Below are 49194 nucleotides of genomic sequence, written 5' to 3'. Positions count from 1 at the left end.
GATGTAGCGACTCACCTTGCTGCCATCGGTCCCATATCAGGGTCCGATCCGCGTCTGTGAAATGCTTCCGGGGCATAGCCATGGGCAACACTCCTCACGCTTGGGCGTCTATAGTGTGTTGCGTTGACCGGCTGAAGCCGCAGTCGAAAGCAGACGTCCCGGTTCAGCCTACCAATTCCACAACCTGCCCGACCGTCAGCCGGGATAGATCTGCGCGCGAAAGTAGTTGGAAGGCAAAGACGAACGGGTCGGGCGTGCCATCGGGCTTTAAGGACCGAGGCTGGCTAATGCGTCGAGCAACCGGTATCCCATCGAGGGCCGGTTTCGGACCAAGCTCAAAACTGCCAATCCCTACCTGCCGGACTATCACGCAAGGCGACGGTTCTGACCTGGATATGTATTCCACTTTGAACTGCATCTCCCCTCCCATGAGCTCTGCCCAATCCGTCCGCTATGGGTCGGAAGCAGACCTTGTGCGCCCCAACAGCTTGCCCACTGTCTACTCGCGGCCCGGCCAACATCCACTTGAGCGCCACTGACTTAAATATGCGTTCGCTTGCTCTTCAGTGATCTCGTCATCAACTAGATCAAAGTCGCCTCTCATGAAGTCGTTCAACAGCGGCTCAACATCAGCATCACTATCTGACCAAGAGCCATCCTTCTTGGCTCGCCACAAACCATGCAGCCCAAAGTCGGAAGGCGAAGTGCTCACGCTTCTATAGATTGCTCGCACGGTCCCCATTGGGTAGCTGACTGCGTAGTATTTGTACTCACTCATGCTGGATTTCCGGCGCCGGGATTGCTATCGCTCGTTCGAGAGTAGCCATGTCCCTTCTCCTTTTTTGAGCCAACCGCTCGCCAAAACTCATGGATCATCCGTTAAAAGGAATGTCCGCTTCGGGTCGGAAGCGGACCTTAGCCGCATACGCCTAATCGATACCTAGAACCGCCTCAAGCTGGGCCGCGAGATTGTTGAACTGGCTTCCCCAACCACAGTCTATCGAGAGCTCCTGCAAACTGGCCGTTGGCAAGAGCAACAGTTTCACTTGGTTCGCCGAGGTATTCGCGAGCAGCGCGTCGATGTCATGGAGCGCCTTGGTCCGGTCCCCGTAGATTCCCCCTTCGTCCCCGCTCTCTACCTTCGCCCTCAGTTCCAAAAGGATCGCGCGAGCTGAGGAATCGATATCCATAGAATTTTTACCCCGATCGATGGTCAGCCAAATTGCTTGAAGGTCCCGTAGCGCGGCAGATAATCCAACACTTGCGGCCGAACGGGCTGCCCACAGCATAGGCAGGTCAAGCCGATACTCTTGAAATCACTTTCAACCCTGTTGGCGATGCCTAACTTCTCGGCAGCCGAGCGCATTGTGTGCCCAACGATCTGTACCTACTTATATCTCCGCCATGGGTCGCAAGCAGTCGCCCAACGAGCCACTAAAGCTCAAGGTTTGGCAGCGACCTTCGGCAAAGAAAAATTGACCGGCACACGGGCCCAGGAAGCCACCGGCGCACCATCTCTGTATGCGGGGCTGAACTTCCAGCCGCTCACGGTGGCCGCGGCGCTCTCGTCCAGCTCGGGGAAGCCGCTGCTTCCAGCGATCTTTGTCTGAGTTACCCGGCCATCCACGCCGATCTGCGCCATGACCAGGACAGTGCCTTCATGATGGGCACGTATGGCCGCCAGTGGATATTTCGGCTGGTGTTGCGAGGCGTAGGTGATATCCATGCCCGAGGGATGAGTCGGCGGAAGGTTGCCCGCCGAAACGAAGTGCGCCGTGGCAGATAGTGCACCGCTGGCAGGGGCCTGCTGGCTGGCCGATGCCTGACCTTGCGCGCAAGCGCCAGTCGCCCACGTCGCCATGCTCGCGCCAACGAAGCACATGATACGGACCCACCGCTTGCGTGCTTTAGTGTTCCTCATCTTCATCCGTGCTCCCCGTGATGTTTGGGAACATCCACTTCGCGTAGGAAGCAGACGTTAACGCGTCGTCGAAAGCTCAACCGGTCTTCGCCGAACTCGCGACCTGCCCATCGATGAAACGTATGAACTGCTGCTCGTCGACATCCGTATTCTGGAGGGATATCGATGCGCCAAACTTCATCTTGGTCTTGCTTACTATCCATTGCGTCAAGCGAGACGAACGGGGAAGCCACTTCGCCGGATGGCGGAAGTACAAAGTCAGATTGGTGTTGCCCTTGATGGTTCTCGCCGTGATCGAATCGATCTCGCTCCAGGCGATCTCGCCGAAACTGGTGCGGAAGTCCTGGATGCCGTCGCGATCGGCGTATACCTTCACACGCCTATCGAAAGTCTTGAATCCGAACAGGACGGCACCGGCACCGAAGAACAGCGCTCCGGCGACTGACGGCCAGTCTCTATGCGATGGTCCGAGTAGTACCAAGACAGCCGCGAGGCTCAGGCCAAGGCAAAGAACGAATACCGCCAGATTCTTCCAGACCGAGTTGCGAATCTCATAGATGGCATGCTCCGTGTTGCTCAACTTCCCTTCCATGGCTTCCCCTTAGAAGCGTTGAAATTCAGATTTTCAGGTACCGCGTGATGACGTTGCCGATGTATGGTTCGGATCGGAAGCAGACACTTGCCACTCAAGCCTGCTCTTGAACGAGCGGCGCCTCTGCCGCCTTGGCCGCAGCCGCCTTGGCCGCAGCCGCATTGGCCAGCAGCCCGCTTCGGCAAGCCAGAAACCATATGGCGCCCAACGGCAGCGACATGCCCATGATCAAGGGCTCATAAAGGTTGCCGACACTCGAGGCTCCAAACAGCAGGATCGACAGCGGTTGGAAGTCGAAGGCTCCGGTGGTCCAGTTGAAGTGAAGCGTCCCGAAGCCGAGCAAGGTTCCGACCGCCCATAGCCATTTGCGGCGCACGATCGGGGTACGCAGGCAGAGCACGAAGGCATAGACGCACAATGACGGGATGGCGATGCAAGCCAGCAACACGATCCAGTGCGTGGCGTCCTTGCCGCTGAGCGTGAAGGCGTTTTGCTGTTCCACCGATTGCGCCATGCGCTGCACGTGCAAGCCCTGCACGCGCAGGGCATCGCCCTCTCCCGCCAGCACCACGTTGCCTAGCACCCACCCTTCGGCGAACTCGTATTCATAGGTAAGGTCATAGCGGCTCGCCCCGTTGATGAGCATGGTCTTGGTGCCGACCAGCTTGACTGCCCGGGGCGCTTCGGCGGGAAAGTATCCGGTAAGTTGCCTGAGCTTGGCCTCGACGCCCGGGTCTTGTCGAAGCGAATCGGCGAGCCTGGCCTTGACGGGTTCCACATCGCCCTTTCGCACCTGATCGAGCACGGACTGTGCGATGTCCGCTGCCGGGTGCGGCGTGAGCTTGTCGATCAACGCCTGCTGGCTGCAGGCAGCCAACCACAGGCACGTGCACACGAGCATGAAGCGAACGAACGAGGCCATGTCTTCCCCCTGTGAAAGACCTGCATCAGTAATCGATCATGGTCGGTCGCCCTTCAACGGACAACCTGCGGAGCCCAGAATTTCCCGACGTATCAACGGATGACGGGGCCTGGCGACACTCTCCCCCGAGAAGCGGACATGGACCGTCAAGGCCGGATCATAAGAGAACTTGGGCACGGGCACACGATGGTTATTGCCAGCGCCTTGACGCGATAGCACGCAGCTCTGTTTTCGACGACAACAGGTCGCCCACGTCATGCCATCGGCTTATCGGCAAGCACAAGATATTGACGATTGTCTCGCAGATATTTGCGTTGGCTGGCAACTCTTCCCGTCTATGGCTCGCGTTGCAGGAATGATGCGTCCGTCATCCACTGGTAGGCCTTCCCGTTCGGATACGAGACAAGCTCAAGTTGCATGCCCCACGGGCTGAGGAAATAAACCCAGGTTTCGCCAGCAGATGGCCCTTCCGTCATCACCGTAGGTTCGCCGAGGACGTCAAGGTTCACCTTGTGCAGGTAGGCTACCGCTGCATCCATGTCATCGACATAGAACGCTAGGTGGTGACCGCCGATATCGGAATTGCGAGGCGGCAGCTTCTTCTGGGTTTCGGTCGGGGCATAACCGAAGATCTCCAGATTTGTATTGCCGGCGGTCATCACCACGATCTTGTCGATGACAGCGTCGGCGGCAACGTTGAGGTGCACCGCCATCCAGTCGTCGCTCGACGCGAAGGGCCCGAACTCATAGGCGACCTCGAAACCGAAGTGATCGCGAAAGAACGACACGGCTTCGTCGAGGTCGGGCACGGTAAAACCGACGTGATCGATTTTCTTGATTCCAGGAATGCTCATGCCTTTCTCGACGATAGGTGATGCAGACAGCCTTTGAGTCACGAACCTCACGCGACCGCATGAGTCCGCGTTGATCTGAGTCGGCCGATCAGAGGAATGGTCAACAACGCCAGGGCCGAGATCGCGGTTGCCAGATAGCCCACGGTGCCCAAGCCCCAGTGCGGTATGACCAAGCCACCGATGATTGCGCCAAGTCCGATGCCGGCGTTGGCCGCGGAAACATTGAGCGTGCCGGCTAGCGCCTGGGCGTGTGAGGCCACCCTCATGACGCGCACTTGGCAGATCGGAAAGAGGGCCGTGTAGGCAACGCCCCAAAGCACGAACGGGATCTCGAACCAGCCATGGGCGCTCGCCAGAGACACGCTCGCTGCCATGCCGATGCCCAGCACCACCACGAAGATGACCGTCGCACCGAGCGGGCTACGATCGACGGCGCGACCGCCGAGCCAGTTTCCGACCAGTCCGATCGCGCCGAACCCCATCAGCCACCAGCCAACCCGCGCCGGCGCAACGCCGACCAGGGTTTCCAGCGTGTCCGCCAGGTAGGTATAGGCGGTGAACATCGCCGTGAAGATCAGCACCGACAGACCGACGTGGGCGACAAAACGCGGGTCTTTGAGAATGCGCGCCTGCTCGCCGAGCCGCATGCGTCGTGGAAGTTCCAGCGTCGGCATGAAGTAGGCGATCAGCATGGCCATCAACAACGACAGGCCGGCCAGAAGCGCAAAGGCGACACGCCAGCCAAAGGCGTGTGCGGCCAGAGTGCCTAGCGGGATACCAAACAACAGCGCCGCCGAGATGCCCAGATACACCGTCGATACGGCGCGTCCGGCATGCAGCGATCCGGCGAGTTGTCCCGCGGTCTCGCTGGCCGTGCCCCAAAACACCGGGAGCAGGAGCGCAGGTATGAATCGCGCCAGCGCGAGCACCCAGATGTTGGGTGCCATCGCCGCGAGCGCATTGGACACTGCAAAGACCAGCAGGATGGCGACGAACAGACGCTTGCGCTCGATATGCGAGAGCAAGCCCGTCAGCAACGGACCGAACAGCATCACGGTGAATGCAAAAAGCGTAACGAGTTGCCCGGCTAAAGAGATCGAAACGTGCAGCTCGCGCGCCAGCGCAGGCAATAGTCCAACGATCAAAAACTCGGTGGTGACGATGACGAAGGCGGCCACCGCCAGGATGGCGATCGGTGCAGCACCGCGCCTGGACGGCGTGGCGCCCCGGGTCGCTGTTGGCAAGGAAGACATGAATGTATGAGGGAGCGGCTAGAGGGTCTCGCTAGCTTATTGCGGATACATCATCCCTATTTGGGTATTATTTCCATGGATTCTAGAATCTGTATCCATAATAGGCGTTCATTATGACTCCCTCGGAACGACTGAAAGGACTTGAGGCCTTCGTCTTCACGGCGGACGCCGGCAGCTTTACCGCAGCGGCCGAGCGCCTGAACCTGACCAATTCGGCGGTTGGCAAAAGCGTGGCCCGGCTGGAAGCGCGACTAGGCATCCGGCTGTTCGAACGTTCCACGCGAACACTGTCCCTCACGGACGCGGGCGCGGCGTACTACCGCACTTGCGCACGCGTGCTCGCGGACCTCGCGGAAGCGGAATCGGTATTGGCCGCGCAACGCATGGAGCCCACCGGTCATCTGCGCCTGGATGTGCCTGCTGCTTTCGGACGCATGAAGGTGTTGCCGCTGCTGTTGCCGTTCTTCGAGCAGCATCCCAACCTTCGACCCCATCTTTCGTTCACGGATCGCTTTGTGGATATCGTGGATGAAGGTATCGACGTGGCCGTACGTATCGGCGGCATGAATATCTGGCCGGAAGCTTTGGGACATCGCTACCTGGGTGCCGAACGGCTGAGTCTTTGCGCCTCGCCCGCATATCTCCAGCAACACGGCTCGCCACGGTCGGCCGCAGAACTCGGTCAACACGATGCCGTCGTCTACGGCCGCGCCGATGGCAGCACCATTCCCTGGTTGATCGCACAGGATGCCGGCCCGACCGAACAGTGGACGGTGGAAGCGAACATGGCCCTTGGTAGCGGCGAGGCGGTGGTCAGCGCCGTAAAGGCTGGTTGTGGCATCGCGCAGTTGGCCACTTGGCTGGTGAGGGATGAACTTCAGGAAGGAACGCTGGTGCAGATTCTTCCGCAGCTGGACGTGGAAGGCCTGCCGCTCAATCTCGTGTGGCAACGCAGCCGTCAGTTGCTGCCCAAGGTCGACTCGATCCTCCAACTGCTGACTGCCTCGCTGCGTATCGACTAGGGTCAGCACGCATAGCGGACGAGGCCGGCGATGGAGCATGAATTCAGCCGGGCTCAGCCCTTGGGCAATGTCATCGGTTGGCGCATTCCATACATCAACGTCCGCCACAGCCATTCGATCGGGCCGAATCGATAGTGCCCAAGCCACCATTTGCTGGCCAGCACCTGCGCGACGTAAACAATCAATCCAAGCAGGAATGCTTCCGCAGCACCCAATCGGCCGAAATACCCCAGGCCATAGCCGTAGAAAATCCAACCGAAGATCAAGGACTGAAGTATGTAGTTGGTGAAAGCCATGCGACCCAGCGGGGCGAAGATTCCAAGCACGTGTCTGGCCGGGGTGAATGCAAACAACAACAGGACGATGCTCGCGTAGCCAAACGAGACGAACACGGGCCCAAGCGGGATCGCCCACGATATCCAGTGTAGAAACGCGCCTGAGATTGGGTTCGAGCCCATTTCGTCGAAGAACGTCAAGAGCGAACCGGTCGACGTGCCGAGGATCGCGACGCATACGAGCGCGCGTTTATGCATCTCGGGGCGACGAAGAGTGCCGGTGCGCCACACCAACATTCCCACAAGAAAGAGCCCCAGCGTCCGCGGCGATATGTAGATGAGCAATTGGAGAATCGCTCCTATCTCTTGCAGCCTGAAGTTCAGTACGTCAGTGAATCCGCCGGTCGCATACACGTGGTTGGCATCCGCCACTTGCTGCCGCAGCCACTCCTGCGTGGGCCAGAAGCCGGACGGGAGCAGTGATGAAAGGGAAGCGAAGAGAACGAACAATAGCAACGCAGAAACAGCCAGCCCACGGTTGGGAACGAATAGAAAAGGGACGGCAATGAGCCCGATCAAGGCATATTCGGTGAGGATGTCGCCGTTCCATAACAGGCAGATGTGGATCAGCCCAAAGGCGAGCAGTACAAGCAGCCGGCGAAGAAGCAGAAGCATCCGGGCATCGTTGCCGCTTAGCCGTTCAAACTGGATGGCCAGTCCCACGCCAAAGAGCAGTGAGAACAGCGAGATCATCTTCGACTCGAGAAAGGTGGCGACGAATCCATTCGCCAGGTGATCGAGCACGGAAACATCGGCCGCCTGCGGGAGAAACTGCTGGAAGATCGAGACACGGAACACGGTCACGAGATTCACCATCAGCACGCCAAACAGTGCGAGCCCACGCAGTACATCGATCGCCTGGATTCGTTCTTTTGCTCTTACGGGCACCGATTGCGGCTCGGCCGGCCAATCCTGCGCCAAGGCGCTGACGTGCTGCATGACGTTGCCCCGGTCTGATGGACTTCAGGCGCAACCTGACCCATGGGCCATGGATGCGAGCGAGGAGCGAACTTTAATCAAAGGCGCGGTGCATGGCACGCAGGTTCCTTGCGAACGAAGCGCATGAAAATGCGGCCAACACTTCCCTCCCATCAGAACACGAACCTCGCGCCCAACATCCACGTCCGACCCGGGGCCGGTTCGTAATAGCGCCCATTGCCGTCGTTGACGATCACCGACCCGACATACCGATGATCGGCGAAGTTGTTCACACGGGCGCTCAACTGCATGCGCGCCGACTGCCCCAACGGGAAGGTGTAGGTCACGTCGGCATCCGCGGCGACATAGCCGGCCGCACGCGCGGTGCCGAAATCGTTGGCCGTGGTCGGGCCCGCGCCCGTGAGCGTGATGCCCTGGCTCCAGCGCGCGTCGCCACCATGACGCAACAGCAAGGAGCCGTAATCTTCTGGCACGCCCGGCATGCGGCTGCCAGCGCGCACGGGCACGTTCGGTGCCACGCACGGCGTGGCGATGCAGGTAAGGAAGCCGCTGCGGAACTGGGCCTGCAAATGCGTGTAACCGGCGACCAGATGCCATGACGGTGCGATATCACCATCCATCGACAGCTCGATGCCCTGCCGTCTCGCTTCGGGCACATTGCGATAGGTGGTGCGCCCGTTGACGCTGGTGTCGATGGCCAGTTCGTCGCGCGTGTTGGCGCGGAACAGCGCTGCGTTGAAGGCGAGCATTTGCGTCGCCTGCCATTTCGCGCCGAGTTCGACCGTGTGGCTACGCGCAGGCCGAAGGTCGAGGGCAAGCCCTGGCTGGCCGTCGCTGCGATAACCCAGCTCGTTGTAGCTCGGCGTTTCGAAGCCTTCGCCGTAGCTCGCATAGAGCCGCAGGTCATCTCCTGGGCGCCATTGCAGGGCGGCCACCGGCGTGGTGGCGGCGTAGTTCACGTCGCCACTGTCGTTGGGATTGGAGGGCGTGACGTAGAAGTCGTGTTCGCTGAAGCGCACGTCGTCATGCCGCAGCCCGAGCATCAGCGCCCAGGCAGGCTCGAAGTGCCAGTACCACTGCGCGTAGGCGTCCACGTTGTTGACGTTGTCGTCCTCGTCCCGACGCAGCGCGCCTTTGACGCCTAGCGTGTCGCCCACGAAGTTCTCGTAACCGAGGCGATGCTGTCGCTGGTAGTCGCCACCGCCACCGAGGACGAATTCGTAATCGCCACCCAGCCAGTCGCCGCGGTGCGTCCATCGCAGGTCCGCGCCGCCGTAGTGCGTATCGGGTTGCACGACACCGCCAGGCTGCAGCGGATTGGCCTGCGTGGCAACGGGGATGGATTGGTATTGGGTGATCTCGCGCTCGCCGTAATACACCATCGCGCGCCATTGGCCGTCATCGCCGGAAGGCCGTTCGTAGATCAGCCCCACCTGATCTTGGCGGGTACTCTTGCGCGTGTCGAACTGTTCCGCGGCGGGCGACGCCTGCCGCGGATCCGCCAGCAATTGCGCCTTGGTGAGGCCCATCGGATCCTGCGCCACCGGCTGATCCAGGTGATTCATCACCAGCGTGAGCGTCTGCCCGTGCCCCAGGTCGAAGCCAAGGCGCGCATGCGCGGTCTGGCGATTGACGCGGCTGTGATCGCGATAGCCACCCGAGAGGAACTGGGAAGCGGCCACGTTGTAATCCATGGCGCCGACGGTGCCGCGCGTGTCGGCGAGATAGCGAAAACTGTCGTTGCTGCCGGCGTAGACACCCAGCGTGGTCTGCGGCGTGGCCGTGCCCGGCGCGCTCCATAGCTGCACCACGCCGCCCGCAGCGTTGCCGTACAGCACGGAGAACGGTCCGCGCAGCACTTCCACGCGATCGGCCACATCGAAGTCGAAGTGCGACACCTGGCCCTGGCCATCCGGCAACGTCGCGGGAATGCCGTCGACATAGAGACGAATGCTGCGCACGCCGAAGGTGCTGCGCGAGCCGAAGCCACGGATGGATATCTGCTCGTCCTGCGCATAGTTCTGCCGATCGCGCGCCAGGATGCCGGGCACACCCACCAGCGTCTCGGAAAGATTGATGCCGGGGTTGCCGACATCCGATGGCGAAACCTTGACCACGCTGAGCGCCGCGGGAACATCCAGTGGCGGCATCTCGAGGCGACTGGCATTGACCTGCACGGCCGGCAGCGTGGCCTGCTGTGCACAGGCTGCCCACGACCCACTCGCCATGCATGCGGCGCCGATCATCAGGTGGACACGCCGCAACTGCATCGCCCCTCCCAGGGCATCGAAGGCAGCAGACTATCATCACGAAAGCATGTCGATGGATGCAAGTGACAAATATGTCATCCGCGACATGCCCCACACGCACGCGTGCTGGGGCATGCTTATAGCTTGGCCATGCCATCTGGACGTCCGTTTGACGGACCATGACCTTTACATGACAGCACTTCCGCCTTGCCCCAAGGATTGACATGAAACGCTCAAGGCCCGCCCCCAAATCCCGTCGTGCTGGCGCGCTCATGGCGCTTGCCTCGCTGATCGGCATGGTTTCAGTGCATGCACTGGCCCAGGAGGACCTGGCGCGCTTCCACAATGCGCCCGCCTCCACGGACAAGACGCAGAATCCCTACGCCGGCAAGGCGGATGCGGTCAGCGACGGCAAGACGTTGTTTGGATCGTATTGCGCGGCCTGCCATGGCGCGGCCGCCCAGGGCAATGGCAATGTCCCGCCGCTGGCGAGCGCGACGGTGAAGAAGGCGCCACCGGGCGCGCTGTTCTGGTTCATCACGCACGGCGATGTGGCCAACGGCATGCCCGCATGGGATTCGCTGAGCGAAGAGCAGCGCTGGAAGATCGTGACGTACCTCGATTCGCTGGAACCCGGCAAGCCTGCCGCCGGTGCGCCCATGGCCGTCGCCTCGATGACGCCCGGCAACTGGCCCGCGCCGACGCCGCCCTTCACCGATTTCCGCTACGAATCGCCGGGCACCAGCCGCAAGATCACCGCGGCCGATCTGCCCAAGCCGTACGACACCAAGTCGGCCGGCAACGCACCGCAACTGGTGGCACGGCCAGCCGACGTATGGCCCAAGGCGCCACCGGGCTTCAAGGTGGAACTCTTCGCCACCGGGCTGAACAATCCGCGCCTGCTGCGCACCGCGCCCAACGGCGACGTGTTCGTGGCCGAGACCAAGGCCGGCCGCATCACGATGTTCCGCGGCATCACTGCCGATGGCCATCCGAAGGAAACGCACGTCTACGCCACCGGCCTCACCCAGCCGTTCGGCATCACGTTCTATCCGGCGGAACATCCGCAATGGATCTACGTGGGCGATACCGACGCCGTCGTGCGCTTCGCCTACAAGGACGGCGACGTGCAGGCAGCCGGCAAGCCCGAACACATCGCGGACCTGCCGCACAGCGATGGCGGGCACTCCACCCGCGATATCGCCTTCTCGCCGGATGGCGCGCGCATGTATGTTTCCGTTGGATCGCGATCCAACGTGGACGATCCCGACACCACGCCGGAAGAGAAGAACCGTGCGGATATCCTGGTGTTCAAGCCCGATGGTTCGGACATGCGCATCTTCGCCAGCGGCATCCGCAATGCCGTCGGACTCGCCGTGGATCCGAAGAGCGGCGAACTGTGGTGCTCGGTGAATGAGCGCGACGGCCTGGGCGACAACCTGGTGCCCGACTACATCACCCACGTGCAGGAAGGCGGCTTCTACGGTTGGCCGTGGTGGTACATCGGCAACCACCAGGATCCGCGTCACGCCGGCAAGCGTCCGGAACTTGGCAGCAAGGCCATCGTGCCCGATGTGCTGCTCAATCCGCACAACGCTTCGCTGCAACTCACCTTCTACAACGGCGCGCAGTTCCCCGAAGCCTATCGCGGCGACATCTTCGCGGCGGAGCACGGCTCATGGAACCGTTCCGCGCGTGTCGGTTACGAAGTGATCCGCGTGCCACGCCACGGCACGGCGCGTGCCAGCGGCGGGTACGAGGACTTCCTCACCGGCTTCGTGCTGCCCAGCGGGCAGGCATGGGGCCGCCCTGTCGGCATCACCACCGCCCATGATGGCTCGCTGCTGGTCAGCGACGATGGGTCCAATGTGATCTGGCGGGTGAGCTATGGCGGTGGGAAAGCCGACTAGTCCTCCCCATGCCGCGTGAATCGTCCAAAATGCGTGGGGCCGCCTAAAAGCACCCACGCAATCAGCCCCAGCAAACTCATCACCCAAGCGGTGACCAGGGCTGGCAAATAAGGCCAGATCGCTTCATCGCCATCCAACTCATACCAGAAGCTGTACTTCGGCTTGTGGATGTGGAGGTCATAGCGCAGGACGCCCGGCTTGAATTCGAACATGTAGGGCTCGAAGACCGTCCGCGTTTGATCAGGCGATATGGCATCGTGTTCTGTGCTGCATCGGTTCCCAAGCGGTTGCTCGCAAACCTGGTAGGGCTCGCCCAGGATCAGATTCCTTTCGACGGTGAACACCCAGGCGATCTGATAGCTGCACGTGATGAACACGAGGAGACAGGCAGCCAGCATCACCGTGACGGGTATATAGCACCACTCGCAGAAGTCCTGATCCAACAAGCGCTCGCGAATCTGCTTCATGTGTGCTCGCCCAAGCCGACCCGCTCTCTGACGACCTTTAATGTGACGAAACATAGCTCGACGCCGCTTGCTCAGGCGGTATGGCGAAGTTTTCCCTCATGCGCCTTACTTCCGCCACAGGCGGCAGCCCAAAGAGCCGCTTGAACTCCCGCGTAAATTGCGACGCGCTGGCATAGCCAACCGAATAGCCTGCAGCCTCTGCTGTCATAGCCTGCCGCACCATCAACAGGCGTGCCTGATGCAAGCGCGTGGACTTCACGTACTGCATGGGCGACGTTTGCGTAACGGCCCTGAAGTGGCTGTGAAACGAGGGCACGCTCATGCCCGCCTCACGAGCCAGTTCCGCCAGATGGATCGGCCCGGCATAGGCGTCATGGATGCGGCGAAGCGCCTTCCCTATCCTGCCGAATTGGCCGCGCATCGCCAGAGCCGAACGCAAAGCCGGGCCCTGCGCGCCGGTGAGCACACGGAAATAGATTTCGCGTAGCAGGCCCGGCCCAAGAACCGCCGCATCCAGCGGTTGGCCCATGACCTCCAGGAAGTGCAGGACGGCGCCCTGAAGTGCCATGTCCATGGGACTGGACATCATGCTCTGCGGTGAATCTTGATTGACGGTCACCTGATGACGATCGATCTGGATCATCAGCTCGGCGGCCATCTGGAAGTCCAGATGCATGTAGATGGCCAGCAACGGATTGTCCGGCGTGCCCTCCGATTCCATCGTGAACGGAACGGGCACGGCGACCGCCAGATAGTGCTGCTGGTCGTAGACGTAGACCTGCCTGCCGAAATAGCCCCGCTTGCAGCCCTGGCAGACGATGACGATACCGGGGTCGTACAGAACCGGCGTTCGCGACAAGGCACGATCCGAACGCAGTATGCGTACGCCCGGCAAGGAAGTGAGGTTGTAGCCCTCTTGAGGCGCCAGCTTCCGGGCAAGAGCAGTCATGCGCCGGGTTGCTTCGGCTGCGGGCTGCAGGCCCTCACATTCCGAAAGATCGTAGCTCATAGAAATAGGCAAGAAAGTCAGACGATTTGGCGTCAATACTCGGATCAATGATGCGTATTGTGCGCTCTTCATTGGCTTTCGGGAGTAATCACCATGGCGATAGACCGAACATTGCTCGTTACCGGGGTCAGCAGCGGGTTCGGCCGGGCACTGGCTCAGGAGGCCCTGAAGAGAGGGCACCGCGTTATCGGAACCGTGCGAAACGAGCAGGCTCTGCGCGAATTCGAAATGCTGTCCCCAGGTGCTGCCGTGGGTCGTGTACTGGATGTCACACACTTCGAAGCGATCGACGGTGTGGTTGCCGACATCGAAGACACCGTGGGTCCGGTCGACGTACTGATCAACAACGCCGGCTACGGCCATGAGGGCATTCTGGAAGAATCGCCCCTGGCAGAGATGCAACAACAGTTCGCCGTGAATGTGTTCGGCGCCGTCGCCATGATGAAGGCCGTACTGCCTTACATGCGTCGCCGGCGTCGGGGGCATATCCTCAACATCACGTCGATGGGCGGGTACATCACCCTCCCCGGCATTGCCTACTATTGCGGCAGCAAGTTTGCCCTGGAAGGCATATCGGAGGCGCTTGGCAAGGAAGTGGCGTCGCTGGGCATCGCCATTACCGCCGTTGCGCCTGGCTCGTTCCGCACGGATTGGGCGGGCCGTTCGATGGCCAGGACACCGCGCTCCATTCCTGATTACGACGCGCTGTTCGATCCCATCCGCGCCACTCGTCAGCAGAAGAGCGGAAATCAGCTTGGCGATCCTGCCAAAGCAGCACGGGCCATGCTCGATGTGATCGATAGTCCCTCGCCACCAGCTCACCTGTTGCTTGGGAGTGACGCGATGGGCCTGGTGCGTCAGAAACTGTCCGACCTGACTGCCGAGATCGATCAATGGGAGGCCTTGTCGCGCTCGACCGACGGTTAACGGTTTCGGCTGATCTGTCGCGAGGCACAACCGTGCTGATCAACGCGCATGGGATCGTGCGCGTCGGCCCGGCCTTGCAAATTGGCCCAGCTCCGGACCCTTCCGCGCTTAGCAGCCGCTAAGCGCCAGCAACCATAGGCACGGGAGCAGAACGACCACGCCGTCGCGAGAATCTCATGCACCCCAAAGTGCGCAGAGCAACGATGCGATCACGCACCATGCAACGGCCAGCAGCGGGGGCCATCGGGCTGCCATGAGTCCAACGAATCCGATCAGGGCGATCGCAACATCGCGACTCCCGTGGATGGCGCCGATCCAGACCGGATCATAGAGGGCAAAGGCCAGGAGACCGACAACGGCCGCATTGACTCCGGCGAGCATTCGCACGGCCTGAGCGTTCGCGGCCAGGCTCCGCCAGAACGGCAACGCGCCCGAGACCACGAGCAGGCCCGGCAAGAAGATGGCCAACAGACTGATGGCGGCACCCAGGGCGCCGCCTTGGCCGCCATGCAGTTCGTCACCCAGGTATGCCGACAAGGTGAACATGGGACCGGGAACAGCCTGCGCGGCACCGTAACCGGCGAGGAAGCGCTCAGGTGTGATCCAACCCGGATCCACCACGGCCTGCTTCAACAGGGGAAGCACCACGTGCCCGCCACCGAAGACCAGGGCACCGGTGCGATAGAAGGCGCTGGCGATTTGACCCAGGGGCGGCAGAAAAGGAGTTGCCAGAAGAGCCATCGCCAGAAGTACGGCATAGGCGACGAGGAATCCCGTGCCGGTGCGATGATCGTAAGGAACGGAAAAGGTGTCCCCGCTGCGGGCCATCACCTGGCGGCATGCCCATGGACCGAGTGCCGCGCTCACCACAACGACCCACAGTTGCGTCCATGCGCTCGGGCTGAAGGCAATGACTGCCACGGCACCCGCGGCCATCAGAGCCCGCGGTCTGTCGGGGCAGAGCGTGCGCGCCATGCCCAGCACGCCTTGCGCAACGATGACCACGGCCACCAGTTTGAGGCCATGGATCACTGCCTGACCCCACGGCCCGGATAACTGGCTGCCAACCTCTGCGAACGCGAACATCAGCAATGCCGAGGGCAGCGTGAAGCCGATGAAGGCAGCCAGGGCACCCATCCAGCCCGCTCGCAACAGGCCGATCGAGAAACCCAACTGGCTGCTGGCTGGTCCGGGCAGAAACTGACACAGCGCGATGAGTTGTGCGAAATGTTCCTCGTCCACCCAGCGCCGACGCTGCACGAACTCCCGGCGAAAATAGCCGATATGCGCGATGGGCCCGCCAAAGGAGGTCAACCCCAGGCGGAGAAAAACGAGCGCTACTTCGACGGCGCGGCCGCGCAGTGTTCGGGCGTCTCGGGCTTCCATCGTTGAAGGATTCATGGCCATCGAACAGCGCCCGTTTCGCTGAGCATCCAGCCGCATTCCACGGCAATACGGTCAACACCGCGCAGACAGTAACCCGCCGTTGCCTGCATTTTGATGTAACGGCGAGGCGCAAGAGAGCCTATATTGCTTTCTGGCGCCAATCGCATCTCGCTCCATGCTCAGAGCTGCACGCACGGCCTGAGTCCAAATGCGGCACAGCGCACAAAACGACCTTCCGGCTGTCTTGCCGAGACAGGACCACGCATGGCTGAATGGGCAGGTCTATAGGGGTTTCGCCATGTTTTTGCGCAGCATCGCTTCGCGGCTGTCTCTCTGGGTGCTGGCCGGTTCCGTGCTGGTGCTGACCGTGGCCGGCGGCCTGCTGTTCTACCGGGTGAGCGAGCAGATCCTCGAGAAAGCCCATGGCGAAGCGACGGCGCTCGCCAACGAGGCAGGCAACCGCATCGAACAGCGCCTTGCGCGCGTAGCCGACACCGCCCAGACCCTGGCCGTGGTGGTGGGCACGCACCCCGATGGTGTCGACGTCACGCTGCGCGGCGCCCTCGCACGCAATGCCGACCTTTCCGGGCTGGCCGTAGCGTACGTGCCCGCGGCGGACAACCCGCCCGTGTCCCCCTTTATCAGCCGCCAGGACGACGGCTCGCTGAGTTGGCGCGACCTGCGCAAGGACGACAACGCTTATTGGGACAAGAACTGGTTCCTGGCGGGCCTGAGTTGTTCGCAGGGTTGCTGGCAACGCCACTTCTATTCGCAGTCGCGCAAGCGCGAAATGATCAACTACTCGGTCGCGATCAGTACGAATGGCCGTCCGAACGGCTTGATCAACGCGGACGTCTCCCTGGACTGGCTGAGCCGCATGCTGAAAGAGCTCGGCAAACCCGAGGGCGCGTATGCCTTCGTGCTGGACGAAAGCGGCGCCTATCTCGCGCACGACAACCCTGCTTTGGTCGGCAAGCACGGGCAGGCGAATCTGCTGCAGGCGCTGGCGAGCCATCAGGCCAGCCGCGTACGGTTGGCCGTTGCGCAGAACCCGCAGGCTCAAGGCAAGCCGGTGTGGGTCTATTTCGTGCCCGTCGAAGGAACCCACTGGCGCTTCGGCCTGGCCATGCCGGAGAGCCGGATCTATGCCGGCGTGCGGCAGGCGTTCTTTCAAGCGCTGCTGCTGGGCTTCATCTCCCTGCTTGCATTGGCGGTGGTCACGCTGGCGGTGACGCGGCGCATCCTGACTCCACTGGGCACGCTGGCCTCGCGCGCCGAACAGGTGGCGCGCGGCGCACTCACCTTCGCACTGCCCACGCCCCGCTTTCCCGATGAAGTGGGTCGCCTCACCCAGGCCTTCGACCGCATGCGCTCGGAGCTGGCGCTGCATATCGCAGAGTTGACCCGCAACGCGAAGGAACAGCAGCGCTTGGCCAGCGAACTGGACATTGCGCACCAGATCCAGACGGCACTGCTGCCCGGTGAGCACTACCTCGACGCGCACTGCGAAAACTTCGAGCTGCACGCGCTGCTTCGACCGGCACGCGCGGTGGGCGGCGATCTCTACAGTTACTTCATGCTCAACGAGCGGCGCTTCTGCGTGATGGTCGGCGACGTGTCCGACAAGGGCATTCCCGCGGCACTGTTCATGGCGCGCACCATCACGCTGGCCAAGGCGCTGGCGCCGAGAGCGCGGTCGCCGCAGCACCTGCTGTCGATGCTCAACGTCGAACTCTGCCGCAACAACGACAGCTGCATGTTCGTGAGCCTGCTGTGCGGCATGCTCGACACGGCCAGCGGAGAGCTGGTGATGGCCAGCGCCGGGCACGAGCCGCCGTTGCTCTGCGACGCGGACGGCGTCCGTCTGATCGAGCTGGATACCGGCGCCGCACTCGGACTCGACGACGAGGCCCGCTATCCGCCGCGCACGTTGCGGCTTCGCCCCGGCCAGACGCTGCTGCTTTACACGGACGGCATCACCGAGGCGACCAATACCGAGCAGCAGTTCTTCGGCACCGAGCGCTTGCTCGCCTGCATGGAGCATTCATCGTCGCGCTCCGCTGCCGATCTTGCCGCCGGCCTGCTGGCCGAGGTCGACCGCTTCGCCGAAGGCGCGGGACAAGCCGATGACATCACCGTCCTCGCCCTGAACTGGCATCATGCCCTTGTCGACGGGAGCTCACTCATGCTCGACCTGACCATCCATGCATCCATGGACGATGTCTTCGACACGCTCGATCGCTGCGACACTTCGCTGCGCGAGCGAGACGTGTCGCCGGCGGTGCGCGACGACATCCGGCTCGTGCTGGAGGAACTCATGGTCAACATGGTGCAGCACGGCCACGCCGGCGGCGCCGACCGCAAGATCGAACTGCACATGCGTCTCGGCGACGACGCCGTATCGATCGAGCTGCACCACGATGGGCAGCCGTTCGATCCGCTGCAGGCGCCCATACCCCCGCTCACCGGTGACCTGGCAGACGCCGAAGAGGTGGGAGGGCTTGGCATCCATCTGGTGCGCGCCATGGCCAGCGAACTCAGCTACAGCCATGACGAGCACGGCAATCACTTGCAGCTACGTTTCCTCCACCCCGCACGACCGGAGCCGGACCATGACCTTCAGCCTGAACGTTGAAAACGAGTCACCCAGCCGTACGATCCTCCATCTCCATGGACGGCTCGACGCCCAGACCTTCAACGACTTCGATCTGGCCATGCTGGACGTGCTGCCGCGCCTTCCCGAGGAAAGCACGGTCGTGCTGGATCTTTCCGAACTCGAGTACATCAGCAGCGCCGGCTTGCGCAGCATCGCCAAGATCCGTCGAACGATGCGCGCACGCAACGGACACACGCTGCTGCTCAATCCCCGGCCTCAGGTGCGCAAGGTATTCGACATCGTGAAAGCGGTTCCGGTGAACGAGGTGTTCGCCAACGCGCAGGAACTCGATGCGTATCTCGATCGCATGCAGCGCCAGATCACCGGCGAGGAACCGACCAGCGATCGCTGAGCGGTGGGGGCATACCGTGGTGAGGTAGCTGAGTCGGAGCTCACTATCTACAACTTCGTGCCTACCGCCGGTCGTTGCGACGACCGGCTGAATCCCCACTCGAAAGCGGCGCTTTCAAAAACGCCAAACGGCCATTCCGCGCCCGATCAGATCGGATCGTCGATCGACTTGGCGAGGCCGGTGAAAAGTCTCGGGCCGGTCTCGGTCATGTGCCAGCAGTCTTCCAGACGGATGCCAAATTCGCCGGGAATATAGAGCCCGGGCTCGTCGGAAAAACACATGCCCACCGCCAGCGGCGTGGCATCGCCATGCACGAGATAGGGCGACTCGTGGCCGTCCAGGCCGATGCCGTGGCCGGTGCGGTGGGGAAGGCCCGGCAGCTTGTAGCCGGGGCCCCAGCCTTCCCTTTCGTAGTAGCCGCGCACAGCGTCGTCGATGGTGCCCACTGGCGTGCCCAGCTTGGCGGTGGCCAATGCGATCTCCTGGCCGCGCTTGACGGTGTTCCAGACCTTTCGCTGTTTCGCCGTCGGCTCGCCCATCACCCAGGTGCGCGAGATATCCGATTGATAGCCGTGCACGGTGCAGCCCACGTCCATCAGGATCACCGAGCCTTCGTGCAGGGTCTGCGGCTGATGCGAACCGTGCGGATAGGCGCTGGCCTCGTTGATCAACACCAGCGCGAACTCCGGTGCGCCACCCAGTGCTTCGGTGGCGGCGTTCATCATGGTGGCGATCTCGTCCGGGCGCATGCCCGAGCGGACATGGCCATGCACGTAGCGCAGCGCCGCCAGGGTGACGTCGTTGGCGGTCTGCATCAGCGCGAGTTCGGCCGGGGTCTTGATCAGACGGACGGCTTTGACCAGGGCGTCGCCGGAAACCACACGGTAGGCTCCCGCGCTTGCTTCGCGCACTCCATCGACGATGAACAGGCGCGTGGTGGATTCGAAGGCGATCGGCTCGGAGGTCACGCCGCGATCGCGAAGCGCAGCCACGATGAGGGCGAACGGGTTCTCATGTTCGTTCCACGGCCGCACATCGTCGCCCACCGCCAGGGTCTCGCGGATCGAAGGCTCTTCGAAGGCCGGCGTCACGACGACAACGCCACCGCGGGCCGGAATCACCGCGGCCGTCGTGCGCTCCGAACGGTGCCACTGGATGCCCGTGAAGTAATCCAGGCTCGAGCCCGACTCCAGGATCAAGGCACCGATCTTCTGCTCGACCATCAGCCGTTGCAGCTTGGCGATCCGTGCCCTGCGCTCTTCCACCGAAATCGGCTTGGCGCCGGTGGTCATGGAGGTCAATCCGGCCAACGCGTTGGGCGCGGCAGGGCTGGCTTGCGCCGACTGGCCGCGCAACAGAGCGGCCGTGGACACAGCGGCAGTGGCAGCTACCGCTCCCGTGAGAAAGTCGCGACGACGCATGGAGACTCCGGACCGATGTTAAGGGTGCTTCGCAGTATGAGGCCAGCGTTGGCTACGCGGCTACTGCCCAACCTCGCGTCGATGGCCCGGCCCATGGCTGGCCATTGAAAGGCCGTGGCGCAGGACGGCGCTGCTTTCATTCAACGCCTGATTCGAATCCGGGTTCCTTCACGAGAGCCACGCTGCCGAATCGGCCGCACGTCTCACTGGCAGGCTCGCCGTGTTCAACGGAGCGACGAGTCGTCGTCCGCCCTGTTGAGCCCGTACGCGTGCAGATAGCCGTCCGAACTGGATAGCGACAATTCAAAGCGGCCGAAGGCCTGCTTGCTCACCGCGGGAAACCGGCCTTCCCGTTCGTTACGCTCGACTTCTGCAGTCAACTGGTCTACCAGATCCGCAACATCCTGTTCGCGCTCGCCGCTCATCCCCGCGAGCAATCCGGTAATGACCGCCTCCCGCTGCTCGGCTTTGACCTGCGTGTCGTCATTGACGGAAGCCAGGACAACGACCTGGACCAGCGTGTGATCCGACAACGTACCGGTCACCTGCAAGTCTTCGCGCAATAGCGCCGTAAACGCGCGCTCATCCCCCGCGATGCGCTTGACTGCGGGGCGCAGTAAAACATGCAACTCCCTGTCGCCGGACAAGCGGTCGAAGCGTTCGGTGTACTCGCTCAAGGACATGCCAAGCGTCAGCACATGTTCCTCGCCACGCGACCGGGCAAGTGAACCGGGATTGGAGTTGTGCGCATGAGCGTCCAGCCCACCGCAGCAGTCGTGATGGAGGTGGCGGGTGATCAGCCAGTCAACCGAGAAGACCAAGGCCCATGTCACCAGTGGAATCAGCACGAAGGCGTAGTTTTCCTTGAGCATCCACTTGCGATGAACCGAACGTCTTTTTCGCCAGAGCTGATCGGCACAGAACAGCGATGCCATGACGAGCAATGCAACGACAAATATCACAATATGTCCCGATAGAACTGGCAGAGGCGAGCCAGCGCTGTGTTGGCTTCGAGATCGACGCGCTTACCTGGACTTGCCAGCGTCTGGTCTCCGGTATCGAAGAACGCCGCCAGTGGCTCTCGTCGAGCCCATCGCATCGGTTAAGCGGCGGGGCATGGTGCCACGTCAAATCGTTGTGGGGTACGTGCCCTTCGGCACGGTCCCGCAACGACGCGCGGCGCCACTGACTCTCCATCGAGAAGACGTGTTCGACTTTGTTCAAGTCTCGCGACGAGCTGCAGAAGAGGTCGGATCTCTTTTCATCCTGGCCGTCGCCTGTGATCGCTGCGCGTTCGGTGTCACGGCGTCAAGATCATCAAGCGAGATCGCGTTCTTCGCCGCATCAATCGACTGCGGTGACGCGGGTTGAAGCGGCCTTTCCGTGGCGAGTGCCTGGTTGCGCAGCACAAAGGGACGCATGCGCTCTTCGTAACGATCGAAGGCCGCACCATGATCGCCATTTCCTCTGGAAAGTTCGTTAGCCATAACATAAGCGCCCACCAACGCGAGGCTGGTGCCTTGACCAGAGAGTGGCGACGCGCAATAGGCCGCGTCGCCCAGCAGGGCGATTCGTCCGGTCGACCAGCGTGGCATGTGGATTTGCGCCATGACGTCGGTGTAGAAGTCTTTGGCTGCCCACATCGCCTCGACAATCGCCGGCGTCTTCCAGCGCAGGTGTCCGACTCGCTCGGCCGCGCGGTGCTTTTGCCAATCGACATCGTCAATGCCGCGACCCGCACCATCGGCGGCATAACCCAGGGTAATTCTTAGTTCGCTATTGTTGCGGACGGGATAGATGCCATAACCCGCGTCGCCGCCGCGTAGCCATACCTGCCAATCCTTGAGCCCCAAAAAGTTGTCCGTGCTGAAGATCGCGGTCTGCATGCCGAGTGGGGCCAGGCATTGATCTTCGTCGCCAAAGCACAACGCACGCACCCGCGAGTGCAGACCATCGGCCCCAATGACCAGATCGAAATCGCCGGCTGATGCGTGCTCAAAGGTGACGCGAACGCCATCGGCCTTCTGGTCGATGGTGCGAATCGAATCGCCGAAGATATAGCGGGAGCTGTCGCTTATGCGCTCGTAGAACAGTTGCGCCAGGTCTTCGCGAAGTAGCTCCACGTCATCGCCGTCAAGCCGGCCGCTACTGAAGGTCATTTCGGTCGATCGGCTGATCTCGTCGCCGTCGCCATCGAGCACTGACATGCCGCGCATGCGCGTACGCATGCTCCGGACTTTCCTGCCAAGACCCATCTTCGCCACGACCTTCAACGCGACACCACGGATATCCACGGCTTGCCCACCGAGCCGCAGCACCGGTGATCGCTCGATCAGCGTCGTGTCAAAGCCGCAGTGATTCAACCAATACGCCAGCGCGGAGCCGGCAATGCCGGCTCCTGAAATGAGCACCTTTTTCATCAACGTCCTATGGCGCGACATGCGCTCTGATGGAAAACCGGCGCGGGCGCCGCCCGATCGCCGCATGTACGATGTACAAGCCAGCATGTCCCGCGCCACCTATCCGATCAATGTGGCTAATGGGCTGGAACAGATCTAAGATCCGGGCCCATCTGTACTAGCTCAGTTAAGGGCAGCGAAATGCCACTGAAGGACCCACCTCCGTATTTGCTCATGGCGGCGGCGCTCAAGTCGAAGATGGCCGACGGAGCGTTGCGTCCGGGTGACCGGTTGTCGTCGACCCGACAGCTCGCGCGCGAATGGAACGTGGCTCTGGCCACCGCCACCAAGGCGCTTACGTTGTTGCGTCATGAAGGGTGGATCGTGGCACACGCGCGTAGCGGCACCACGGTGGCTACGCCGGTCCAAGCGGCGCCGAAGCAGCGGCAGCCGAATCAGCCCGCCTCCGAGCAGGAGCTCACGCGCGAGCGCGTCGTTCAAACAGCCATCGAGATCGCCGATCGCGAAGGGCTCAGCGCCATAACGATGCGGGGCATCGCTGCAAGGCTGGGTGTGGCCACCATGTCGCCGTACCGATTCGTGGACAGCAAAGAGTCGCTGATTCTCTTGATGGCGGATGCCGCCTTTGGCGAACTGGCGCCGCCAGCCCGTGGCGCGTTGAACTGGCGGGAGCGGCTGACGTGCAGCGCACGCATCTTATGGGAGCTCTACACCCGGCATCCATGGCTGGCGAATATCCATACGCTGACCCGTCCCTTGCTGCTTCCCCATCTGATGGCGCACGCCGAGGTCGTGTTCGATGCACTGGAACCCTGCCGCCTCGATCCTGCCACCACCATGCACCTGCATATCGTGCTCTACGGCTACGTGCATGGTTTGGCCATCCATATCGAACGCAAAGCGCAGGCAGAGGCGAGCACGGGCTTGTCTGACGAGGCATGGATGGACGCGCAGGCCAACGCGTTTTCAAGCCTTATTGCGTCGGGACAATATCCGGCGTTCACCCGTTTGATCAGTCATTTCAAGGGTGGCTACGATCTGAAGTTGGACGAACTGTTCGAGTTCGGCCTCAAGACGCTGCTGGATGGCTTTGCGGGAACGATCGACCGGCGGCGGGCGAAGCCGGGTCGTGCCATGCAGGCATGATCCCGGCGGCCCGGTATTCGCTTATTCCCGCTTAGTTGAAGCCCTTCTGCACCTGCACCCATACGCGGGTCTTGGTATCGGCGTTCTGCAGCAGGTCAGGCGTTGCGCCGATCTTGTGGGCAGCGGATGCGGCGATAACCCAGTCACCCGAAACGGCCCAGTGCAGGCCCAGGCCCGCGCTGCTCAGGCGACCGCTGTTCACACCGGTGGAAAAGGGGTTCTTGTAGACCTCCACGCGGCCGGTGTCGGCAAACACCGTGCCCTGGAAGCGGCCCGGGATGCCGGCGAAACCGAAATCATGGCGGTATTCGACAGTGAACAGGTTGCCTTCGGACCCGGAAACCGCGCCGGTGTCGTAGCCGCGCACGGTGTTGGCGCCGCCGAGGAAGAACTGCTCGGACGTGTCCAGGTTCTTGTTCGCCCATTGTTGCGTATAGCCGGCATACAGCGCGTCGTTGGCGCCGAGCTGCTGCAGGCGCGACACCGACACGCTGTACTTGGTGTAGGAGCCCTGCGTCTGCGACGTGATGGTGTCGATCAGTTCGGCGAGATCGTCGGTAAAGTCCACTTTGCCGCGGGAAACGCTGGCATTGAAGTTGGTCACACCATGGCTGTCGCGCTGGTCGCCCGCCAGCGACGCCGTCCACACATTGGCTTGGCGATCGTTGTCGATCTGCACCAGACCCAGGTCGTCCTTGAGCAGCTTGTGATCGAATTCCAGCTGCCCGTACAGGTTGCCCGCCGTATTGCGAATGAACGGCTGGGTCAGCGTGACACTGCCCACCAGCGCCGAACCATGGGCATCCAGTGCCGAAAGATCGTCGCCCAGGTGATAGTGCAGCGCCGAGACGCCCGCACGCAGGGTCGTGCCCTGCCCGTCCAACAGGTAGCGATAGCCGCCCTGCACATAGTTCATGCCGCCGCCGGAACTGAGCGCGTTGAAGTCGAGCAGGTCGCCGCGATGCAGCAGGCCGTTGACGTCGAAGCTGCCGCTGACGCGCGCGCGTCCCGTGTACTCGTTGCCGAAATCGTCCAGGCCTACCGTACCCGTATAACGCGGCGCGGAATTCACATCGACGACCAGATCCGAGGTGCCCGGCTGATCGCCCGGGCGGATGGCTGAACTGCTCTGCGCGCCGGGAATATCCGAAAGCAGCAGCAGGCTGCGCTCCAGCGTGGCGTTGGAAACAGGCTGGCCCGGCTGCAGCGCCGCGAGTGCGGAACGCAGCGTGATCTCGCTGACGGCGCTGTTGTTCTGCAGCACCACCTTGCCATAGCGGGCTTCGACCACGGCAATCGTCACGACGCCGCCCTTGAGCGTCTGCGCCGGCACGTAGACGCGCACCAGCGGATAGCCCGCCTTGAGATAGGCCGTGCTGATGCGATCGGCAAGCGTATCGAGATCGTCCAGCGTCAACCGCTTGCCCTCGCTGTCGGCCACCAGCGCATGGAGCTTGTCGGCAGGCAGCAAGCTATTGCCTTCGATCTGCACGCCATTGACCTGGAACGCATGCGCATCCTTGGCGTGCTCGTTCGTTGGACGGGCCATGCGCAAGTCCAGGTCGGACGGTGGCACGGTCGACGGCTGTTGCGGCACCTGCTGCATCAACAAGCCTGCGTTGGGGATCTGCGCGGGAATGCCTGGCAATGCCTGGGCGTGGGCAGCACCCGAGCAGGCGAGCGATATGGCAAAGGCGAGCGCGCCTGAACGCGCTGCGGGACGGGACTTGGTCGGCATGTTCTTTATCTGGAGAAGTTGGGATGTCATGGAGTCGCCGCGACGCGACGCGTGGCTGCAGCCGCTCACGGCAGAGCCTGCACGGGCATGCGCACGCCGCCGTCGACCACTCGCAGCGCCATGCCCGAGGTGAAGTCGTCACGCGAGCGGTTACGCTCCAACGGCTCATGCTGCCGCTTCTTGTTGCCGGTGTGAGCGCCCACGGTGTCCTGATCGGCCAGCCCGTAAGGCGTCGCCAACTCGGATGGCCCCAGCACGCTTTGCTGTTGCGCAAGCACACCATCGCCTATGCCGAACGCGGAGGGGCGTGCGCCCGTGATGTCGGCATCGGTCATGGCGGTGGTGCTGGTCAACGTATAGTTCGCGGCATCCGCGCCACTGAGCTGGATGCCGGTCACCATCACCGGCTTGCCATCGCCCACGTTGGGATTCTGGAAATTCGCGGCGCCATCGGCGAACTGCAACGTATCGCCCGAGAGAACGCCACCGCTGCCCAGGATCACCTGGTCGCGCGTGCTGCCGTCGAACATCTTGTTGCTGCCGGTCGCCGTCACCGTGATGGCCATCGGCGTGATGCTGAGTACGTCGGTGCCGCCAGCCAGCGTGTAGTTACTGGCCAGACCACCGTTGTCGCCGTCGGCTAGCGCCAGCGAACCCAGATCGGCGAACGCCTTGTGGTTGCCCACATTCTTGTCGCCGACATGGCCGGCACCGGACAGATTCACCGTTTGGCCCTGGAGGCCGCTGAGCACGCCGTCATGACCGAACAGGCCGGCATCCGCCGCCACGGTGCCGTCGTACACGCGCGTACCGGTGAGGCTGAGCACATACGGCGTGATGTTGGCCTGTGTGCTCGTACTCGTGCTGCTCAGTGCGTAGTTGCCGGCATCGGCGCCGCCGGCGGTAAGACCCACTACCGTTACCGTCTTGCCGGTGGCGGCATTGGCATCGGAGAAGGTCGCCGAGCCATAAGCAAAGCTCACCGTATCGCCCGCCAATACGCCCGCGCTGCCGAGCGAGGTCACCGTGGCGCCGGCGGTGGTGTCGTACACCTTGTTGGCGGCGGTCGCAGCCACGCCGATCAGCTTGGGCGTCACGTTCGCCGTCAAGCCGGCGGCCGTGGTGAACGTGTAGTTGCCGGCATCGGCGCCAGCGATGGTCATGTCCGTGGTCACAGCCTTGCCGCTGCCCACGTTCTTGTCCTGCAACGTGCCCTGCGTGTCGTTGTTCAACGTCACCTGATCGCCATTGAGCAGGCCCACCAGACCTGCCCCGCTGAGGCTGACAACGGTGGTGCCGTCGTAAACGCGATCGTTCGCCACGGCGACGGCGCCCAGTGCCTTGGGCGTAATGCTCAGCAGGTCGCTACCGCCGCTCAGCGTGTAGTTGCCGGCGAGGCCGCCGTTGCTGCCGTCGGCAAGCGCGAGCGTGCCCAGATCGGCGAACACCTTGTTGCTGCCCACGTTCTTGTTGCCCACATGGCCGGTGCCGCTCAGGTTCACCGTCTCGCCGTTGAGGCCGGAGAGCACGCCGTTGTTGCCGAACAGGCCGGCATTCGCGTTCACCGTAGCGTCGTACACGCGCGTGCCGTTGAGGTCGAGCACGTAGGGCGTGATGTCGGCCTGCGTCGTGGTCGTTGTGCCGACGAGCACATAGTTGCCCGCATCGGCACCGCTGGTGGTGAGGCCCCTCACTGTCACCGTCTTGCCATGGGCGGCATTGGCATCGGCGAAGTTCGACGCGCCGTAGCCGAAGTTCACCGTATCGCCCGCCAGTACGTCCGCGCTGCTCAGCGAGGTCACCGTCGCACCGGTGGTGGTGTCATAGACCTTGTTGGCCACCGTGGCCGTTACCGCAACGGTCTTCGGCGTGATGTCGAACAGATCGACACCGCCCGCCAGCAGGTAGTTGCTTGCCAGGCCACCGTTGCCGCCATTGGACAGCGCAAGCGTGCCCAGGTCGACGACCGTTTTACCGGTGCCGACATTCTTGTCGCCCACATGACCTGTTCCGTTCAGATCCAGCGTCTCGCCATTGAGGCCGTCAAGCACGCCGTTGTTGCCGAACTGGCTGGCATCCGCGTTCAGCGAGCCGTCGTACACGCGCGTGCCGTGGAGATCGAGCACGTACGGCGTGATGCTCGCAAAGGTCGTGGCGGTGGTGCTGTTGAGCGTGTAGTTGCCCGCATCTCCGCCGCTGGCCGTCAGGCCGGTCACCGTCACCGTCTTGCCGTTGGCGGCATTGGCGTCGGAGAAGTTCGACGTGGCGAAGCCAAAGCTCACGTCGTCGTTGCCAATCAGCCCGCTGCTGCTCAGCGAGGTCACGCTGGCGCCGGCCGTGGTGTCGTACACCTTGTTGGCCGCTGCGGCAGTGACATCGATGCCTTTCGGCGTGATGGTGAGCGAGTCGTTGCCACCCATCAGGGTGTAGTTCTGCGCCAGGCCACCATTGCCGCCATCCTGCAGCGCAAGCGTGCCCAGGCCGGTGAGCAGCTTGTTCTGGCCCACGTTCTTGTCGTTGACCTGTCCGCCGCCCACCAGGTTGATGGTCTGGCCGGCAATGCCGGTCAGTACGCCATTGGCGCCGAACGCTCCCGCATCGGCGCCGGTGGTGCCGTCATAGACGCGAGTGCCCGACAGATCCAGCACCACAGGCGTGATGGCGGCGTGGGTCAGCGCGGTCGAATTGATGGTGTAGTTGTTGGCGTCGGTGCCGCTCTTGGCAATGCCGATGACCGTGACGTCCTTGCCGCCGGCCGCATTGGCGTCGCTGAAATCGGCAGCGGCAGCCGTGAACGAGATCGCATCGCTGCCGAGTACACCGTTGCTGGTCAACGACGTGACAAAGGCGCCCGTGGTCGTGTCGTACACCTTGTCGGCCACCGTGGCAGCCACGGTGATGGCCAGCGGCGTGATGTTGGCGGTGGTCGTGGTGTTGGCGGTATAGGTGTAGTTGCCCGCGTCGGCGCCGTTGAGCGAACTGCTCAGCGACACGACCTTGCCATTGTTGACGTTCTTGTCGCTAAACGTGCCGCTGGTGTCGAAGCCGACGGTATCCCCAGCCAACACCCCGCTCAAGCTGCCGTGGGTGACGGCCGCGGCGGTGGCGTCGTAGACCTTGTTGTCAGCCGCGATGCTGCCGGTGATCGCCAGCGGAGTGATGTCCAGCGTGGACGAACCGATCTGGTAGTTGCTTCCCAGCGAGCCGTTGACGCCATCGAGCGCCATATCGCCCGCGCCATTGAATACCTTGCCGTTGGCTACCTTCTTGTCGGCCACGCTCGAGTCGCCGACGAGGAGCAGCTGCTCTCCGTTGACGCCATTGAGGAGACCGCTGCTGCCAAACAGCGTCGAAGCGACGTCGATGTTGCCGTCGTAGACGCGGCTGGCATGCAGATCGATGGTGTATGGCGTGATGTTGGCCGTGGTCGTGGTGCTGTTGTTCTGCAGGTCGTAATTGCCGGCATCGGTGCCGTTGATGGCGATGCCGCCCACGTTGATGGTCTTGCCAGTGCCCACGTTCTTGTCGGTGAACGCGATGGAGGTGCTGGAAATGATGAGGTTGTCACCAGCAATGGCATTGCTGGTGTAGGTCAGGCCCGGATCGTTAGTCGTGCCGTCGTACACCTTGGTGGCGCCTGCCGCGCCCACGGACAGCGCCCGTTTGCCGATATCGGCCAGCGCGCTGCCGTTGGTGAAGATGTAGTTGCCGGCATCGCCGCCGCTGATGCCCATGTTGCCGGTCACGGTCTTGTTGGTGCCGACATTCTTGTTGTCGAACGTGCCGGCGGTCGCATTGGTCAGCGTCACGTCGTCGCCGGCGATCAGGCCGCGATTGCCGTTGGCCGCCTCCAGCAAGGCATTGGCCAGCACGGCATTCGTGTTGCCGTCGTAGGTCTTACCGTTCGCTACAAAACTCGCGGTAAGACTGCGCTGGGTAATGTCGTAAACGTCGAAACCGCCGTCCAGCGTGTAGTTGCTCGACAAGCCGCCATTGCTGCCATTGCCCAGCGACATACCTAGGCCGTTATGCCAGCTGATCGTGGTCGCATCCTTGAGGCCGAGCTGGAAACTGCCGCTGAGCTGCAACGTTTCGCCGTTGACGCCATTGACCACGCCGCCATTGAAGGTGCTCGCATCGGCGGTGGTGGTGCCGTCATAAACGCGCGTGCCGTTCAGATTGACCACATACGGGGTGATGGCAGCCGTGGTGGTGAGCGTGGTGTTGTCGACCACGTAATTGCCCGCGTCGGCACCGGTCTTGTTCACGCCGGTAACGGTGACGGTCTTGTTGCTGGCCACGTTCTTATCGTCGAACGTAGCCGAACCGAAACCGAAGTTGACCGTATCGCCGCCGATCACGCCCGCGCTCTGCACGGTGGCGCCCGCGTCGGCTGTCGTGGCGTCGTACACTTTGTCCTTGCCGGTGGCGCTGACCGTGATATGCAGCGCGCTGATCGTCGCCGACGAAGTGCCATTGGTGAAGACGTAGTTGTCCGCGTCATTGCCGCCGATGGACATGTCGCCGGTGACGGTCTTGCCGGTGCCGACATTCTTGTCGCTGAAGTGCCCCGACGTGGTGTTGTTCAAGCTGACGTCGTCGCCCGCAATGAGGCCGCGGTTGCCGTTGGCCGTTTCCAGCGTGGCACCGCTCAGCACGTCGTTGACGGTTGCGTCGTAGGTCTTGTCACTGGCCAGGAAGGACGCCGTGATCTGGCGCGGGGTAATGGTCACCCAATCGATGCCGCCCGCCAGCGTGTAATTGCTGCCCAAGCCACCGTTGCCGCCATTGGTCAGCGCGAGCGAACCCAGGCTGGTGAACGACCACTGCTCGCCGACATTCTTCGTCGCCAGCGAACCGCTGCCGGCGACGCCCAGCGTTTCGCCGTTCACACCCTGCAGCACGCCAAACAGCGAACCGTCCGCGACCAGGGTCCCGTCATAGACACGGGTGCCGGTGAGGTTGATCACCTTCGGCTGGATGATGCCGTTGTTGCCCGAGCCGGTGGTCGGCAGCACATAGTTGGTGAGATTGGTGCCGCTGTTGGCGAGGAAGTCCGAGGTCACCAGCGTCGACACCACGCCCAGGCCTGTGCCGACGTTCTTGGTGACGTAGTTGGCCGTGGCCGACTGCGGAATGCTGGCGCCATCGCTGCCCACGAAGCCCACGAGGTCATAGTCGGCCGCGGTCAGCGTGGCCGAGTCGGTGCCGTCGTAGACCTTGGTCGGGCTGCCGATGATTGTCGCGATCAACTGCTTGGGATTGATGTCGGCGGCAAGCCCCTGCGGCTGCGTCAGCTGATAGTTGCCGGAGCTGGCGCCATTGAGCGCGAAGCCGCTCACGCCAACACCGAGGTTGTTGCCGGCGTTGGCCGTCACGAACTGGCCGCCCGCTGCGCTGCCGTCGAAACCCACGGTGTCGCCCGCGAACACGCCGTGCAACGCCGCGTTGCCCGCGATGTTCAGCGACGCGCTGGTGTTGCCGTCATAGGTCTTGTCGTTGGCGGTCACGCCGCTCAGCGTGAGCACGGCCCTGGTGATGTTGGCCACCAGGCCGTTGACCGGCTGCAGAAGGTAGTTCGCCGACTCGCTGCCGGTGATCTGGAAGCCCGTCGCATTCACCGTCAGGCCGTTGCCCACGTTGGCCTGGGTGAAGTTGGCCGCGACCTGGGAAAGATTCAGCGCCACCTTGCTTGCATCGCCGGCGTCGGTATCGACCAGGCCGGCCAGGCCGATGTTGGCCATGTTCAAGCTATCGGCGGTGGTGGTGTCGTACGAGCGATTGGTGGCGAAGATGCCGGTGATGAACAACGGCGCCTGATTGATCGTGCCCGCACCCACCGCACTGCTGGCGATGCTGTAGTTGCTCAGGCTGGTGCCGCTGTTCACCAGGTAGTTGCCGGGGGTCAGTGCCGCCGAGACCGTCCGCGCACCGGCGTCGGGTGCGTCGTAGCCGGAGGTGGCGCTCGGATTGATCGAGCCGCCCTCGCCCGTCGCCCAGCCAGTGATCTGGAAGTTGCTGCTGTTGAGCGCAACGTCGGTGCTGCCGTTGTAAACCTTGGTCGGGTTGCCGACGATCGACACCAGCAGTTGCCTGGGTGTGATGTTGCCCACGCCCAGCACCGGATTGACGATCTGATAGTTGCTCAGTTCCTGCTGCGTGGTGCCGTTGGTGCCGGTCAGGTCGGTGATCGCCAACTGTGCGGACAGCGGGATGTTGGTGCCCACGTCCTTCTGACCGAAGCTGGCGTGGATGCCATCGTTCACCACCGCGCTGTCGTTGTTGACGAAGCCGCTCAGGGTGAAGTTTGCACTGTTGAGAATGATGCCGGTGGTGCCGTCGTACACCTTGCTGGCATCGACGATGCCGGCGTTGAGCACGAACGCGCCGGTCAACGGCGCGGGCGTGATGCTGCCCGAGCCAGTCCAGATGCTGGGCAGGATGTAGTTGGACAGCAGCGTGCCGCTGCCCGCCGCGAAATCGGCCGCCGGCAATACGCCGGCCGTGATACCGCGTGCCCCGGCATTGGGATTGTCGTAGGTGCCAGCGACGGTGCCGCTGAAGTTGGCGGTAATGCTCTGGCCCGGTATGAAACCGGTGAGCTGGAGGTTGGATGCGCCCAGCGCGGCAACCGGCGTACCGTCGTAGACCTTGCTCGGGTTGTTGACGATCAAGCCACTGAGCTGCAGCGGATCGATCTTGCCCAGATTGCTGCCGACCACGGTCGGCGCAAACGTGTAGTTGGACATCGAGGTGCCGCTGTCGGGCGTGAAGTCCGACGGCTGCAACCTCGCGGTCACCGTGATCCCACTGCCTGCATTGGCGGTGGCATAGCTGGCCGAACTCTGCGACACCACGGCATTCTGGTTGCCGATAAAGCCGCTGATGCTGAAGTTGCCCGAACCCAGGGTGACGGCGTTGGTGCCGTCATAGGTCTTCTCGGGCGTACCGATCATGCCGATGGTCAGCAGCGCCGGGTTGATGTTGCCCAGCAGCGTGGGCTGGATCAGCGTGTAGTTGCCCGCAGCACCGCCTGCCAGCGCAAAACCGCTCGACGTCACGGTCAGGTTGGTGCCGGCGTCGGTCTGGCCGAACGCAGCGTTGGCGCCGGCACTGTTGAGCGTGACGTTGTCGCTGCCCACGACGCCGTCGAGCACGGCATTGGCGGTGTTGAGCGTGGCCGAAGCGGTGTTGTCGTAGGTCTTGTTGTTGGCGATGACCTGATCGATGGTCAAGGCCTTGGGCGTGATATCGGCCGTGAGGTTGGTCGGCGCAATCAGCTGGTAGTTGCTCGCCTTGCCACCCGACAGCGCGAAGCCGCTCAGGGTCACACCGAGGCCATTGCCCACGCCGGTTTGCTGGAACGCGCCAACCACGCCGCTGGTATCGAGCGTCACCTGGCCCGCATCCGGCGCAATGACGCCAAACAGTTTGGCGCCGCCCGTCACGATGGAGTCGGCGTTGGTGCCGTCGTATACCTTGTTGTTGGCCAGCAGCCCGCTCACCAGCAGCGGTGCCTGGGTGATCAGGCCCATGCCGGTGGCGGTCGTCGGCAACAGGTAGTTGGACAGATTGGTACCGCTGTTGGCGGTGAAGTTGGTGACGGAGAAGCTGGCGTTCACCGCCTGCGTGCCCGCGTCGGAACCGCCGTACGCGATCGAACTCGGCTGCTTGACCGTGGCGCCCTGCGTACCGACGAAGCCATCGATCTCGTAATTGGACGAAGAAAGCGTCGCGGTGGTGGTGCCGTCGTAGACCTTGGTCGGATTGCCGACGATCTGCGCCGTGAGCTGCTTCGGTGTGATCTGACCGATCTTGGCGCTCACCGGCGAACCGATGAGCGTATAGCCGAACACCTGCACGCCGTTGTTGGCGAGCATGAAGTTGGCCATGCTGGCCGGCGACGTCACGTTGATGCCGGACGCCGCATCGCTGGAGGCATAGGTGCCGGTGGCCGAGACGATGGCATCACCGCCCAGCAGGCCGGTGCTGGCGAAGTTGCTGCCATTGAGCAGCGCGGTCGTGCCGCCGTCATAGACCTTGCTGGTGCTGCCGGTGAGGCTGTTGATCTGCAGCGTCGGCGCGATGCTGTAGACCAGCGCGTTGCCGGCACTGGCCAGCGTGGCACCCAAGGTCGCGTTGTATTGGATGAAATTGGCGGTCAGGCCATTGAGCGTATTGAGCGTGGGATCGACGCTGTAGAGCGTCCAACGACTGCCCAGCGCGCCCGCGGCGGCGTTGGCGTTGTTGACGAACTTGCCCGCTTGCACGGTGGCTCCGGTGCCCGCCGACAGACCGCCTGTGCTGCCGATGGTCAACGTACCGCTGGCGGCATTCATCACGATGCCGCCCGTGCCGCTCACGGCGGCGTTGACGTTGATGTTGCGGAACGCATCGAGCTCCAGCGTGGCCGCCGCATTGTTCCAGTTGATGGCCGCGTTGACGTTGATGTCGCCATTGCCTGCCGACTGGTCGGAGCCGGAGGTCGTTTCGGTGACGCTGGTGCCGCCGTTGAGCGACATCGAAATGGCGTTGGCGGCGGCACTGTCGATGGTCAGGTCGGCGGGATCCACCAACCAGGTGCCGGCCTTGCCCTGCGGTGCCACTGCGGTGATGTTGGCGTCGCCCGCCAGCTGGAAATGCGCGGCCGAGGTTTCGATCTTGCCGCCGTCGCCACCTTGCGGCGCGCTCGCATCGATGGTGCCGCCTACCTGCACGGTGCCCGCTTCCATGCCGCCAAGCAGGGTGATGGTGCCGTCGTGGTCTTGCACGCTGTGCGCTTGCACGGTGCCGGTGTTGTTCACCACGCTCGCCACCAGCGACGCGCGCGCACCGGCGGTCATCAGCACGTTGCCGCCATCGGCGACGATCAGCTGACGATTTTCCACCAGGCTCTGCACGGTGTTTTCGTCCACCACCAGGTGCATGAGGTGGTTGTCTTTGAAGGTCAGGGTGACCGCGGTGCCGCCGGCCAGCGCCACCGTGCCCAGCTGCGCGCGGATCACGCCCTGGTTGGAGACGTCGTTGCCGATCAGGGCGACATAGCCACCCGGCGCCGCGGTGATGCTGCCCTGGTTGACCACCTTGCCACGACCGTTGCCGGCGAAACGCACAGTGCCGGAACCTGCGGTGCTGTCATCGAGGTCGAGCGTGGAGGCGACGATGCCGCCCACATTGACCTGTGCGTTCTGGCCGAACAGCACCCCGTTGGGATTGATCAGCCAGACCTGTCCATTCGCGTTGAGGTGACCGTCGATCTCGCTGGCGGTGTTGCCCAGGATGCGGTTCACCGCGATCGAACTCGCGCCGGGCTGGACGAAGTTCACCGTCTGCCCGCTGCCGATGTCGAAGTTCTGCCAGTTGAGCGACAGCATCTGGCTGTTCTGCTGGATGGTGGTGACGTTGCCGGACTGCTGGATCTGGCCCGAGCCGGAAATCACCTGTCCGCCGCCCGGCGCATTGGCTGCCTGGGCGAGTCCGGTCGTGCCTAGCGCGACCGAGAGCAGGGACAACATCAGGACACGAGGTCCGATCGCATGGCGGCGAGCGCCACCCTCGCTGTTGTTGGCCAGTTCCGATGCCGGAACCCAGGCTTTGAGCGTGCGGTTCCAACACAGACGATAGATATGGTTCATAGCGAAGTGCGTCCTGTTCTTCTGAAAGAGAGATCCGGACACACAGGGTCGCCACCCGGCCAAAAAGGCCAGGGAACAAAAACACGGGAGAACCACGCACACGGTCCACAAGGTGCGCGCACACACCGCCTCATCCGCGGATTTGCGGAAGGCGTCGATGCACTCACGTTGGTTCTTTCAACAATGGCCGGTTACTTCAGCCATTGCCCCCTGGTTCTGATAGGTCTGACGCCCCTGTTGTCCGATCCTCGCCGGTCCACGCCCTGCGATCGCAATGGCACTGACCGGCGGGCAAAGCTCCACGTTTGCCTGCTGTCGGCTGACTTACTTTGTCGGCCAGTTCTCATAGTAATTAAGACTTGCGTCACAAAAAAAGTGCCGAAGCCGCGGCGGATTGCCCCACCCCTCTTGCACACCATGCCTGTTCAGGTTAGCGCGGAAGCCTTGGCCTACCGAGGAATTCGCATGCTCGCGCACGCCGATTCGAAAGTTATTGCCGGATTGCCGCAACAACTTTTCGATCAGGCGAGATGGGGCGCAACGGCGAGATACGGCGCACGCGAGCTCAGGTCGAATGGACGCTTTGATCAGCTTTTTGGCGAACCCTTGGAGGCCTGATCTTCCTGCCCGCCGTCCTGCGCCGCATGCATGCGACGCACGCGCACCGTGCTGCCGCCCTCGTAGGTCACCACATAGGTGGAACCTTCGTGGGTCTGGTTGATCACGGGCTCGGGGTCGGTCAGGACGGCCTGTTTCAGGACATCCTGGTGATAGGCCGCCAGTTCGCCAGTGGGTATCAGCATCAGCGGAGGGCTGATCTGCTGGAAGGTGGTGAAGTGGCTGCCGCATTTCGTGGTGGTGGCGTCGGACTTGAACCAGCCCTGGCCGCAGCTCTGCCCCGACACTTCCGGCAACCGCTTCAGCCAGAGGAAATACTTGTTCTCATGCGTGATCCACACACGGTTGCGGCGCGTATCGTCGCCGCCGATATGGTCCGAGTTCCAATAGCGGACGATCGAGGCTTCGTGGCAATCCGCCGAGGCGCACTCCTGCAGTACCAGGTATTCGTTGTCCTGCAGGTGCACCGGCTCGATGCTGAGGATGTCGTCTTTCACCAGCGCCTGCGCGGGATACACCACCGACGGCATGCGTGGATCGACCCTGAAATCGCCGGAGATCAGATAACCGGCGTGGATCGATGAATACGGGGCCGTGACCTTGACGGCCGGCAGATCGGTCTGCGCCGCGGCAGCGAACGTTGCCAGCAGCAAACCACTCGCGATCAGTTGTTTCATAGGGCCTCCCAGCCATGCATGAAACGGGTCTTGCATCTTCATCCCAGCCGAAACGAACTAGGCGGCACCGGCCAACATGCCCTTCGCCAGCTGGCGCACGTAGTCGAGGAAACGCAGCTGCACGCAGTTCAGTGGACTGTCCGGCCGGTAGACCGCATACAGGACAACGTCCATCTGCAGTTTCAGTGCACGCTTCTGCACCGGTTCCTTGGTGCACTGCGCGGTGAACGGATCGACCAGCGCCACGCCGCCGCCCCGCGCGACCAGCGAGCACGCCAGCTGGTAGGTCTGCACCCAGACGCTGGTGCGTGGTGCCGGCTTGACCATCGACAGGTGGGTTTGCAGCATGGCGCCCAGCGCGTCCTGCACGGTGATGCCGATCATCGGCTGGTCGGCCAGCGCACTGAGCGACAGCGGCCGTTCCAGCTCGCGTTTCGGCCACCATCCGGGCGGTGCCACGGCCATGATCGCGGCGCGGCACAGCGGCTCCTGCAACAAACCGTGGTGACTGACGTCCTGCAGGGTCAGGCCGATATCGGCTTCGCGCAGCATCAGCGATTCGCACATCACCGCCGAGTGCTGGGTGAACAACTCGACCACGGTTTCGGGATAGGCCTTGCCCAATCGAACGATCGCATCGGGCACCAGGGCCTGTGCCAGCGTGGGCGTGCAGGTGACGCGCAGCGGCTGACTTTCCGGGCGCGTGATGCTGCCGGCCAGGCGCCGCAGGTCGTACAGATCGCGCATCAGCTTGTCGATCTGGTGGCGCATCAGCAGCGCCTGCTGGGTCGGTTGCAAGCGGCCCCGCACGCGGCTGAACAACGGGAAGCCCAGGTGGCTTTCGGCCTGCTGCAGGGCCTTGCTCGCGGCGGGCTGCGAGATGTTCAACAGGTTGGCCGCTCCCGTGAGACTGCCCGTGCTCAGGACCGCATGGAACAGCTCGATGTAACGGAGACGCATGTTCCGTTCCCCTCCCACCTCATCTGGCGATAGCTCGCGTCACGCGTGCCGAGGGAGGCGCTTGTGCACAGACCGCCCAACCACGCCAGGGCACCGTACGCGGATCGTACGGCGTCCACAACCGCCGGTTATGCCATATGCCCATCTTTTCATTGGCGACGCGCAACGGGCCGTGACTATGCTCGGGGCCATGCGGCAGGCCGTGCCGGACGCCTTTGCACGCTATCGTGCCTGCGCAGCGGCAAGCACTTCACGCCCGATTCCAGCGCGCAGCAGACCATCAGCAAACAAGGAGCGATTGCCGATGTCCGAGCAAGGCGAAGAAACCGCAGGCGCCAGGGCAAATCCGCCGTATCTGCTGTACCTGGGCAGCGCCACCGACGAGCTCTCCATCAAGACGGCGCGCGGATTGGCGCACTGGCGGCCGGCGCAGTGCCTTGGCCAGCATCGCCGCCCCGATTGCACGGTGAGCTTGGGTTTGCCCGACCTTGCGATCGCGCAAGGCCGGGCCAGCGGCGCGCACAGCATGGTCATCGGCGCCGCCAATGCCGGCGGCGTGATGGATGCGCAGACCATCGCCGATGCCATCGCCGCGCTCGATGCCGGCCTGCATGTCGTGTCGGGCCTGCATCAGCGCTTGCGCGACCAGCCCGAGATCGTGGCCGCGGCACGGCGAAATGGACTCACGCTGTTCGATGCACGGGCACCCCAGCCGGGCATCGCCGTGGGCACCGGCAAGCCGCGTCTGGGACGGCGCCTGCTTACCGTCGGCACGGATTGCTCGGTGGGCAAGATGTACACGGCGCTTGCACTGGAACAATCGTTGCGACGGCGCGGCCGTCCGGCGGATTTTCGCGCGACGGGGCAGACCGGCATCCTGATCGCCGGCTCGGGCATACCGATCGATGCGGTGGTCGCGGATTTCGTTTCCGGCGCGGCGGAAGCGATCTCGCCCGCGCGCGACGATGACGGGTGGGATCTGATCGAAGGACAGGGCTCGCTGTTCCATCCGTCCTTCGCTGGCGTGTCGCTCGGCTTGCTGCACGGCTCGCAACCTGACGCGCTGGTGCTGTGCCACGAACCGCCGCGGCGCCACATGCGCGGACTGCCCGATTATCCGATGCCCGATCTGGTGGCCTGCATGGAGGCCAATCTGGCCGCGGCACGCCTGACCAACCCGACCGTCAAACCGGTCGGCATTGCGCTCAACACGTCGCGCATGCAGGCACACGAAGCGGCGGCCACCTGCGAGCGGATCGGCGCATGGTTTGGACTGCCGTGCCAGGACCCGGTGAGCATGGGCGTCGAATCCATCACGGACCATCTCCTCGCCTGCTTCCCTGCGTGAGCCTATAGACTCGCCATGGCGGCCGACCAGGGTACTTGCGCGTGCTGACACTCGATTCGATCCAGACACTGGCCTGCGGCGGCCTGCTGCTGCTCGTCGGCTACGCCATTCGAAAACGCGTGCCGCTGCTCATGCGCTTCAGCATTCCCGCGCCGGTGATCGGCGGGCTGCTGGTGGCGTTGGCGATGCTGGTGTGCAGGCACTGGGGCATCACGCCGTTGCAGTTCGACACGAGCTTCGAGCAACCGCTGATGATCGCGTTCTTCACCGTGATCGGCTTCAACGCCAGCGCCAGTCTGCTCAAGGTCGGCGGCCGCCAGATTCTGATGTTTCTTGGACTGGCCAGCGGTCTGGCGGTTGTGCAGAACCTGCTCGGTATCGGCATGGCGAAGGCGTTTGGTTTACCGCCGCTGTTTGGCGTAGTCACCGGATCGGCCACCCTGGCGGGCGGTCCCGCCACCGGTCTGGCGTTCGCGCCGCTGTTCGCCAAGGCCGGCGTGCACGGGGCGCGCAGCGTGGCGCTGGCCAATGCAATGGCCGGCATCGTCTGCGGTTCCATCCTCGGCTCGCCGCTGGCGGCGCTGCTGATCGAGCGCCTCGGCCTCTATCCGGCCGCGGCGACACGAATCGACGCGGGCGAGCCAACGGCCACGGTAGCGACGGAGCCGGAGCGCCGCTTCATCGAGCCGGCGCATGCCGGACTCAAGAGCCTCGTCTTCATCCTGATCGCGATGGGTATCGGCGCGTGGATCAGCCAGGGCCTGGGCATGCTCGGACTGACCTTGCCCAGCTATATCGGCGCCATGCTGGCGGGCGCGGTCCTGCGCAACATCGACGATCACTTCCATTGGTTCGGATTGTCGGTCTGCAGCATGGAGCTGATCGGCAACGCGAGCCTCTCGCTGTTCCTGGTGGTGGTGCTGATGGACCTGCACCTGTGGGACCTGGCCGGTCTGGCGCTGCCCCTGCTGGTCAACCTGGTGTTGCAGTCCGTGCTGGTGGTGGCCTTGTGCTGCTGGCCGCTGCTGCAGCTGATGGGCCGCGACTACGATGCCGCCGTGATGGCCAGCGGCTTCACCGGCTTCATGCTGGGAACCACCGCCAACGCGATGGCCTGCATGAGCGCGCTGACCGAACGTTTCGGCCCCGCACCGCGCGCTTTCCTGGTTGCTCCCGTGGTCGGCGCGTTCCTGATCGACTTCACCAATGCGGTGATCATCACGGTGTTCGTCAACGTGTGGACGTGATCGCACGCAGAGCGCGCGTGCCATCCGTCATGCATCGATGCCGCATGTGTGCCACACCATAACCCGCAGTTATGGTGTGGCGAATTTTTTTCATTGGCGGCTCGCGCCTGACGACGACTACGCTCGATCGTGCACTTGAGCTGACCGGGGTTCGTTCAAAGCGCCACCTTCAACGTTTGCATTGCCGTGGACAGCCTCGGGCCGCCACGTCATGGCGCGTTGTCGGCGCGGCAGGCCACGTCGTATCCAAGCATCCGATTTCGCATCACCTGCCGGTGGGAGCGGCCGTGGCTTCATCGATCACGCGATGAAGCCGGCAGACGGCATCCACACCGGAAAGCGCAGTACCGGCGTTTCAACAGAGTGGAGTGCATATGATCATGAGGGGCAAATCGTTGCGCGCGTTGCATCCCCAGCAGGTTCTCCGGCGCAAGGCGTTGCCGCTAGCCATCGGTTCGATCGCCTTGGGGCTGAGCGGAGGCGCCTGGGCGCAGGCGACCAACGGCACCATCTACGGCACGGTGCCGGTGGCATCGAACGAAAGCATCCAGATCACCAGCGGCGCGGGCTTCAACCGCACCATCCCGGTGGATGCGTCCGGCCGCTACTCGATCACGCTGCCGGTGGGCTCCTATACGGTGTCGCTGCTGCGGGACGGCAAGGTGGTGCAGACGCGCGACGATGTCAGCCCGGTGGCGGCAGGCGCGGTGGTGGTCAACTTTTCGGCCGGCGACGCGGCCAACGCGGTGACGTTGTCGTCGGTCAGCGTCAAGGCCAACTCGATCCCGCCGATCGACGTGAGCACCACCAACCAGGTGACCACGGTGACGGCCAAGCAACTGCAGCAGTTGCCGCTGGCACGCACCGCCGAAGACATCGCGATGCTCGCTCCCGGCGTCAACATGGGCTCGCCGGAGTTGACCAAGGGCCCGCTCGGCACGCCGATCAATGTGTTCGGCGGTGCCTCGACCGCCGAGAACGCGTACTACGTCGACGGCATGAACGTCACCGAGGCGCTCAACAACCAGGGCGGCATCACCCTGCCCTTCGGCGCCATCGACCAGCAGCAGACCTATATCAGCGGCTACGACGCCCGCTATGGCCGCTCCATCGGCGGCGTGATCAACCAGATCGGCAAGAGCGGCTCCAACGAATGGCATTTCGGTGCGCGTGCGTTGACGCAACCGGCCAGCCTGCGCGCCGATCCCGACAACTATTACTACGCCAATCCGCTGGAGACGTCGGTCGGCAATCGTCCGGGCGACATCGCCGTCTATCACAAGAACGACAGCTCCGCCGAAACCATCTACGACGCGTACATCAGCGGCCCGCTGATCCGCGACAAGCTGTTCCTGTACATCGCCGCCGAGCAGGACAAGACGCATTACAAGACGACTTCGGAGTTCGGCGGCGGCGCCACCACCGAGGCGGTCAGCGTCAGCGATCCCAAGCTGTACGGCAAGCTGAGCTGGAACATCAACGACAGCAACGTGTTCTCGGTCACCGCGCTGAAGAATTCGCACAAGACCACGGGCACCTTCTACGATTTCGATTACGACACCCTGCAACGCGGCGACTTCAACAGCCTGGACCAGACGGCCAAAACGTCGTTCACCATGTGGGTGGCCAATTACACCTCCTACATCACCGACAACCTCACGCTGAACGCGATGTTCGGCAAGATGCACGGCCACTACTACACCGCGCAGCCGGCGTACCCGGGCTTCGATCCGGAGTTGCCGCACATCTCCAGCGCGTCCGTGCAGGATCCGAACTTCGTTCCGCCCGGCGGCATCCGCAACTCGCAGGTCAACTCGACCATTGCCGACCCGAACCACAGCGAATCGATCACCAACTATCGCCTGAGCCTCAACTACAAGCTGGGCGACCACGACCTGCAGGTTGGTGTCGACAACATCAACTCCTGGGATCTGAACGACGGCTCGCAAAACACCGGTCCGGGTTACGAATGGATCTACGGCGAAAGCGATCCGGGCTCGCCGGTGTTCGGCACCGACCCCAATATTCCGCCGTACGTGGCGCCATCGGACCAATGCCATATGGGTTCCGACGGCAAGCAGCATTGCTATTACGTGCAGCGACACGTCGATCTCAGCGTGGCCTCGCTGCGGGTATCGCAGCGCGCGCAGTACGTGATGGACAACTGGCAGGTCACGCCCGACTGGCTGTTGAACATCGGCCTGCGCAACGATCAGTTCGTCAACTACGACGCCTCGGGCGTGCCCTATATCCGCGAAACCAAGCCGCAATGGGCGCCGCGCCTGGGCTTCAGCTGGGACGTGCACGGCGATTCCACCCTGAAGGTGTTCGGCAACGCCGGCCGCTACTATCTGGCGCTGCCGGAACAGGTGGCGCTGTCCATCGCCGCGCCCGTGGTGAATGCCGGCGTGTACGGCACCTACACCGGCATCGATCCGAACACCGGCGTGCCGATCGGTTTCAAGCCCTTGCCGCAGACGCCGGAAACCGGTGTGTCCGTCGACAACGAGTATGGCCAGGCGAAGGACCCGCGCATCTCCGCTGCACAAGGCATCAAGGCGGAGTTCTCCGATAACTACGTGCTCGGCATGCAGCAGCAGTTCCAGATGCTGGGAACGTCGTGGGTGTTCGGTGCCACCGGTACGTATCAGCGCATGAACCGCATCATCGACGACTTCGACGACGAGCAACGCGAGTGCACCGCCGGCCGCAACCAGGGCTATGCGTGGATGACGCCCGACAGCTGTACGGACTGGGCGCAAAGCCTGATCCTGATCAATCCGGGCGAGACCAACCACATCCTGATGAAGGCGCCGAATGGCAGCCTGGTGCCGGTGACTTTGACCGCCCAGGACCAGGGCTTTCCGAAAGGCCCGGAGCGCCGCTACTACTCGCTCGACCTGTCGCTGGAGCATCAGTGGGACGGCAAGTGGTTCGCCAAGTTCGATTACGTGTTCTCGCGCACCTGGGGCAACGACGAAGGACCGGTGAGCACGTACTCGCAACAGGGCGGCTCGTACGAGTCGATCACCACCGCCTGGGATTTCCCCGAGCGCATGGAATGGTCCAGCGGCGTGCTGCCGAACAACCGCACGCATCAATTCAAGATCTTCAGCGCGTACGCGATCGATCCGCAGTGGACGGTGGGCGCCAATCTCTACGTCACCTCGGGCACGCCGCGCCTGTGCCGCGGCGGCTACGGTCCCGATCAGCTGGCCCTGCATGGTTCGCACACCTATTACTGGTGCGGCGGCGTGCCAGTGCCACCGGGCTCGCTGGGCAATTCGCCCTGGGTCCACAACCTCGACCTGAGCGTGGATTACCGGCCGGCCTGGGCCGACCACAAGCTCGACTTCAACTTCGCGGTGTTCAACGTGTTCAACGAGCAGACGCCGATTTTCTACAACAACGTGTTCGGTACGACCAGCAGCCCCAATCCCGATTACGGGCGAGTACAGGACACCCGTCCCCCGCGTAGCGTCCGCCTGTCGGTGGCCTGCGATTTTTGAGCAGTGCACGCAGTCGCTCTCCCCCGGCGCCGCGCGCATGCCCGGCGCCTCTTTTTTGCAGGGTTCGCGCGAGTTGTGTAGCCTCCTTCGTCAACGCCTGCCGGTGACGAGATGACTCAGCAAACCGCGCAACCCACACCACTCTCGCCCACCGCCGCGCGCCTGTGGGCCAAGGCGCGTGAGGAATGGCGGCAGCGCCAGTTCGATGCCGCCGAGCGTTCGCTGATCCAGTTGCTGGCGCTGGCGCCGGGCAATGCAGACGCCATTCGCATGCTGGGCATGGCTGCGCAGCGCCGCAGCGAGCACGTGCAGGCGATCCGTTGTTTCCGCGAGGTGCTGCCGAACTGGCCCGAGGATTCTGACTTGCGTCTGGGGCTAGGCATCGCCCTGTACGAGCAAGGCGAGATCGACGAGGCGATGATGCATCTGCGACGCGCCTGCGAACTCGCACCCCGCTCGGGAGCAGCGTGGTTCAATCTCGGCGAGGCGCTTTGGCGTCAGGCGCAGACCGAAGAAGCCATCACTGTGTTGCAGCAGGCGCTGGAGCTTGCGCCTTCGCATGTCCTGGCCAAGTTGTCGCTGGCCAAGGCACAGGCGAGCCTGGGCCAGATCGATGCGGCCATCGCGGGCTTTCGCGATGTGCTGCGCCTGGATCCCGGCAACGCCGAAGGATGGTTCGGCCTGTCCAATCTCAATACGGTGCGTTTCGACGCCAATGACAGGACCCAATTGCAAAGCGCACTGGCGCGCGACGGCCTGTCGCCGCGCCATCGCGAACTGCTCGGCTTTACGCTGGCCAAGGCGATGGAAGACCAGGGCGACTATGCGCAAGCCTTCGACGTATTCGCACTGGCCAATGCCTCCCGGCGCAAGCGCGTGAAGTGGGATGCCGCCGGCGAGCGCAGACGCGTCGATGCGATCCTGCGCATGTTCGAACAGGACATGCCCGCGCCGCTGGACCCCACGCTCGGTCAGGAAACGATCTTCATCGTCAGCATTCCGCGCTCGGGTTCCAGTTTGGTGGAGCAGATCCTCGCTTCGCATCCGCAGGTCGAGGGGGCGAACGAGATCAAGGACATGTCGCTGGTGATCGATGCGGAAACGCATCGGCGCCGCTCGGCATTTCCGCTGTGGGCGCCGGACGCCAGCGCCGGGGACTGGCAGCGCCTGGGCCAGGAGTATCTCGCCCGAACGGCGCACTGGCGTCGTCGCAAACCGCGCTTCACCGACAAAAGCCTGGTCACCTGGTACCTGGTAGGCGCCGCGCTGGCGATGTTGCCGGCGGCGCGCGTGGTGATCGTGCGCCGCGATCCGGTGGAAACCTGCCTGGCGTGCTACCGCCAGTGCTTCACCGAGCAAGCAGGTTTTACTTGCGATCTCGATGAGATGGCCGATTACTGCATCGACTTTCTTCGGCTGACACGTTTCTGGCTCGACAAGTATCCCGACCGCGTACTCGACCTGCCCTACGAAACGTTGGTCGCCGAGCCGGAACCTTCGATCCGGCGCCTGCTGGATTTCTGCGAGCTGCCTTTCGATCCCGCCTGCCTGACGTTCCACCAGACCTCGCGCACCGTGCTGAGCACACCCAGCGCGGCGCAGGTGCGCCAGCCGATACGTCAGGACACGGCTCGCAGCCTGCGTTACGGCGACAAGCTCGATCGCTTGCGCCAACGCCTGCGCGATGCGGGCGTCGCGGTGGATTAGATCGGCTTGGCCATTTCGGTGGTGCCGTTCCAGCCCAGGCCCTGGTAGAGCGGCCGGCCCTTCTCCGTGGCATGCAGCACGGCGTAGCTCACGCCGCGCCGCGCGAACTCCGCATCCGCCAGCGCCATCAGCTCTCGGGCCAGTCCACGCTTGCGGTAAGCGGGCTCGACGAACACATTCAGCACGTAGCCGCGTTTGTCCTGCGTGGGATGTTCGGGATGCGGCGGCCACTCGATCAACATCAGGCCGATGCCCGCGGCGTCGACGCCATGGTCGGACATCATGAAACCGAAGTACGAGCCGTCGGCGAGGCGTGGCTTGAGCCACTCGCGGAAATGCGCGGTCATCGGCGCCAGTACATCGTCGCGTCTGCCGGCATCGCGAAACATTTCCTCGCGATGCCGGCAGACGAGTTCAAGATCACTGGGGCGGAGTGTTCGGATGTCCATGGCGATACCGGGATGGTGACGCGCCCAGCTTAATGATCCGGAGCCTGGACATAATGTGCCGGAGGTGCACAACACGGCGGCCCCAGGCCGATCGACGCGTTGCCCAGCGACTTCACGGTGGCTTCGGCCGGAGTCTCGAATGCGGGCTGAGGAGGATGCTCGGTCAAGGCGAAGCGATACACATGCCCAGATGCCGGATGAAACACGAAGCGTCCCGCCGGCGCATCGATGCTGGCCTGCGCCTCGCCATCCCGCCACACGCGCACCCGCGCCTGCTGCCATGGCGTGACCCAGGTCAGCGGCGTGTCGTCGGCGCCCTTGAGCGTGAACGACACCAGTTGCCCGTCGACGGCAGACACCTCCACCGTGGCGTTGTGCTGAAGCGCGACGGCGCCATGCATCGTCCAACCCGAGGGGATGGCAGCGCCAACGCGGACGAGCTGATCGTTGTCCTGGATCGCCAACATGGATGGCAACGCCAACGCCGTGATTGCCGCCTGTTCGAGGTAGAACTCGCTGGGTTGATCGTGCAGCAAGGCCGCCATGCCGTTGGGATAGACCTGATAGCGCTGCACCAGCTCGAAGATGGCCTTGGCCGCCTCGTCGCCCAGGCCAAGATGCGCGGCCTGCACCGGATCGTAGCTCCACGTCGCGGCGTACTTGAACGGACGCCACTGGAACGTCGTCTGCGCCGTGCGAAACAGCGGGCTGTCGACGCCGATCAATGCATATGGCCAGACCGCTTCGAGGCCGATGTTCTCGCCGTTCTGATACGGCGCGTTAGCGTCGGCGCTGGCCGCCAACACCTGCGCCCCCGGCTCGCTGCCACTGGGTGCCGACATGATCGGCAACGAGGGCGTCTTCGCCAGCGCCTGCTGCAATTGCCCAATCAATGGCGCATCCGTGCCAAGCGCCTGGGCGGCGGCGGCCGTGGCGGGATACAGCGCGTGTATCGCCGACAGATCGGTCGCCGGATCGGTGACGTCCATCTGCGTTTCGTGCGCATTCGACGGCGAGGTGTGCAGCAGACCGTCGTCGCCGCGATGCTGGTAGGCGAGCAGGAAACGCGCTGCCTCCGCCATCAGCGGGTAGTTGCTGCGAAGGAAATCGCGGTCGCCGGTTTGCAGATAAGTCCGCCATACCCACAAGCCGACCTCGGCACCGGTACTGAGCGTCCGCGCGTTGGAGGTCGGCGTCCAGCCCAGGTCGCAACTGTGCGTCACGATGGCGAAGGGCCGGAACGCATCGCTTTCGTACTCCACGCCATTGCCGTTGAAGCGCATGGTCTCGGGCACGCAGATGCCCGGGCGGCCGCCCATATGGCGCTGCGTCCATTGCTTGATCGCGGCCAGGTTGTTCCGGTACAGCGCGAACACCGAGGCATTGAGTTCGGGCAAGCCGGCGGCGAGATTGGCGGCCACCTGCATGCGCGTATTCCAGAACCAATAGGCCGCCGGGTCCCAGAAGTGATCGTCCGCGCTGGACGAGAACAGATCGGCAATGCCAGCCTGTGCGCCGGGCATGGCGCTGCCCGCATGTGCGGCAGCCGCATAGAGATACAGCGTGCGCAGGGTTTCGGCATAGCGCGCCACGCCATCGTCGGAGTTCGCCTGGATACCCAGCGCTCGCGACCAGTACGCGTGCCACCACTGTTCGGTGTGGGCGCGATCGGCGGGAACATTCAACGCCTGCTGGATCATCTCGCGCGCGGCATGGCTGCCGTCGAACGCAGGCGCGCCAGCGATCACTCGAAGATGGCCGCTCGCATCGGGAAGCGCCGTCACCTCGACGGTGCGCGCATCGATAACCACGGCACGCGCCTGCCTGCCCAGCACGCGTATGCCGGCCAGCGAGCCGAACGATCGACCCGACGCGCCGGGCAACGCATCGTCGCGCCAGCTTTCGGCGAGAAACGCCATGTCGTTGTTCGCCACAGCGTTGGGTTTGCGCGGCGCCCACAGCTGGAGCCGGATACGTTGTGGCGAAGCCACGGGAAGTCCATCGAGGTCGACGATCACGCGGTCGGCGTCGCGATCGACCCAGGCCTTCAGCGCAACACCGCCGCCGGAGGCTTCCAGCATGCCGTCGTACAAGCGAAGACGGCCTCGGAACGCCCGGTCGGCCGTCATCATCTTCAGGTCCGGCAGAACCAGCTGACCCGGCGATCGCCGATACGGCAACGTGTCGATGCGGTTGAGCTGGATGGTGAATCCATCGGCGGCCCAGAACGCCGCGCCCAGTTCACCGTTGCCCAGTCCCACCGCCTGCGTGGGCAACACATTGGGCTGGCCAAGGGCGATATCGGAGCGAGATACCTCGCCGGCGACATCCGCATGCACCACGGGTGGAACCAGGCTGGCGAGCATCAACAACAGAACCAGGCGTCGATTCCAGGACGTCTTGCGCATGAGCCATTCCGAGCAAAGCGGGGCAAACCCCATTCTGCCCCGGCTAGCTGGCTGACGCACGCAACACGCGCACCGGTACCGACTTGTACGACGGCGTGCCACTGGATTTGTCGTGGTAATCCAGCGGCACCAGGCAATTGCCTTCGGGGTAATACGTCGCCACCGATCCCCGCGCAATTTCGTAAGCAATCGCGATGAGTTTGCTGAGGCGGCGTTCCTTGCCCTGGCCGAACGCGGTCTCCACTTGTATTTCGTCGCCCTGCTCGATGCCGCGTTCCGCAAGATCGTCCCGGTTCATGAAGACGACATCGCGACGCCCGAACACGCCGCGATAGCGATCATCCAGTCCGTAGATGGTGGTGTTGTACTGATCGTGGCTGCGGATCGTGGTCAACTTGAGCACGCTCGGATCCACCAGAACGGGATCTTCGTTCAATCCGCTGAAGCAGAGAAACTCCGCCTTGCCCGACGGCGTATTCCAGATCCGCTCCGTGGGCGGCAACGGCAGCCTGAAACCGCCGGGCACGCGGATGCGTTCGTTGTAATTCTCGAAATCTGGATACACGGCTTCGATCGCATCGCGGATGCGGTCGTAGTCGGCGATCAGATCCATCCAGGGCACGCGGCTCCCGGGCAAGGTGGCGGCGGCGATGCCGGCGATGATCGCGGGCTCCGAGCGAAGCGCTTCGGAAGCAGGCGTGAGCTTGCCGCGCGACGCATGCACCATCGACATGGAATCCTCCACCGTCACCGCTTGCGGCCCCGTGGCCTGCTGGTCGCGCTCCGTGCGGCCGAGGCACGGCAAAATAAACGAGTGCTTGCCGGTGAGCAGATGCGAGCGGTTGAGCTTGGTGGCGACATGCACGGACAGTTCAAGCCCACGCATCGCCGGCAGGCATGCCTCCGTATCGGGCAGCGCCACCGCGAGATTGCCGCCCAGACAGATCAGCGCCTTGGACCGGCCGTCGATGATCGCCTGCATCGCAGCCACCGCGTCATGACCGTGCGCGGCCGGCGGCCGAAAGCCAAACGTCTGCTCGATGCGCGCGAGCACAGCCGCCGTCGGCTTCTCGGTAATGCCGACGGTGCGGTCGCCCTGCACATTGGAATGGCCACG

33 protein-coding genes (1 of these 33 cut by a window edge) are annotated in these 49194 nt (G+C 63.3%); 11 read left to right on the top strand and 22 right to left on the bottom strand.

Going from position 1 to position 49194, the window contains the following annotated elements; genetic code table 11:
* Positions 1-499 precede the first annotated feature (499 nt).
* The 7 genes from ISP20_RS18000 to ISP20_RS17970 form a co-directional block, all read right to left on the bottom strand.
* Positions 500-778, bottom strand: coding sequence for a hypothetical protein (locus ISP20_RS18000; protein WP_204637514.1), 279 nt, complete (start codon positions 776-778; stop codon positions 500-502).
* Between the two features lie 151 nt (positions 779-929).
* Entirely contained in the window at positions 930-1190 is a 261-nt protein-coding gene (locus ISP20_RS17995) for a hypothetical protein (protein WP_204637513.1), read from the bottom strand.
* Between the two features lie 251 nt (positions 1191-1441).
* Positions 1442-1726: an energy transducer TonB gene (locus ISP20_RS21655; RefSeq protein WP_239536098.1), complete on the bottom strand. Its 285-nt coding sequence runs from the start codon at positions 1724-1726 to the stop codon at positions 1442-1444.
* 271 nt (positions 1727-1997) lie between these two features.
* On the bottom strand, positions 1998-2513 hold the full coding sequence (locus ISP20_RS17985) for an STM3941 family protein (RefSeq protein ID WP_204637511.1): 516 nt from the start codon (positions 2511-2513) through the stop codon (positions 1998-2000).
* A gap of 94 nt (positions 2514-2607) precedes the next feature.
* Entirely contained in the window at positions 2608-3435 is an 828-nt protein-coding gene (locus tag ISP20_RS17980) for a hypothetical protein (protein WP_204637510.1), read from the bottom strand.
* Between the two features lie 335 nt (positions 3436-3770).
* Positions 3771-4289 carry a VOC family protein gene (locus ISP20_RS17975; RefSeq protein WP_204637509.1) on the bottom strand — a complete coding sequence of 173 codons (519 nt, stop codon included), beginning with the start codon at positions 4287-4289 and terminating at the stop codon, positions 3771-3773.
* A gap of 47 nt (positions 4290-4336) precedes the next feature.
* The gene (locus ISP20_RS17970; RefSeq protein ID WP_204637508.1) at positions 4337-5542 is read right to left on the bottom strand and encodes an MFS transporter; all 1206 of its coding nucleotides are present in this window, start codon (positions 5540-5542) and stop codon (positions 4337-4339) included.
* Positions 5543-5655: 113 nt separating this feature from the next.
* Between ISP20_RS17970 and ISP20_RS17965 the strand changes: the two genes are divergently transcribed.
* Positions 5656-6564, top strand: coding sequence for a LysR family transcriptional regulator (locus ISP20_RS17965; protein ID WP_204637507.1), 909 nt, complete (start codon positions 5656-5658; stop codon positions 6562-6564).
* 53 nt (positions 6565-6617) lie between these two features.
* On the opposite strand, the gene ISP20_RS17960 is transcribed toward ISP20_RS17965, so the two are convergent.
* On the bottom strand, positions 6618-7838 hold the full coding sequence (locus ISP20_RS17960; protein WP_204637506.1) for a DUF418 domain-containing protein: 1221 nt from the start codon (positions 7836-7838) through the stop codon (positions 6618-6620).
* Between the two features lie 152 nt (positions 7839-7990).
* Positions 7991-10108, bottom strand: a complete 2118-nt coding sequence (locus ISP20_RS17955) for a TonB-dependent receptor family protein (protein ID WP_425490860.1) — start codon at positions 10106-10108, stop codon at positions 7991-7993.
* A 203-nt stretch (positions 10109-10311) separates the two neighbouring features.
* Here ISP20_RS17955 and ISP20_RS17950 point away from each other — a divergent pair, with 203 nt between their 5' ends.
* Positions 10312-11997 carry a PQQ-dependent sugar dehydrogenase gene (locus ISP20_RS17950; RefSeq protein WP_204637505.1) on the top strand — a complete coding sequence of 562 codons (1686 nt, stop codon included), beginning with the start codon at positions 10312-10314 and terminating at the stop codon, positions 11995-11997.
* Here ISP20_RS17950 and ISP20_RS17945 read toward each other — a convergent pair.
* The gene (locus ISP20_RS17945) at positions 11994-12464 is read right to left on the bottom strand and encodes a hypothetical protein (RefSeq protein ID WP_204637504.1); all 471 of its coding nucleotides are present in this window, start codon (positions 12462-12464) and stop codon (positions 11994-11996) included. The two genes, ISP20_RS17950 and ISP20_RS17945, sit on opposite strands and share 4 nt — an antisense overlap.
* A 37-nt stretch (positions 12465-12501) precedes the next feature.
* Complete coding sequence (locus tag ISP20_RS17940) at positions 12502-13413, bottom strand: AraC family transcriptional regulator (RefSeq protein WP_239536096.1); 912 nt, start codon at positions 13411-13413, stop codon at positions 12502-12504.
* Between the two features lie 153 nt (positions 13414-13566).
* Here ISP20_RS17940 and ISP20_RS17935 point away from each other — a divergent pair, with 153 nt between their 5' ends.
* The gene (locus tag ISP20_RS17935; RefSeq protein ID WP_204637502.1) at positions 13567-14400 is read left to right on the top strand and encodes an oxidoreductase; all 834 of its coding nucleotides are present in this window, start codon (positions 13567-13569) and stop codon (positions 14398-14400) included.
* A 174-nt stretch (positions 14401-14574) separates the two neighbouring features.
* Here the strand turns inward: ISP20_RS17935 and chrA are convergent, their stop codons facing one another.
* Positions 14575-15807: a chromate efflux transporter gene (gene chrA / locus ISP20_RS17930; protein ID WP_204637501.1), complete on the bottom strand. Its 1233-nt coding sequence runs from the start codon at positions 15805-15807 to the stop codon at positions 14575-14577.
* Between the two features lie 277 nt (positions 15808-16084).
* Between chrA and ISP20_RS17925 the strand changes: the two genes are divergently transcribed.
* Both ISP20_RS17925 and ISP20_RS17920 read left to right on the top strand, forming a co-directional pair.
* Positions 16085-18421, top strand: coding sequence for a SpoIIE family protein phosphatase (locus ISP20_RS17925; RefSeq protein ID WP_204637500.1), 2337 nt, complete (start codon positions 16085-16087; stop codon positions 18419-18421).
* On the top strand, positions 18399-18794 hold the full coding sequence (locus tag ISP20_RS17920; protein WP_204637499.1) for an STAS domain-containing protein: 396 nt from the start codon (positions 18399-18401) through the stop codon (positions 18792-18794). The genes ISP20_RS17925 and ISP20_RS17920 overlap by 23 nt, the downstream gene beginning before the upstream one ends.
* A gap of 146 nt (positions 18795-18940) precedes the next feature.
* Here the strand turns inward: ISP20_RS17920 and ISP20_RS17915 are convergent, their stop codons facing one another.
* The 3 genes from ISP20_RS17915 to ISP20_RS17905 form a co-directional block, all read right to left on the bottom strand.
* On the bottom strand, positions 18941-20215 hold the full coding sequence (locus ISP20_RS17915; protein WP_204637498.1) for a M24 family metallopeptidase: 1275 nt from the start codon (positions 20213-20215) through the stop codon (positions 18941-18943).
* A 224-nt stretch (positions 20216-20439) separates the two neighbouring features.
* The gene (locus tag ISP20_RS17910) at positions 20440-21150 is read right to left on the bottom strand and encodes a hypothetical protein (protein WP_204637497.1); all 711 of its coding nucleotides are present in this window, start codon (positions 21148-21150) and stop codon (positions 20440-20442) included.
* A 285-nt stretch (positions 21151-21435) separates the two neighbouring features.
* Complete coding sequence (locus tag ISP20_RS17905) at positions 21436-22635, bottom strand: FAD-dependent monooxygenase (RefSeq protein WP_204637496.1); 1200 nt, start codon at positions 22633-22635, stop codon at positions 21436-21438.
* On the opposite strand from ISP20_RS17905, the gene ISP20_RS17900 reads away from it, so the two are divergent.
* Together ISP20_RS17900 and ISP20_RS17895 are read left to right on the top strand one after the other, a co-directional pair.
* Positions 22619-22774 carry a hypothetical protein gene (locus ISP20_RS17900; RefSeq protein WP_204637495.1) on the top strand — a complete coding sequence of 52 codons (156 nt, stop codon included), beginning with the start codon at positions 22619-22621 and terminating at the stop codon, positions 22772-22774. The genes ISP20_RS17905 and ISP20_RS17900 overlap by 17 nt on opposite strands.
* A gap of 74 nt (positions 22775-22848) precedes the next feature.
* Complete coding sequence (locus tag ISP20_RS17895; protein WP_204637494.1) at positions 22849-23781, top strand: TetR/AcrR family transcriptional regulator C-terminal domain-containing protein; 933 nt, start codon at positions 22849-22851, stop codon at positions 23779-23781.
* A 31-nt stretch (positions 23782-23812) separates the two neighbouring features.
* Here ISP20_RS17895 and ISP20_RS17890 read toward each other — a convergent pair whose 3' ends face one another.
* From ISP20_RS17890 to ISP20_RS17875, 4 genes are all read right to left on the bottom strand, one after another.
* Positions 23813-25519 carry a ShlB/FhaC/HecB family hemolysin secretion/activation protein gene (locus ISP20_RS17890; RefSeq protein ID WP_204637493.1) on the bottom strand — a complete coding sequence of 569 codons (1707 nt, stop codon included), beginning with the start codon at positions 25517-25519 and terminating at the stop codon, positions 23813-23815.
* Positions 25520-25584: 65 nt separating this feature from the next.
* Positions 25585-35154, bottom strand: coding sequence for a YDG domain-containing protein (locus ISP20_RS17885; protein WP_204637492.1), 9570 nt, complete (start codon positions 35152-35154; stop codon positions 25585-25587).
* Between the two features lie 587 nt (positions 35155-35741).
* The gene (locus ISP20_RS17880) at positions 35742-36449 is read right to left on the bottom strand and encodes a hypothetical protein (protein WP_204637491.1); all 708 of its coding nucleotides are present in this window, start codon (positions 36447-36449) and stop codon (positions 35742-35744) included.
* A 57-nt stretch (positions 36450-36506) separates the two neighbouring features.
* Entirely contained in the window at positions 36507-37409 is a 903-nt protein-coding gene (locus ISP20_RS17875) for a LysR family transcriptional regulator (protein ID WP_204637490.1), read from the bottom strand.
* Between the two features lie 304 nt (positions 37410-37713).
* Between ISP20_RS17875 and dgcN the strand changes: the two genes are divergently transcribed.
* The 4 genes from dgcN (at position 37714) to ISP20_RS17855 (ending at position 45220) form a co-directional block, all read left to right on the top strand.
* On the top strand, positions 37714-38757 hold the full coding sequence (gene dgcN / locus ISP20_RS17870) for an N-acetyltransferase DgcN (RefSeq protein ID WP_204637489.1): 1044 nt from the start codon (positions 37714-37716) through the stop codon (positions 38755-38757).
* Positions 38758-38798: 41 nt separating this feature from the next.
* On the top strand, positions 38799-40004 hold the full coding sequence (gene gltS / locus ISP20_RS17865) for a sodium/glutamate symporter (RefSeq protein ID WP_204637488.1): 1206 nt from the start codon (positions 38799-38801) through the stop codon (positions 40002-40004).
* 380 nt (positions 40005-40384) lie between these two features.
* Positions 40385-43513, top strand: coding sequence for a TonB-dependent receptor (locus tag ISP20_RS17860; protein WP_204637487.1), 3129 nt, complete (start codon positions 40385-40387; stop codon positions 43511-43513).
* A 111-nt stretch (positions 43514-43624) separates the two neighbouring features.
* The gene (locus ISP20_RS17855) at positions 43625-45220 is read left to right on the top strand and encodes a tetratricopeptide repeat-containing sulfotransferase family protein (RefSeq protein ID WP_204637486.1); all 1596 of its coding nucleotides are present in this window, start codon (positions 43625-43627) and stop codon (positions 45218-45220) included.
* Here the strand turns inward: ISP20_RS17855 and ISP20_RS17850 are convergent.
* The 3 genes in view from ISP20_RS17850 to ISP20_RS17840 are tightly spaced (at most 43 nt apart) and all read right to left on the bottom strand, a layout consistent with a single transcriptional unit that may run on beyond the window.
* Positions 45217-45669 carry a GNAT family N-acetyltransferase gene (locus tag ISP20_RS17850; RefSeq protein ID WP_204637485.1) on the bottom strand — a complete coding sequence of 151 codons (453 nt, stop codon included), beginning with the start codon at positions 45667-45669 and terminating at the stop codon, positions 45217-45219. The genes ISP20_RS17855 and ISP20_RS17850 overlap by 4 nt on opposite strands.
* 29 nt (positions 45670-45698) lie before the next feature.
* Entirely contained in the window at positions 45699-48077 is a 2379-nt protein-coding gene (locus tag ISP20_RS17845) for a glycosyl hydrolase family 95 catalytic domain-containing protein (protein WP_204637484.1), read from the bottom strand.
* A gap of 43 nt (positions 48078-48120) precedes the next feature.
* On the bottom strand, positions 48121-49194 hold the final stretch of the coding sequence (locus ISP20_RS17840) for an FdhF/YdeP family oxidoreductase (protein WP_204637483.1). It continues 1212 nt past the right edge of the window; the window shows 1074 of its 2286 coding nt (coding positions 1213-2286); its start codon lies beyond the right edge, outside the window — the gene reads right to left on this strand; its stop codon occupies positions 48121-48123.

The sequence above is a fragment of the Dyella kyungheensis genome (genome assembly GCF_016905005.1).
GTDB lineage: Bacteria > Pseudomonadota > Gammaproteobacteria > Xanthomonadales > Rhodanobacteraceae > Dyella > Dyella kyungheensis.
The sequence above is the reverse complement of the archived record's forward strand: the minus strand, read 5'-3'. Positions and strand labels throughout refer to the sequence as shown.

What these genes read in the sequence shown, in the direction of transcription:
- ISP20_RS17925 (WP_204637500.1), top strand. Translation starts at nt 16,085, where the DNA reads ATGTTTTTGCGCAGCATCGCTTCGCGGCTGTCTCTCTGGGTGCTGGCC.
- ISP20_RS18000 (WP_204637514.1), bottom strand. Translation starts at nt 778, where the DNA reads ATGAGTGAGTACAAATACTACGCAGTCAGCTACCCAATGGGGACCGTG.
- ISP20_RS17900 (WP_204637495.1), top strand. Translation starts at nt 22,619, where the DNA reads ATGAGCACCTTTTTCATCAACGTCCTATGGCGCGACATGCGCTCTGAT.
- ISP20_RS17905 (WP_204637496.1), bottom strand. Translation starts at nt 22,635, where the DNA reads ATGAAAAAGGTGCTCATTTCAGGAGCCGGCATTGCCGGCTCCGCGCTG.
- ISP20_RS17955 (WP_425490860.1), bottom strand. Translation starts at nt 10,108, where the DNA reads ATGCAGTTGCGGCGTGTCCACCTGATGATCGGCGCCGCATGCATGGCG.
- ISP20_RS17910 (WP_204637497.1), bottom strand. Translation starts at nt 21,150, where the DNA reads ATGGCATCGCTGTTCTGTGCCGATCAGCTCTGGCGAAAAAGACGTTCG.
- ISP20_RS17945 (WP_204637504.1), bottom strand. Translation starts at nt 12,464, where the DNA reads ATGAAGCAGATTCGCGAGCGCTTGTTGGATCAGGACTTCTGCGAGTGG.
- ISP20_RS17915 (WP_204637498.1), bottom strand. Translation starts at nt 20,215, where the DNA reads ATGCGTCGTCGCGACTTTCTCACGGGAGCGGTAGCTGCCACTGCCGCT.
- ISP20_RS17935 (WP_204637502.1), top strand. Translation starts at nt 13,567, where the DNA reads ATGGCGATAGACCGAACATTGCTCGTTACCGGGGTCAGCAGCGGGTTC.
- dgcN (WP_204637489.1), top strand. Translation starts at nt 37,714, where the DNA reads ATGTCCGAGCAAGGCGAAGAAACCGCAGGCGCCAGGGCAAATCCGCCG.
- ISP20_RS17845 (WP_204637484.1), bottom strand. Translation starts at nt 48,077, where the DNA reads ATGCGCAAGACGTCCTGGAATCGACGCCTGGTTCTGTTGTTGATGCTC.
- ISP20_RS17980 (WP_204637510.1), bottom strand. Translation starts at nt 3,435, where the DNA reads ATGGCCTCGTTCGTTCGCTTCATGCTCGTGTGCACGTGCCTGTGGTTG.
- ISP20_RS21655 (WP_239536098.1), bottom strand. Translation starts at nt 1,726, where the DNA reads ATGGATATCACCTACGCCTCGCAACACCAGCCGAAATATCCACTGGCG.
- ISP20_RS17940 (WP_239536096.1), bottom strand. Translation starts at nt 13,413, where the DNA reads ATGACTGCTCTTGCCCGGAAGCTGGCGCCTCAAGAGGGCTACAACCTC.
- ISP20_RS17950 (WP_204637505.1), top strand. Translation starts at nt 10,312, where the DNA reads ATGAAACGCTCAAGGCCCGCCCCCAAATCCCGTCGTGCTGGCGCGCTC.
- ISP20_RS17985 (WP_204637511.1), bottom strand. Translation starts at nt 2,513, where the DNA reads ATGGAAGGGAAGTTGAGCAACACGGAGCATGCCATCTATGAGATTCGC.
- ISP20_RS17885 (WP_204637492.1), bottom strand. Translation starts at nt 35,154, where the DNA reads ATGAACCATATCTATCGTCTGTGTTGGAACCGCACGCTCAAAGCCTGG.
- ISP20_RS17880 (WP_204637491.1), bottom strand. Translation starts at nt 36,449, where the DNA reads ATGAAACAACTGATCGCGAGTGGTTTGCTGCTGGCAACGTTCGCTGCC.
- chrA (WP_204637501.1), bottom strand. Translation starts at nt 15,807, where the DNA reads ATGGCCATGAATCCTTCAACGATGGAAGCCCGAGACGCCCGAACACTG.
- ISP20_RS17995 (WP_204637513.1), bottom strand. Translation starts at nt 1,190, where the DNA reads ATGGATATCGATTCCTCAGCTCGCGCGATCCTTTTGGAACTGAGGGCG.
- ISP20_RS17855 (WP_204637486.1), top strand. Translation starts at nt 43,625, where the DNA reads ATGACTCAGCAAACCGCGCAACCCACACCACTCTCGCCCACCGCCGCG.
- ISP20_RS17960 (WP_204637506.1), bottom strand. Translation starts at nt 7,838, where the DNA reads ATGCAGCACGTCAGCGCCTTGGCGCAGGATTGGCCGGCCGAGCCGCAA.
- ISP20_RS17965 (WP_204637507.1), top strand. Translation starts at nt 5,656, where the DNA reads ATGACTCCCTCGGAACGACTGAAAGGACTTGAGGCCTTCGTCTTCACG.
- ISP20_RS17895 (WP_204637494.1), top strand. Translation starts at nt 22,849, where the DNA reads ATGGCGGCGGCGCTCAAGTCGAAGATGGCCGACGGAGCGTTGCGTCCG.
- ISP20_RS17920 (WP_204637499.1), top strand. Translation starts at nt 18,399, where the DNA reads ATGACCTTCAGCCTGAACGTTGAAAACGAGTCACCCAGCCGTACGATC.
- ISP20_RS17850 (WP_204637485.1), bottom strand. Translation starts at nt 45,669, where the DNA reads ATGGACATCCGAACACTCCGCCCCAGTGATCTTGAACTCGTCTGCCGG.
- ISP20_RS17860 (WP_204637487.1), top strand. Translation starts at nt 40,385, where the DNA reads ATGAGGGGCAAATCGTTGCGCGCGTTGCATCCCCAGCAGGTTCTCCGG.
- ISP20_RS17875 (WP_204637490.1), bottom strand. Translation starts at nt 37,409, where the DNA reads ATGCGTCTCCGTTACATCGAGCTGTTCCATGCGGTCCTGAGCACGGGC.
- ISP20_RS17975 (WP_204637509.1), bottom strand. Translation starts at nt 4,289, where the DNA reads ATGAGCATTCCTGGAATCAAGAAAATCGATCACGTCGGTTTTACCGTG.
- ISP20_RS17890 (WP_204637493.1), bottom strand. Translation starts at nt 25,519, where the DNA reads ATGCCGACCAAGTCCCGTCCCGCAGCGCGTTCAGGCGCGCTCGCCTTT.
- ISP20_RS17970 (WP_204637508.1), bottom strand. Translation starts at nt 5,542, where the DNA reads ATGTCTTCCTTGCCAACAGCGACCCGGGGCGCCACGCCGTCCAGGCGC.